The organism is Nonomuraea sp. H19 (assembly GCF_052068215.1).
In the GTDB taxonomy this organism is placed as follows: domain Bacteria; phylum Actinomycetota; class Actinomycetes; order Streptosporangiales; family Streptosporangiaceae; genus Nonomuraea.
This window is the reverse complement of sequence record NZ_JBQHCV010000009.1, coordinates 55,603-111,213: the sequence shown is the minus strand read 5'-3', so window position 1 is coordinate 111,213 and position 55,611 is coordinate 55,603. Positions and strand designations below refer to the sequence as shown.

Below are 55,611 nucleotides of genomic sequence, written 5' to 3'. Positions count from 1 at the left end.
TCTGGCCGGCACCGCCTCCCGGGTGCGTACGGCGGTTTCCGAGGCGCGTGACGCGTTCTTGATCACTGTTGGTGGCGACTGCGGGGTCGAGCTGGAGCCCGTGGCGGCGGCCCGGAAGCGGTATGGAGATCGGCTGGTCGTCGTGTGGTTCGATGCCCACGGCGATCTGAACACGCCGGAGTCGTCGCCTTCCGGGGCCTACCACGGGATGGTGCTGCGGGCCCTCACCGGTCAAGGGCCCGAGGGCCTGGTGCCGGAGGAGGCTCTGGACCCTGGGCGGATCGTGCTGGCGGGGGTGCGTGATCTCGATCCTCCTGAGGCGGCGTTCGTCGAGGCCAGTGGGATTCGTCACCTGAAGGAGGTGGAGTCCCCGGCGGCCCTCTTGGCGGCCATCGCCGCTGCTTCCGACGCCCCCGTCGTCTACGTGCACATCGACTTCGACGTACTCGATCCGGAGATCTTCCACAGCGTTGGGTGCCCTACCCCCGGCGGGTTGCATCCTGAGCGGCTCCTCTCCTTGGTCGCGGCCATCGGCGAGCGGTTCGAGGTGGCTGGGCTCGGGCTCATGGAGTATGAGCCCGCTCGGGACGAAGATCAGGAACTGCTGTCCGGATTGGTCGGACGCCTGGTGGAGGCTTGCGCTCGGAGGTAACCACCGCCCGAGGGGTGTTCTCCCCGAACGCGGTCAGCCGGGGCGTACGGTGCCGCGGAAGGCGGCACGGTAGTAGGGCGAGCTCAGGAAGTTGGTCGTCTTCACCACGTCGCCCGTCTTGGGGGCGTGGATCATCAGTCCTCGTCCCAGGTAGAGGGCCACGTGGGTGGGGTCGCCGCGGCCGCCGCCGAAGAAGAGCAGGTCGCCCACCCGCCGCTCCGCCGGCGGCACCCTCCGGCCCTGGCGGTATTGGGCGCCGGTGTAGTGGGTGAGGGACACGCCGGCCTTGGACCAGGCGTAGAGGGTCAGGCCGCTGCAGTCGAAGCCCTTCGTGTTCGCTCCTCTGCCGATGCCGATGGTGGGGCCTTTCGCGGAGCCCCCTCCCCAGGAGAAGGAGACGCCCAGCTGGCCGAGGGCGGCGGAGGCGGCGATCCGGCCTCGGGTGAGGGGCGCCTTCTTGATAGCGGACTTGAGCTTGATGACGGGCTTGAGCGCGTCGGCCGGGTTGGACGCGGACGCGGCGGCCTGGGCGGTGCCCGGGAACGCGGCCAGGGCCGCGAAGAGCCCGCCGGTGAGGGTGAGCCAGAGGAGAGCGAAACGGTGGATCATGGTCGGCCTCCCGGAGCCGTAGGGATCGGGGAGGCCAGGATCATGCGACCGGGCTCGGCGGCGCGGGGCCGAACACGGTTCTGTGGAATCAGGGGAAGCAGCGAGCGCGGTTGTGGAAAACTCCGGGCTATTGGCGCTGCCCAGGTCAGGTGTCTAGCGCAGCCGCCCAGGTCAGGGCCCTAGCTCAGTGCCCAGGTCAGGGGCCCAGCTCAGCCGCCCAAGTCAGGGCCCCAGCTCAGTGCCCAGGTCAGGGGACCAGCTCAGCCGCCCAAGTCAGGGCCCCAGTTCGGCAATGCGGGCGAAGGATTCGATGTCGAGTTGCTCGCCTCGCGCCGACGGGTCCACGCCCGCCGCCCGCAGGACGCGTTCCGCCTCGACAGGGCTGCCCGCCCACGACGCCAGGGCCGCGCGCAGGGTCTTGCGGCGCTGGGCGAAGGCGGCGTCCACCACGGCGAACACCTGCTCGCGCGAGGCCGTCGTGGTGGGCGGTTCGCGGCGGGTGAGGGAGACAAGGCCCGAGTCGACGTTCGGGACAGGCCAGAAGACCGTACGGCCCACCGGACCGGCCCGGCGTACGTCCGCGTACCAGGCCGCCTTGACCGACGGGATCCCGTACACCTTCGAGCCCGGCCCGGCGGCGAGCCGGTCGGCGACCTCGGACTGCACCATGACCAGGCCCTTGCGCAGGGACGGGAGGACCTCGAGGAGGTGGAGCACCACCGGGACGGCGACGTTGTAGGGGAGGTTGGCGACCAGGGCGGTGGGGGTGAAGCCCGACAGGTCACCGGGGGTGATCTTCATGGCGTCGGCGTTGACGACGGTGAGCTTGTCGGACGGGCCGCGGTCGGCGACGGTGATGGGGAGCTGGGTGGCGAGCACCGGGTCGATCTCGACGGCCACCACGTGTGCGGCCTCCGGCAGGAGGGCGAGGGTGAGCGAGCCGAGGCCCGGCCCCACCTCAATGACCACGTCATCCGGTGACAAATCGGCTACGCGGACGATGCGCCGGACGGTTCCCGCGTCGATCACGAAGTTCTGGCCTAGCTTTTTTGTGGGCCGAAGATCTAGCTTGTTCGCCAAAATACGTATTTCTGCAGGGCCCAACAGCCTCATCATCCAACCAGTCTCCCGCATCGAAGAACCTGCGATGGCGGATGGGGAGACCAAAGGAGAGGATGGCGTGGAACAGGAAGGGACGTCCCTCATGGAGCCAACGGGCGCCGCGCCGCTCCGCCCGACGGACTTGCGGGAAATCGGGCCGTACCGGCTGCTGGGGCGGCTCGGCGAGGGCGGCATGGGGACCGTGTTCCTCGCGCGGGCGCCGACGGGGCGTTTCGTCGCGGTCAAGGTCGTGAAGGCGGAGTTCGCCAACCAGGAGGGGTTCGCGGCCCGGTTCCACGCGGAGGTCGACAACGCGCGCCGGGTGGCGTCGTTCTGCACGGCTCAGGTGCTGGACAACGGCAACACCAGGGACGGCCGGCCGTACATGGTGACCGAGTACATCGCGGGCACCACGCTGTCCGACCAGATCGCGAAATATGGGTCTCTGGACCCGGGGCTGCTGCACGGCGTGGCGCTGGGGGTCGCGGCGGCGCTGGCCGCGATCCACGTGGCGGGCCTGGTGCACCGGGATTTGAAGCCGGCGAACGTGATCCTGTCTCTCTCGGGGCCTCGGGTGATCGACTTCGGCATCGCCAGGGCCCTGGACCGGGATACCGGGTTCACGCTTTCCGGCGAGTTACTGGGCAGTCCCGGATGGTGGGCGCCCGAGCAGGTACGCGGGGAGGTCGTCAGCCCTGCGGCCGACATCTTCGCCTGGGGTTGCCTGGTGGCGTACGCGGGCAACGGGCGGCATCCGTTCGGCCGCGGCGACCCCATCACGCTGGCCACCCGCGTGCTGAACACCCCGCCCGAGCTGGGTGCGCTGCCAGCGCCTCTGAACGAGCTGGTCCAGCGGGCCACCTCGATGGACCCCGCCCTGCGTCCGACGGCGCAGGACCTGCTGATCGCGCTGGTCGGCGGCACCACGCCGGCGCCGTCGATCAATCCGCCGACCCTGGTCGCGACCGAGATGCTCAGCGACTGGCAGCCGCCACAGAACGTGGTCGACGAGCCGGACATCACGGCGACGTTCACGACCCCGCCACCGAGCGACACCATGGGCAAGTCGCCTGGCCCGCCGGTCTCCCCCACCCCGGTGGGAGGGGCCGGGCAGAGCCGGGCGTCGATCGAGGAGCTGGCCCGCCGGGAGGAGCAGGCGGCCAAGGAGGAGCTGGCCCGCTGGGAGACTCCCGTCCAAGGGCAGTCCCCCGCTGCTCGGCTGCGGCAGCCCGCCCCGGCGACCCAGGGGCCACCGGCGCAGTTCGGGCAGGCCGGGGTCGAGAGGCAGGCCGGGGTCGAGAGGCAGGAGCGGCAGGCGGCGCCCGCAGGTCAGGGCAACACCGAGACGCGGCCGGGCGGGACGGCGGTCCCGGCCGGCCCCGAACTCCTCCCGAGCGAGCCCGACACCCTCGGTGGCACGCGGACGCCCGGCACCCGGTGGCTCATCGCGGCCGCGGCGGCCGTGCTGGCCATCGTCGTCACGGTGGCCGTGCTGATCGTCACGTCGGCCCGCAACACCGTCACCACCACCTCCGGCGACCCTTCCCAGTCCGCCACCGCGACCCGCGCCAACGACGTGGGCCGGAGGTTCGCGCTGGGCAACGCCTTCGACGACCCGATCGCGATCATCGCGGGCGCTCCCGAGTGCGGGCTGAAGGAGTATGAGGGCAAGAGCGCGACCCAGGGCCAGCTCTGCGTGATCCACTGGACCGTGCTCAACCCCGGCGGCGAGCGGCGGCTGCTGGTCCAGCCCGTGGTGACCATGGTCGACGACCGGGGCGGTGAGCACGATCCGGCGCCCGTCACGCTGCCCCCGGCCATCCTGCCCGGCGCCCGCGTGGCCGGCACCTTCGTGTTCGACCTGGCCAACTACCGCAAGCCCGTGAAGCTGACGGCGACGATGCTCGACAACGGCAAGCAGATCGAGGTGGCGTTGTGAGGATCCGATCGGCGCTCATCGCACTGCTGCTCGCCGTCGGGACCCCGATGCTGCCCGCCACCGCCACCGCGGCGGCCTGCGCGGGGGCCTCCGACTTCGACGGTGACGGCGCGGACGACGTGGTGGTGGGCGACCCGTTCGCGGATGACCAGAAGGGCGCCGTCCACGTGCTGTCCGCGGGCAAGGTCGTCCCCGTCCCCGCGCCGGACCTGGTCAAGGGCGATGCCTTCGGGTGGGCGGCGCGCCTGGCGAAGGTCGACGGCGACGCCTGTGCCGACCTGGTGGTCGGCGCCCCGTACGCGGACGTGGACGGCACCGAGGACGCCGGGGCCGCGTACGTGATCTACGGCGGCGGCGCCAGGCCTCCGCAGCGCCTGACCGCCTCGGAGCCGCAGCGGTTCGCGCACTTCGGCTGGTCGCTGGCGGCCCGGGGCGACCTGGTGGCCATCGGCGCACCGTACGAGGACGAGGCACGGCTCTTGGACGTGGGCGCGATCTACGTACGCAAGGGCACCGGCAGCCTGCGCAGGATCAGCCAGGAAAGCGTCGACGTCCGCGGCAACAGCGAGGTGGGCGACCAGTTCGGCTGGTCGATGGCGTTCGGGACGAAGAACGAGCTGGTCGTCGGCGTCCCGTACGAGAACGACGACGGCGCGGGCCGCCAGATCGAGGCCGGAAAGATCAACTCAGGCTCGGTGGTCTTCATCGACGACGTGCTGGCGGCGCAGATCACGAGCCTGAAGCTGGACTCGCCCACCAACGCCTCGGGCGACAGGTACGGCTACGCGGTGGCGTACTCCGAAGGCTCCGGCTATGCCGTCAGCTCCCCAGGACCCGGCTACGTCCAGCTCCTCGACCCGGCCAGGAAGCCCACGAGGACGGTGGAGCAGGGTGGCAACCAGGCGTTCGGGTTCGCGCTGGCCGCGTCCGCGGACGGCAGGCTGGCCATCGGCGCCCCGTACGGGGGCGGCGTCCGCATCGTCTCCTGGAAGGGCGCCGCCGAGGACCGCGAGCTGTCGACCGGCGACGGGCTGTTCGGCTGGTCGGTGGCCTTCAGCGGCAACAAGCTGTACGTCGGGCAGCCGGACGCGCAGCCGTCCGGCAAGGTCGCGGTGGCCGGCCGGAACGCCGAGAGCCTCCAGTCGCTGCAACCGCCCAAGGGCGCCGACTTCGGGGTGGCGGTGTCCGGTTAGTTGTACAGGTGGGCGCCGCAGGCCGGCCACTGGCTCTGCCACCTGCCGCCCAGCTGCTGGTAGAGAAGCTGCGCCCGGTAGGTCTGCTCCTCCTCCGGCCAGTCGCTCGGCAGCCCCGCGCCGCCGGCGGTCTGCCACATGCGCAGGCTGAACGCGTACATCCCGTAGTAAGGGCCATCCGGGTCGTACGCCTCCGGGTTCCCGTCCGTCTCGCATTCGGCCAGCGCCGGCCAGTCGAGGCCGGCGACGTCCGGCTGGATCGGTGTGGTGTGCGGCGGCCTGACCGTGATGACCGTGCCGTCCTCGGGGAAGCTGTCGAGTGGCGGGTTGACCTGGTAGCCGGGGCGCACCGCGATGTCTTTCTGCCTGAGCACCTCGCGCACCGTCCGAGCGGTGGTGCGGGAGGTGAGCCTGGTGCTCCCGGCCACCACATACACGCTGCGCCTGGTGTAGACGGTGAGCTCCATGCCCGACAGCGGCACCGCGCCGTCGCGGGGCGCCGAGATCTTGCCGGCGGCCGGGGCGATGTCGAGCTCGGCCAGCGCGTCGCCGACTCTCGTGCTGGTGACCATGTGCGTGGTGGTGCGGCCGTCCACGGTCAGCCTGATGAGCCGGGCGCGGCGTACCTCGATCCTGGATCCGTCGGAGACCGTCGCCTGTGCGGCCGGCCGTACGACGTCACCGGACGACAGGGAGACCCCGGCGTCGCCGAGCACCTCGCGTACGGACCCGGCGAAGCTGCGGACCGCCATCGGCCGGCCGTCGACGACCACGGTCACGTCCTTTGCCAGGGACGACACGACGACGAGCACGCCCACCGCCGCGGCTCCCACCAGACAGACCATCGGCGTCCACGGGGAACGCCACGGGATCGGCGGACGCGGCGCGCGTCTCTTGCCTCGCAAGAAACCACCTCCGGTAACGCTGCGTGACGACCCGAACGCTAGCCGCGTTCGCGCGTCCGCATCCACCGGTTCACCAAAAGATGGTCACCACTCGCCGAAGACCGTGACTCCATTGGTACTGATCGCCTCGCACAACTGGTCCGGATGGACCCCCTTGACCTCGGCGAGGCAGCGCAGGGTGAGCGGGATGAGGTAGGGGGCGTTGGGCTTGCCCCGGTGCGGGACCGGCGGCAGGTAGGGGGCGTCGGTCTCGACCAGCATGAGCTCCGGAGGTGCTACGTGCGCGGCCTCACGGAGGTAGGCGGCGTTCTTGTACGTCACGGGGCCGGAGAACGACATGAAATATCCGGCTTCCACACACTTTTTCGCCATTTCGGCGTCGCCCGAGAAGCTGTGGAACACCACCTTCTCCGGCGCGCCCTCCGCGGCCAGCACCTTGAGCACGTCGTCGTGCGCGTCCCGGTCGTGGATGACCAGCGCCTTGCCTGTCCGCTTGGCGATCTCGATGTGCGCGCGGAAGCTCGCGTGCTGGTCGTCCTTGCTCGCCCAGTCGCGGTAGTAGTCGAGCCCCGTCTCCCCCACGGCCCGCACCTCCGGCCGGCCCGCAAGGGTCTCGATCTCGGCCAGCACCTCGGGGGTGGCCTCGTGGGCCTCGTTCGGGTGGATGGCCACCCCGGCGTACACGCCTTCCTGCGCCGCCGCCGCCTCCGCGTTCCACCGGGAGGACTTCAGGTCGTACCCGATCGTGACCAGCCTGGTCACGCCGACCGCCCGCGCCTCGTCGAGGATGCTCCGCACGGTGGCGACCGCCGCCTGCGCGGCCTGCGCCACCGGGTCTCCTGACGACGCCTGCCGGTTGCCCACCATGATGTCCAGGTGGCAGTGGCTGTCGAACACGGGCGCGGAAAGCGGCTCTGGCGCGGCGGGAATCTTGCTCACGGCATCTAAGGTAGCTGCCCCCGGCACCGAGCTTCTCCGGCGCCGAGCCTTCCTTCGCTGACCTTCCTGCGCCGAGCCTTCCTTCGCTGACCTTTCCTGCGCCCGGCGTTCCCGGAAGCACCCGCGCATGGCACGCGGACGCCGCCGAGAACGCTCCCCGCAGCGGTCAGTCGGCCAGCCGGGCCAGTTCCTCGTCCACGACCTTCGGGTCGAGCTTCTTGAACAGCGGCACGGGCGGCGCGAGCGGCGTGCCCGGCTTGATCGGCCGGTGCTCCCAGCGGGCGGCCCCGTCGTATTCGCCGGTGATCACCGGGTAGGGCTCGCCGCCGTCCTCGTCGACCTCACGGATCTCCGGCATGCCCGACCACACGTCCTCGCCGCCGAGCATGGCGAAGACCTTGTTGGAGGAGTTGGGCAGGAACGGCGTCAGCATCGTCTTGGCGTCGTCGACCACCTGCAGCGCGACGTGCAGGATCGACTTCTGCCGGCCGGGGTCGTCCTTGAGCTTCCACGGCTCCTGCTCGGCCAGGTATCTGTTGGCGTCGCGGACCACGTCGAACGCCTCGGTGATGGCGTTCTTGAACCTCGACCTGTTCAGCTCCGCCCCGACCGGGCCGAAGGCGTTGCGCGAGCGCTCCAGCAGCGCCCGGTCGGCGTCGGTGAGGTCGCCGGCCTCGGGCACGGCGCCGAAGTTCTTGGCGGCCATCGAGATCGACCGGTTGACCAGGTTGCCCCAGGCCGCGACGAGCTCGCCGTTGTTGCGGTTGACGAACTCCTGCCAGGTGAAGTCGGTGTCCTGGTTTTCCGGCCCGGCCACCGCGATGTAGTAGCGCAGCGCGTCGGCGTCGTAGCGGGCCAGGAAGTCGCGCACGTAGATGACCACTTGGCGCGATGAGGAGAACTTCCTGCCCTCCATCGTCAGGAACTCGCTGGAGACCACCTCGGACGGCAGCTCGAGCGCCCCGAGCGAGCCCGGCGTGCCACCGGTCTGGCCCCGGCCGCTGTAGCCGAGCAGCATCGCCGGCCAGATCTCGGCGTGGAAGACGATGTTGTCCTTGCCCATGAAGTAGTAGCCGCGGGCGTCGGGGTTCTGCCACCACTGACGCCAGGCGTCCGGGTCGCCGGAGCGCCTGGCCCACTCGATGGAGGCCGACAGATAGCCGATGACCGCGTCGAACCACACGTAGAGGCGCTTGTTGGGCTGGTCACGCCAGCCGTCGAGCGGGATCGGCACGCCCCAGTCGAGGTCGCGGCTGATCGCCCGCGGCTGCAGGTCGCCGAGCAGGTTGAGAGCGAACTTCAGCACGTTGGGCCGCCATTCGCCCTGCTTGGACTGCAGGTAGGAGCCGAGCACCTCGGCGAAGGCGGGCAGGTCGAGCATGAAGTGCTCGGTCTCGGCGAAGACCGGGGTCTCGCCGTTGATGCGGCTCTTGGGGTTGATCAGCTGGATCGGGTCGAGCTGGTTGCCGCAGTTGTCGCACTGGTCGCCGCGCGCACCGTCGTAGCCGCAGATGGGGCAGGTGCCCTCGATGTAGCGGTCGGGCAGCGTGCGGCCGGTCGAGGGGGAAATCGCCCCCATCGTGGTTTTGGGGAAGATATAGCCGTTGTCGAAGAGACCCTTGAAGATCTCCTGCGTGATGGCGTAGTGGTTCTTCGTGGTGGTCCTGGTGAACAGGTCATAGGAGAGCCCGAGCCCGGTCAGGTCCTCGGCGATGACCCGGTTGTAGCGGTCGGCCAGCTCCCTGGCGCTGACGCCTTCCTTGTCGGCCTGCACCTGGATGGGGGTGCCGTGCTCATCGGTGCCGGACACCATCAGCACCTTGTTGCCCGCCATCCGCTGGTAGCGGCTGAAGACGTCGGACGGCACGCCGAACCCGGAAACGTGCCCGATATGGCGGGGGCCGTTCGCGTAAGGCCACGCAACGGCGGTCAAGATGTGCTGGGACATGATTCCAAGCCTACGGGAAGACAGAAGTCCATACTTTACGCGCCGCCGGGCGCGGGGTGATGTCCGTCTGTTACGCGCCGCCGCGGGTGAGTCCATCTGTTACGCGCCACCGCGGGCGAGTCCATCTGTTACGCGCTGCCGTGGCCGGCCACCCGCCGCACTCCGGCTGATGGCCCTCCAGGAAACGCCCTCTGACCCTTCACAAGTCACCCGCCACTACGCGAGCCCACGTTGACCGGCTCCGTGGCGCAAGCGGGCCCCGAGACCGGCGCTGTGGGCCGACGGGCCCCGTCTGGTTCCTCAGTGCGGGCGTTCGGCGCGACGCCGCCCAGAGTGAGCCACGGAGCCGGTCAAGAAGGCGCACCGTTACGGCGGTGCGCCACTGACCGGTCAGAGGGCGTTTCCCTGGACGGACGCGAGCCAGCGGCGGCGGGTGGCCGGCCACGGCAGCGCGTAAAGGATGATTATCGCCCGCGGCCGGCAGCGCGCAAAAGGTGAAGATCACCGCATCTAGTGAAAGATGCTTATTTTTTGGTCTTTTCCAGGGAGAGGGCGGCGGCGGCTTCCTCGGCGGCGGCCGCGGCGTGGTCGACGGGCGTCTCCCGGGTGCGGCGGATGCCGAGGATGCTGATGAACAGGGAGGCGAAGATCGTCTGGAAGCTCACGATCAGCGCCGTGGCCGACGGCACCACGATGCGGAGCGACTCGCGCGGGTCCAGCTCACCGAAACTGCGCACCTGCCAGTGCACCAGCGACATCACCAGACCGACGAGACCGGCCAGCGCCAGCAGGCCACCGACCACCAGCCCCTTCTCCAGGCTGACGATGTCGATGAGCCGCCGGATGCGTGGCGACTCCGGCAGGAATCCCTCCTCGGCCGCGTAGACCTTGGTGAACACCGCGAACAACGCCGCCTGGAAGCCGATCACCACCAGCGCGGACGTGCCGACCAGGGTGTCGACGTCGAAGGCCAGCTCGCCGATCTCCACCGGCCCGAAGGTCAGCGCGGTTCCCGCGACCAGGCCGATGATCATCATCAACACGCCCGGATAGAAGAACAGCCACTTGGGGCTGTAGAGCAGCAGGAAGCGCAGGTGGCGCCAGCCGTCGCGCCAGGAGCGCAGGTGCGGCGGGCGGGAGCGGCCGTCGGGCGAGAGCGTCGTCGGCACCTCGCGCACGTCGAGCCCGGACAGCGTGGAGCGGACCACCATCTCGGAGGCGAACTCCATGCCGCCGGTCTGCAGCTGCAGCTTCAGGATCGAGTCGCGCCTGAAGCCACGCAGGCCGCAGTGGAAGTCGCCGATCGCCGACGGGAAGAACAGCCGGCCGATGAACGACAGCACCGGGTTGCCCAGATAGCGGTGCAGCGGGGGCATGGCGCCGGGGGCGATGCCCCCCTTGAAGCGGTTGCCCATGACCAGGTCGGCGCCGTCGCGTAGCTGCTCGACGAACGCCAGCAGCGAGGTGAAGTCGTATGAATCGTCAGCGTCGCCCATGATGACGTATTTGCCGCGCGCTGCCCTGATCCCGCCCATGAGGGCGTTGCCGTAGCCCTTCTCGTCGACGTGGACCACGCGGGCACCGGCGTCGCGGGCGAGCTGTTGCGAGCCGTCCGTGCTGCCGTTGTCGGCGATCAGGACCTCGCCCTCGATGCCGTGCTCCTCCATGCACGCCAAAGCCTTGCGTACACAGACTTCCACGGTCTCCGCCTCGTTGAGGCAGGGCATGACCACCGTCAGTTCCACGTGTCTACCCTTCAGTTAAGGCTCTTCCAGTGCACCATCATGCCCTGAGTCAGGGTCTGTTCGGGTCACGACCCAAAAACGACTGGCATTCTTTACAGCATGGTGAGCGTCGCGGAGATTACCCCTGTGGACCACTCCGCCCCTGGTCGGGTTGCACGTTGGCTGTCCTTTTTGCGCCGGCATCGGGTGTTCGCCGCAGCCTTCGGCGTCGGCGCCCTGCTGCGGCTCATCACCATGCTCGGCTACGGCCCGGCCATGTGGTTCAACGACTCCTACGAGTACGTCTCGGTGGCGCTGCACCCGCGTCCGCACCCCATCAGGCCGGACGGCTACAGCTTCTGGCTGATGCTGCTCAAGCCGTTCCACAGCTTCGCGCTGGTGACGTTCACGCAGCATCTGATGGGTCTGGCCACGGCGTGCCTGATCTACGCGCTGCTGCGGATCAAGTTCAGGTTGCCGAAGTGGGGCGCCACGCTGGCGGCGGCGCCGGTGCTGTTCGACGCCTACCAGATCCAGCTCGAGCAGCTGGTGATGTCGGACACGATGTTCATGCTGCTCGTGGTGGGCGTGATCACCATGGTGCTGTGGAAGCGGCGGCTGACGTGGAAGGCCGGCGCGGTCATCGGCCTGCTGCTGGCGATGACCTGGCTGACGCGCTCGATCGGCCTGCCGATCCTGGCACTGGTGGTGCTCTACCTGCTGGTCAAGCGAACGGGCTGGCGGCCCATCACCGCAGTGATCACGGCGTGCGCGATCCCCGTGATGGCGTACATGGGGTGGTTCGCCTCCGCGTACGGCAAGTTCGCGATGACCAACAGCGACGGCCTCATCCTTTACATGCGCACGGCGATCTTCGCCGACTGCAGCAAGATGAACATCGACAAGTACAAAGAGGTCCAGCTGCTGCTGTTGTGCATCAACGACCCGGTCAGCCAGCGCAAGGACCACGCGCAGTGGTACCTCTGGGGCCAGGGCAACGGCAACGGCACGGGCACCGGCGAGGTGCTGCACCGGTGGGGCATCAACAAGAAGTGGAGCGACATCACCAACGACGCGGCCAGCGTGTTCGCCACCCGGGCGATCCTGTCGCAGCCGGGCGACTACCTCAAGGTGGTCGCGCGGGACTTCTTCCGCTCCTTCCACTGGGACCGGCCGACTTTCCCTGACGAGCCGACATACCTGATGTATCAGTTCAAGCCATACGTCCAGCTCGACGAGAACGGCCAGCCCAAGCGGCTGCCGAAGTGGTCGTCGTACGCCGGCGGCCGGACCGACACCGACGCGTTCAGCTACGAGCAGGGCCCGCCGGAGACGCGGATCGTGCATCCCTGGGCGGACATCATGAGCGGCTACCAGAAGGTCTTCTACCTGCGCGGCATCATGCTGGGCGGGATCCTGCTGATCGGCCTCTACGGGGTCGCGGTGCGCTGGCGCAAGTTCGGCGGCCCGGTGGTGCTGCCGTGGCTGGGCGCGGTCGGGCTGCTGCTGGCCCCGGCGGCGACGGCGGAGTTCGACTACCGGTACGTGCTCCCGGCCGTCCCCCTGGCCTGCATCGCGGCGGCGATCACCCTGCGCAAGGGCGTCACTTGGGGGCGGTTGTCACCCAAGAACGCATCAGCATCCGAGCCCACCACTCTGCGTGCGTGATCGTCTCGGCGGTCAGCACCGGATAGAGCCACCAGAAGTTGATCAGCACGATGAGCGCGAACGCCCCCACCGTCGCGGCGCCGATCGACCGCCGGGCCGGGGGAGAGTTCTCCCGGCCCAGGATCAGCCCCGCCATCAGGACGACCGCCAGCACCATGAACGGCACCACCGGGATCATGTAGAACAGGTACATCGTCCGGTTGCCGGCGATGGCGTAGTAGAACCACGGCAGCCAGCCGACCGCGAACGCCAGCAGCGTCGCCCCTGCCCGCCAGTCGCGCGAGGACACGTACCAGGCGATCAGGCCGATGAGCGCGAGCAGGGCGCCGTACCACAGAGCGGGGGTGCCGACGCCGAGCACGGCCTGGGAGCATTGGCCGGCCCCGCACGCCGACGGCGGGATGTCCGACGGATAGTAGAACGAGACGGGCCGGATGAGCAGCGGCCACTGCCAGGGCTCCGACATGTACGGGTGATATTCGTGCAGGCCGCTGTGATAGCCGAGCACCTGGACCTGGTAGGTCACCCATGACCGGATCGAGTCGACCACGAAGAACGCCGGCCCCGACGAGGTGGCCTGCGCCCAGTTGCGCCCCCAGCCGCCCGCGGTGGCGAACCAGCCCGTCCAGCTCGCCATGAACACCGCGGCGGGCACGAGCGTCATCGCCGCGAGGCCGCCCGGCACGTCGTACGACAGCGCCCCCCGGTGCGGCTCCCGCAACCCCAGCGCCCGCCTGGCCCCCATGTCCCACATCAGGGTCAGGACCGCGAACGCGATGAGGAAGAAGATCCCCGACCACTTCACCGCGCACGCCGCCCCCAGGCAGGCGCCCGCCGCCAGCCGCCACGGCCTGAGCCCGAGCCGCGGGCCCGTCCCGTTGATCGGCGCGCTGTCGTACCAGCCGGCCAGCCGCCGCCGGGCCCAGTCCCGGTCGGCCACCAGGCACGCGAACCCGGCCAGCACCCAGAACATCAGGAAGATGTCCAGCAGCGCCGTCCGCGACAGCACCAGGTGCAGCCCGTCCAGCGCCAGCAGCAACCCGGCCAGGCAGCCCAGCAGCGTCGAGCGGGTCATCCGGCGCGCCACCCTGGCCATGATCAGGATCGACAGGGTGCCGGCCAGCGCGGCGGCGAAGCGCCAGCCGAACGGGTCCAGGCCGAACAGCTGCTCGCCGGCCGCGATCATCCACTTGCCCAGCGGCGGGTGGGCCACGAACGAGGCGCAGTCAGCGGGCTCGGGGCAGTGCTTGAAGATATCCAGGTTGCCGGACATCAAGCGCTTGTCGGCGATGGGGTTCTTGGCGTCGCCGAGCGTGACCCGCTCGACCCCGTATTTGAGGAGCGAGTAGGCGTCCTTGATGTAGTACGTCTCGTCGAAGACGACGGCCCTGGGATGGCCGAGGTTCCAGAAGCGCAGGATGCCGCCGAAGATCGTCACCAGGAGCGGGCCGACCCAGCCCAGGAGGGCGGATCCCTGGATCGGTGGAACCAGTCGCTGAGCGGAAGCCCCCCAACTCCTCATGATCCGCACTATAGGCGCTTGTGAACCAGGTCATACAGCTCTCGTTTGGGTATCCCCGCCTCTTTGGCGACGTGAGCGATGGCGAGCTTGCGCTGCGCGCCCTCGGCGACCCTGCGGTCCACTTCGGCGACCAGCTCGTCCGGGTCCGGCTCCCCCGCGACGGCCACGTGCCCGGCGACCACGACGGTGATCTCGCCCTTGACGCCCGCGGCCGCCCACCCGGCCAGCTCGCCGAGTCCGCCGCGGCGCACCTCCTCGTACGTCTTGGTCAGCTCCCGGCACACGGCGGCCGGCCGGTCCGGCCCGAACGCCGCGGCCATGGCCTCCAGCGAGTCCGCCAGCCGGTGCGGGGCCTCGAAGAACACCATCGTGCGCTCCTCGCCCGCCAGCGCGGTCAGGCGGCGGGCCCGCTCGCCGGACTTGCGCGGCAGGAAGCCCTCGAAGCAGAACCGGTCGCTGGCCAGCCCGGAGACGGCCAGGGCGGTGGTGACGGCGCTCGGGCCGGGCAGCGCCGTGACCGTGATGCCCGCGTCCACCGCGAGGCGCGTCAGCCGGTAGCCGGGGTCGGACACGCCCGGCATGCCCGCGTCCGTGATCACCACGACCGTGCGGCCCTCCTTGAGCGTCTCGATCAGCTCCTGAGCCCGTGCCGCCTCGTTCTGGTCGTAGTAGGACACCACCCGGCCGGCGATCTCCACGCCCAGGTCGGCCGCGAGCCTGCGCAGCCGCCTGGTGTCCTCGGCGGCCACGACGTCGGCGCTCTCGAGCACTTCGCGAAGCCGGGGCGAGACGTCACCCGCCTGGCCTATGGGGGCCCCTGCCAGCACCAACCTGCCGTCTTCAGTCACCTGCCCATTGTTACAGGGCATCCCAATTGGCCCGCGTTTCTACGGTTCCCTACGTACCTAGTCGGCGCGAGCCCCGTACGATGTCCGAATGGCGGTGACCGATTCTCCACACCAGGCCTACAACAAGCCGGAGGCCGGCGAGAGCCTTCCTCGGGCGCGGTCCGTGCGCGATCGGCTCATCCCTCCCATGCGTGGCAGCGTCCTGTGGGGGTGGCTCGGCCCGCTGCTGGTCACCGTGTTCGGCGGGGTCCTGCGCTTCTGGAACCTCGGTCATCCCAGGTCCGTGGTGTTCGACGAGACGTACTACATGAAGGACGCGTTCTCGCTGATCACCTGGGGGGTCGAGCGGGTCACGATCAAGGACGCGGACAAGGCGATCCTGGCCGACAAGACCGACATCTGGGAGAAGTGCACGCAGGAGACGCTCGACAAGTGCGCCTCCTACGTGGTGCACCCGCCGCTCGGCAAGTGGATGATCGGCATCGGCGAGCAGTTGTTCGGGCTCAACCCGTTCGGCTGGCGCTTCGCCGCGGCCGTGATCGGCACGCTGTCGATCCTCGTCCTGGCGAGGGTGGCGCGCCGGATGACCCGCTCGACGCTGCTCGGCTGCTTCGCCGGGCTGCTGCTGGCCCTGGACGGCCTGCACTACGTCCTGTCGCGGACGGCGCTGCTGGACATCTTCCTGATGTTCTGGGTGCTGGCCGCGTTCGCGTGCCTGGTGGCCGACCGGGATCAGGCGCGGGAGCGGCTGGTCGCCTGGTACGAGAGCTCGCCCATGTCGTCGCACGGGCCGTCGCTCGGGATCAGGTGGTGGCGGATCGGGGCCGGGGTCTGCCTGGCGCTCGCGATGTCGGTCAAGTGGTCGGGGCTGTTCTTCGCGGCGGCGTTCGCGATCATGTCGTTGCTGTGGGACTTCGGGGCGCGGCGGGCCGTGGGGCTGCGGAAGCCGTACGTCGGGGCGTTCAACAAGGACGTGCCGCAGGCTACCTTGGCGTTCGGAATTGTGCCGTTGGTCACGTACATGTCCACCTGGACGGGCTGGTTCGTCAGCGGCAACGGCTACGGGCGCAACTGGGACCAGGCGACCTCGTCCGGGCCGTTCTACTTCGTCTTCGACTCGCTGCGGTCGTGGGTCCAGTACCAGTGGCAGGTCTTCTCCTTCCACAGCGACCTGGAGTCCTCGCATCCGTACATGTCCGAGCCGTGGCAGTGGCCACTGCTGCTGCGTCCCGTGGCCTTCTACTACGAGGGCAAGCAGAACGCCTGCGGCGTCAAGGACTGCTCCGAAGCGGTGCTCGGCGTGGGCACCCCGGTGATCTGGTTCGGCGCGGTGGCCGCACTGGTGGCGCTGATCGCCTACTACGTCTCCTCGCGGGACTGGCGGGCGGGGGCCGTGCTGCTGGCGTACGCCATGGGCTGGCTGCCGTGGTTCTACTTCGCCATCGCCGACAACCGCACGATGTTCCTGTTCTACGCCATTCCGATGGTGCCGTTCATGGTGCTGGCCATCACGTTGTGCGCCGGGCTGCTGATAGGTTCTGCCGCGCCGCAGACAGCCGAGGAAGGCGTGCCGGTGCGGCGTACGGTCGGGGCCGTCGTCGTCGGCGCCTTCGCCCTGCTCGCGCTGATCAACTTCTGGTGGCTGCATCCGATCCTGTCCGCCGAGCTGATCCCCTACACGGAGTGGAAGGCCCGCATGTTGTTCGACAAACGGTGGATCTGACGCGCTCACGGCCTGCTCATTAGTGCTTTCTTAGGGTAGTCACTGTGCAAGACCCAATACGCAGCGGATTCGGTAATCGTCAGGCCAGGGGTCGATACGGCAAACTTCGAGGCATGAGTGCACCGGATGTCGCCGCCCTTCTCGCCGAGTTGGAGCGCTCTCAGCCGGAACTGGCCGAGGAGGCCAGGACCGCCGTCGAATGGTTGACGGGTGGGGAGCCACTGGAGACGGTGACCCAGCTCGACGTCTGCGAATTCCTCTGGTACACGTTGCCGCTCAAGGTCGGCGGCGACCACGAACGTTTGGCACGCTCTCTCGGACGGCTGCTCCAGCTCGGCGGAATGGAACGTTACGCCGCGCTGTGCGTGTCGCCGACGACCGTGCAGATCCTGCGCGCCTACGCCCGCGAGGGCGAGGACGCGGGGACCAGCGCCTATCAGCAGGCGCTCGAGGCCACGGGCGTGCTCCCGCCCGACGTGCCCGAACTGCAGTGGAGCATGATCATGGGCCCCGAGGAGCTGGGCGCGCACCTCGCCTGCTCCGCCGCGCTGGAGCTGGCGATCGTCGCCGGAGAGAGCATGGACCGCACCGCGCTGACCCGCCGCTGGCTCACCGAGCCGCGCGCCGAGCTGGGCGGCGACAGCTGGCTCAACCGGGTGCACGGCGAGCGGCTCAACCGCTGGGTGCTGGGCCGCGGCCCGGCCAGGCGGGAGCTGGCCCAGCCGTTCGAGGTACGCCTGCACGCCCCGGTCACCCCGCAGCCCCTGCCCGCCCTGCACAGCCTGCTCTCCCTCGCCGCCAGGGAAGGCAGCCTGCCGCTGCGGCTGGCACCGTCGCCCGAGGCGCTCAGGCTGCGCGAGCTGGCCGAGCGGGAGCTGGGCGCGATCAGCCGCGACGGCACCCGGCTGGCCATCACCGACCACGGCAAGCGGCTGCTGGAGTCCCCCAAGGCCATGTGGTCGGCCGTCACCCGGCTGCTGCTGGCCAAGGGCGAGCACGACTTCGAGGTGTCGGCCAGGGAGGCCGCGCTCATGCTGCTCGCCGACGGCACGCTGATGTCGCCTGCCCAGCTGCGCGAGCGGGTCGCCGAGGTCGTCGGCGGCGAGGGCTGGCATCCCACCACGAGCCTGGAGGATGTCGCCGCACCCGTGTCCGACCTGGTCGCCCAGCTCACCGCGCTGGGACTGGCGTTCAGCGACGAGCTGGTGGTGCGGATGGACCGCCCCGGCCAGCTCGCGGCCCTGGCGGCGCTGCGCGCCCACGCCCTGCGTCCCAGAAAGTACGTCAGCTCGGGCCGGCCCACCGGCCCACGTTGATCATCCTTCCGGCACCCTGCCCAGGGCCTGCTTGAACTCGGGGCACTCGACGAACGGATCGTGCTCGCAGACGGCCGCGTGGCGCAGACTGTCACGCAGCCGGGTCAGCTGCGCGACCTTCCGGGACACCTCGCGCTCCTTGGCCGCCATGCGCTCGCGCAACCCCGTGTCCGCCGGCCCGGCCCGCAGAAAAGCGGCGATCTCGGAGAGCGTGAACCCGGCGTCGCGAGCGCAGGTGATCAGCGCCAGCCGCTCCAGCGTCTCCGGCCGGTACGCCCGCCGCAGGCCGTTGCGCCCCTCCGCCTGGATGAGTCCTTTGCGCTCGTAGAACCGCAGCGCGGAGGCGGCGAGCCCGCTCCGCCCGGCCACCTCGCCGATGTCGAGCAATGTCATGACCTTGGCTCCTTGACTTGAACCGCGCTTCAAGTCGCAGCATAGCCGTATGCGAATTCATCACCTGAACCTCGGTTCCATGCGCGAGATCGACTCCCTCGACGGCCGGCCCACCGCGCCGGCGGTGTGCCACGCCTTGCTGATCGAGACCCCCGCCGCCGGCCTCGTGCTGGTGGAGGCCGGGCTCGGCATGGACGACGTGACCCGCCCCGGCGAGCTGCTGGAGCGCGAATGGACGGAACTGGTCGAGCCGGTGCTCACTCCCGCCGAGACGGCCGTACGCCAGGTCGCGGCGCTCGGCCACGACCCCGCCGACGTGCGCCACATCGTGCTGACCCACCTGGACGTGGATCACAGCGGCGGCCTGCCGGACTTCCCCGACGCCCAGGTGCACGTCATGGAGGCGGAGCTGAAGGCCGCGCTGGCGGAGGCGCCGAGCCGCCGCTACCGCCCCGGCCACTGGGCGCACGGGCCGCGGTGGGTGACCTATCCGGGCACGGGCACGCGGTGGCTGGGCGTGGAGGGGGTGCGGCCACTGGCGGACCTGACCGAGGAAATCCTGCTCGTGCCGCTCAGCGGGCACTCGGAGGGGCATGCCGGGGTGGCGGTCCATGACGGGGACCGATGGCTGCTGCACGCCGGGGACGCGTACTTCTATCACGAGGAGCTGGCACGCGAGCCCCGCCCTCATCCGCTGCTGGATGTCGTGCAGCTCGGCGCAGAGGTCGATCCCGAGCGCCGGATGTCGAGCCGGGATCGCCTGCGCTCGCTCGTACACGACCACGGGGTCGCGGTCTTCTCTGCCCACGACCCTTGGGAGCTGTTCGATTACGTGGGGTAGTTACGATTGCAGTCATGGAACTGTTCCCGGCCATGCCACTCGCGGAGTGGGCCGACGTCAAGGAGACCTTTCACCGGTTCGCCCAGATCGTCGGCAAGGTCCGGCTGGTGTCGAGCAACCGGCACAACCACTGGTGGCACGTGCCCTTCCACCTGACCGGGCGCGGGCTGACCACCCGGCCGATGGGCGGGCTGGGCGAGCAGCTGTTCTGCATCGACTTCGACCTCGTACGCCACCGCCTGGTGGTGGACGTGCTCGACGGCCGCGGCGCGGAGTTCAGTCTCATCGGCCGGTCGGTGGCCTCGTTCTACGATCGGCTCTTCGAAACCCTGGCGGGGCTGGGGATCCGGCCCGACATCTGGGCCGTGCCGTTCGATCTGGGGGACGACACACCGTTCCCCGAGGACACGCTGCACGGACGGTACGACCCGGTGCTGATCAACCGCTACTGGCGCGTCCTGTCCCAGGTGGCGCAGCTCCTCGACCGGTTCGCCGCGGACTTCTCCGGCAAGATCAGCCCGGTGCACCACTTCTGGCACACGTTCGACATCGCGGTGACGCGATACACCGGCCGCGTGGCGCACGTCTCGCCGGAGACCGACCCGGTGACGCGCGAGGCGTACAGCAGGGAGGTCATCAGCTCAGGGTTCTGGTTCGGCGACGAGGAGCGGCCGTGGCCGGCGTTCTACGCCTACACCGCGCCGGAGCCCGAAGGGCTGGACCGTGAGCCGCTGCGTCCCGCGCAGGCCGAGTGGATCACCTCGGGCGGCAGCCACCTGGCCGTCCTGCGCTACGACGACGTCCGCGCGATGGACGATCCGGTGGCGGCCGTGCTGGAGTTCCTGGAGAGCGCCTACCAGGCGGGCGCCAAGCTGACCGGGCTGGACGCGGAGGCGTTGAGCTGTCCCGGCGGCATCACGGACCCGTATTACGCGAAGGTATGAAAACACATCGAGCGCCCGCCCTCCGGGGAGGGCGGGCGCTCAACGAGTGCGTACCGGTGTGCAGGTCGCCTCTCGGCGAAAGGCACAACGCGGCTCCAGCCGAACGGTAGTCCGCGAAGGCAATAGGTGAGGCCCGGGGACACTGGACACACCGGCCACGAGATATGTAACCACACCTGCCGCCGGAACATTCCCCGTCCCGGCGCGGCGTTTCAGCCCTCTCCTGAGCTCTTCAACCGGGCGGCCCTGCCGTGCAGGTAGCGCTGCTGCGGAAAGCTGGTCGCACGCCTGGCCGCCTCCTCGTACGCCTCCCGCGCCGCCATCGGGTCCCCGTCCATCTCCAGCAGGTGCGCGCGGACGGCGTACATCCGGTGGTCGCCGGCCACCCGCTCGTCGGAACGCAGCCGTTCGAGCCGGTCGAGCCCGGCCCGCGGCCCCTGCGACATGGCCACGGCCACGGCGTGGTTGAGCGCCACCATGGGGTTGCCGGAGATCCGCATCAGCATCTCGTACAGCGCCGTGATCTGCGGCCAGTCGGTCTGGTCCGCGGTCGGCGCCTCGTCGTGCACCGCCGCGATCGCCGCCTGCAACTGGTACGGCCCCGGTGTCCGCTGAGCCAGCGCCTCCGAGACGAGCGCGATGCCCTCCTCGATCTGGGCGGCGTTCCAGAGGCCGCGATCCTGCTCGGCCATCGGGATCAGCGCGCCGTCGGGGCCGGTGCGCGCCGGTCGCCGCGCGTCGGTGAGCAGCATGAGCGCGAGCAGCCCGGCCACCTCGGGGTTGTCCGGCAGCAGCCGGTGCACCAGGCGGGCCAGCCGGATCGCCTCGGCCGTCAGCTCGGCCCGCTGCAGGTCGGGCCCCGACGTGCTGGCGTACCCCTCGTTGAAGATCAGATAGAGCACGTGCAGCACCGCGCCGAGGCGTTCGGCGCGTTCGGGCTCCCCGGGCAGGCGGAACCGCAGGCCGCTGTCCTTGACACGCTGCTTGGCCCGGGTGATGCGGCGCGCCATGGTCGCCTCCGGCACCAGGAACGCGCGGGCGATCTCCGCGGTGGTCAGGCCGCCGACGGCGCGCAGCGTGAGCGCGATCTGGGAGGCCGGCGACAACGACGGGTGACAGCACATGAACAACAGCACGAGCGTGTCGTCCGACGCGGGAACCAGCTGGTCGGCGGCGGGCGACAGCCATTCGTCGGGCAACGTCCAGGCGGCCGCGGCGTCCTCGCGCCGCCGCCGCGCCTGCTCGCTGCGCAGCAGGTCGGTCAGCCGGCGCGCGGCCACCGTGATCAACCAGCCCCGCGGGTTGTCCGGCATGCCCTCTTTCGGCCACTGTACGGCGGCCGCGAGCAGCGCTTCCTGCACGGCGTCCTCGGCGGTGGCGAAATGCCCGTAACGCCGCACGAGCGCGCCGAGGACTCGCGGCGCCAGCTCGCGCAGCAGGTCCTCGACGTCGGGTATGGCGCTCAGAAGCCCATGTCCTCGCTGTGCTCGGCGATGGGCCTGATGTCGGCGAAGGCGTTGTCGTAGGCTCCGGCGGGCGCCGGGCACTGCCCCAGGCGGGCGGCTATCTCGGTCGCCCGGTCGAAGCTGTGGCACTCGACGATCCAGTAGCCGGCCAGCACCTCCTGGGTCTCGGCGTACGGCCCGTCGGTGACGAACGGAACGCCGTCACGGGAGCCGATCCGCCGAGTGTGGACGGGAGCGACCACGGCACGCGTCTCGACCAGCTCGCCGGATTCCTCCAGCTCCTTGTTGAACGACTCCATGAACTGGACCATCGCCGCGACGTCCTCAGGGGACCAGGCGGGCTGTCCGGTGTCCTTGCCCGACAGGGCGTCGTATTCCTGCTGCGTACCGTACGAAAGGATCATGTACTTCATGGGGTTCGCCCCTCTCTCGTGTGCTTCTCACCAGGGACGTCGGAGCCGAGGCGGCACACCGGACATCATGCCCGGACTTTTCATGCAGCGCCCGGGTTCTTTGTGGCGTCCGGCGTGAGGCACCATCGAAGGCGTGCCTTTCGCGACAACCGACGACGGCGTCAAGCTCTCCCACCAGATCCGCGGCAGCGGGCCACCCCTTCTGCTGCTGCAGGGCCAGGCCAACAATCACCACTGGTGGGATCCGGTGCGCGCGGACTTCGCTGCCGCCTACCGTACGATCACCTTCGACTACCGGGGCACCGGCGCCAGCGACAAGCCGGACGAGCCCTATACCACCCGCGGCTTCGCCGCCGACGCGCTCGCCGTACTGGACGAGCTGGGGGTGGAGCGGGCGCGCGTGTACGGGACGTCGATGGGCGGGCGGGTGGCCCAGTGGCTGGCGGCCGACCATCCGCGCCGGGTCGAGGCGCTGGTACTCGGCTGCAGCTCTCCCGGGGGCGCCCACGGGGTCGAGCGCGGCAACGACGTACGCAGGTCACTGGCCCAGCCGGACCGCGCCGCGGCGGAGCGGGCACTGCTTGAGCTCATGTACACCCCTGCCTGGCTGGCCACTCACCCCGGACCCCACCACACGGTCGGCGACCCCGGCATGCCTGCGTACGCCCGCCGCCGCCACCTGGCCGCCAGCGCCGGACACGACGCCTGGGCCGCGCTGCCCGCGATAACCGCTCCCACGCTGGTGGTCCACGGGACCGACGACGTGTTCAACCCGGCGGCCAACGCCCCGCTGCTGGCCGGCCGCATTCCCGGAGCGGAGCTGCGGCTGATCCAGGGGGCGCGGCACGCGTACTTCGAGGAGTTCCGCGAGGTCGCGAGCCCGCTGGTGCTGGAGTTCCTGGCCGGCGCGCCGCGCGGGTGAGGCGGATGGAGCGTCGCCTGGGTGACCCGGAGTTCACCACGGCGATGGAGTACGTCCAGGGTGCGGGCTTCTTCCCTGGCAGGCCGTGAGGCGCACGATCGCCGGGACGGGGAAGAGCATGAGGTAGAGGTTCGGGATCCACCAGGCCAGGGAGAAGTCGCCGCGCAGGGTCCAGAACGCGATGGCCATCAGCCCGGAGGCCATCGTCAGCACCAGCGACACCAGCATCAGCGATTCGCCCTGGCCGCGCCGGAGCAGGTGAAGGCTGGTCAGCCCGGTCACGCTGGCCAGCAGGTCGATCCAGAGGAACGACCAGTTCCAGTCGGCCATCACGGGGTTGGCGTAATCGGCGAACGCCCATTGCGGCGGGATCAGACCCAGCCCCGTGACCGTGAAGTAGGCCACGAACCCCAGGTCCGTCACCAGCATCAGGGCCTTAGTGACGCGCAGCACGGTCGATCGCCTCCATGAGGTAGCGGCGGGTGCGCTCGTGCAACTCGGGCCCGGGCGCCCCGAGCCCGAGCAACCTGGCGACCCACCAGCCGTCCACGGCCAGGCGCACGGCCGTCGCGGCGGCCGGGTCGACGCCGTCGTCGGCGAGCCTGGCCTGCCAGGCCGCGTACCTCTCACGCAGCGGCTCCAGACCCGCAGGGTCGACGAGCACGCCGGCCAGGAGCGCGACGGTGACGCGGTCGGCGGGGACGGTGGCGGTGGTGTGGCGCTCGGGAATGGTCGCCTCGACATAGGCCCGCAGGTAGTCACCGGGTCGGTCGCCCGCCTGGGCCAGGGCGAGGTCGAACGCCGTCGTCAGCCGCTCGACCATCGCGGCGACCAGCGCCTGCTTGGTCGGGAAGTGGTAGAACAGGCCGCCCTTGGACACCCCCGCCCGCCTGGCGACCGCCTCCAGGGTGAGCGACTCGGCTCCCTCGGAGAGCAGCACTTCGGCAGCGGCGTCGAGCAGCCGATCCTTCGAACTCGGTCTGGGCACCTCCTTAATATACCGGCTGGCCGGTACACTTTCACCTGCAGCCGCCCGACGGGTGCGCGGGATATTGGTTGGACGACGCAGGCCCGGCGTTGCTACGTTGCGAGGCATGTCCAGCCCCGAGGCGTCAAGACGCTAGCCACCGGTCGTCCGGTGGCTGTTCTCGCGTCGTCGCCCCGCAGGCCCGCCCGCCCTTGAGAGGCCGGGCCCTTCGCGCTTCTCGCGACCCGCTCGCCATCCGGACCGACGTGCGCTTCGGGCTGTTTCTCTCCAGCGCGGCAGGACCCCGTATCCGGCCTGCCCGCTTCCTTGTCGTCGAGCCACGATGTGGTCGCGGAGTTTTCTCATGCCATTGGCTGTTTACCTGCTCGGACTGGCGGTCTTCGCCCAGGGGACGTCCGAGTTCATGCTGTCCGGACTCGTGCCCGGCATCGCGCGGGATCTGCACGTGTCCGTCCCCGCCGCAGGGCTGCTGACCTCGGCGTTCGCCATCGGGATGGTGGTGGGCGCGCCGCTGATGGCGCTGCTCAGCCTGCGCTGGCCGCGGCGCAGCGCACTGCTGGCGTTCCTGGTCACGTTCCTGGTGATGCACGTCGTCGGCGCGGTCACCACCAGCTACGCGGTGCTGCTCGGCACGCGCGTCGTGGCGGCACTGGCCAACGCCGGATTCCTGGCCGTGGCCGTGGCGACCGCGATCGCCATGGTCGCGCCGAACGCCAAGGGCCGCGCCACCTCCGTCCTGCTCGGCGGCGTCACGATCGCGTGCGTCGCGGGCGTGCCCGGCGGCGCGCTGCTCGGAGAGGTCTGGGGGTGGCGCTCGGCGTTCTGGGCCGTGGCCATCGCGCTGGTCCCGGCCGTGATCGCGGTCCTGAGATCCGTCCCCGGCGGCTCCCCCGACCCCGATACGGGTGCGCATGGGGAACTGCGCTCGCTACGCCGGCCGCGGCTGCTGGTGATCCTGCTGCTGGGCGCTCTGGTGAACGGCGCGACCTTCTGCTCGTTCACCTACCTCGCGCCCCTGCTCACCGAGGTCACCGGCCTCGGGTCGGCGTGGCTGCCGGCCATGCTGGCGCTGTTCGGGCTGGGCTCGTTCGCCGGGGTGACCGTCAGCGGGCGGATCGCGGACGTGCGACCCGTACGGCTCCTCGTGATCGGCGGGCTGGCCCTGCCGATCGGCTGGGCCGCCTTCGCGCTGACGTCCGGGAGCCCGATGGCGGTGGTCGCGCTGGTCTTCGTCCAGGGGACGCTGTCGTTCGCCGTCGGATCCACGCTGATCTCACAGGCCCTGTACGCCGCCACCGGCGCCCCCACGCTGGGCGGCGCGTTCGCCACGGCGGCGCTCAACGTGGGCGCGGCGGCCGGCCCCTGGCTCGGCGGCAGCGCCATCGGCGCCGGGTTCGGCTACCGCTCGCCTCTGTGGGTGAGCGCCCTGCTGGTGACCGCCGCGCTCGCCCTGGCCGGCATCGCCGGACTCAGGCGACGGCGTCGGCCCCTTATGACCTAATCTTTCCGGTATGCAGGTCAGGGACGTGAACGGCACGCAGCTGGCCGTGATCAGGCCGGCGTCCGGCGGGTTCCCCCGGCACAGCCACGACGAGTACGTGATCAGCGTCAACGTCTGCGGTCGCGAGCGGGTGCGCCTGGACCGCTCTTCGTTCGAGGTCGACCTGGACGAGGTGACCGTCTACAACCCCGGCCAGATCCAGTCCTGCACCACGTCGACGCCATCCGAGACGGCCTTCGCGTGCGTGAGCTGGTACGTGCCGCCGGCCGCGATGACCGCGCTGACCGGCGGCGTACCGGTGGACTTCGAGCGCCCGGTCGTCCGCGCCGCCGCGCTGCGTGCCGAGCTGCTGCGGGCGACGGGGGACCTGCCGGACGGCGGCGACCCCGCGCTGATCGCGGAACGCCTGACGCTCGTCCTGCTCCGCCTGCTGGACCTGGCCGCCGGAGCGCGCCGCCGCCGGACCGCTCCCGCCCCATCGGACGCCAGGATCGCCACAGTCCTCGACCGGCTGCGCGGCGATCTGTCCAATCCGCCGTCCCTGGCCGATCTCGCCCAGGACGCCGGGATGTCCCGGGAGCACCTCGTACGGTCCTTCACCAAGGCCACCGGGTGCCCGCCCTACGCCTGGCACCTGCAGGCCCGGCTGGCCGAAGGGCGGCGCCTGCTGCGCCACGGCCGGCCGGTCGCCGACGTGGCGCACGCCTTGGGGTTCGCCGACCAGGCCCACTTCCACCGGCACTTCACCGCCGCGTACGCCATCACCCCCGGCCGCTACCGCAGCCGCGTCAACATCTGACAAGACCGCGCGGCCATGCGAACGGCAGATTGAGCGTCATGTCGGAGATCTTTGTGCTGGCCCTGTGGATCGGGTTGCTGTTCAACGCGGCGCCGGGCGCGGTTTTCAGCGAGTCCTTGCGGCGGGGCGTACGCGGCGGGTTCGGTCCGGCGTTCGCGGTGCAGGTCGGGTCGCTGGCGGGCGACGCGGTGTGGGCGTTGCTGGGGCTGGCCGGGGTCGGGGCGCTGTTCGCCGTTCCCGCTCTGCGCGTCCCGCTGACGGTCGCCGGCTGCCTCCTGCTGGGCTGGCTGGGGGTGACGGGCCTGCGCGATGCCGCCTTCCCGCGTACGGAGGCGGTTTCCGGCGACCGTTCCCGGCATGGGGCCCTCACCGTCGGCGCCGCCATGTCGCTGGGAAATCCCTGGAACGTCGTCTACTGGTCGGGCGCCGCCGGAGCCGTCAGCGCGGTGCTCGGGCAGGACGCGGGCGTGGCCGGTCTCGCTGTGTTCTTCACCGGTTTCATGACCTCCTCCTTGGCCTGGTGCTTCATCTGCGCGGGCCTGATCGCGCTCCTGCGCAGGGCCCTGCCGCCGCTGGCCGTACGGCTCCTCGAGGCGGCGTGCGGCATCTCGCTCGTCGTCTTCGCCGCCCTGCTGGCCGCACGCCTGCTGTCCGGCGGCTCATGACCGGTCACCGCAACAGCGGGAGCCGCCCGGTGAAGCGCTCCACGAGCGGGCGCGGGCCGAACAGGCTGACCGCGTAGTAGGACGGCGTCTCGGTACGGGCGAGCTCGGCCAGGTAGTCGTCGTAGACGTTCGCGCGCTGGGCGATGTCGGCCATGTCGGAGACGACCAGATCGGCTTCACCCGCCGCATCGTTCCTGATCCTGCGCACGATCGCGGTCGGCGCGGAAAGCACGGTGCAGCCCGTCCACGGCAGCCCGGCGTGCGCGAGCCCCGAGGCGTCCACGCCGCCCGAGCCCACGATCGCCGGCACCGCGACCCCCACGGACGCGGCCAGGCACGCGGCGGCGTTGGCCTGCAGGCCGCGCGGCAAGTCGCGATCTATCACGATCACCCACTTGACCGCGAGCTCCTTGGTAGGCAGGTCACTACGGCGGTCGAGCTCTTCGAGCACGCTCATCTACGGTCCTTTCTCCGAAGTTCTCGCAGAAGAGTCACACTCTCTCCGTCGTTTCGCCAACCTCGATACGCATGTGCCGAAGGAAATTCGGAAAATCGTGGCACGATGCACGCGTGGACGAACTTGATACGGCGATCCTCGTCGAGCTGCAGCGTGACGGCCGCCAGACCAACCGCGAGCTGGCCGAGCGCCTGGGCATCGCCCCCTCGACCTGCCTGGAGCGGGTGCGCTCGCTGCGCGCGAACGGGGTGATCGAGGGCTTCCACGCCGAGGTCAACCTGGACGCGATCGGCCGCCCGGTCCAGGCGCTGATCAACGTGCGGCTGCATCCCAAGATCCGCGAGGCCGTCGAGGGCTTCCGCGACTACGTCGCCGCCCTGCCCGAGACATTGGCCGTCTTCGTCGTGTCGGGCGGGGACGACTTCATCATCCAGGTAGGCGTGCGGGACGCGGGCCACCTGCGCGACTTCGTCCTCGACCACGTGTCCCGGCACCGCAACATCGCCGACGTCCGCACGTCGCTGGTCTACGACCACATCCGCAAGACGTCGGTCGAGGTGCTGCCGGCACAGGGCCCCTCGCGGCCCCGTACCGGCCGGAAACGATAATTAGGTGGTGGCTGAATCACGGCGCGGGCTACCGTCGTGATCGTGCGAACCCGCGGTTCGCCGTACGGAATCGACCGACGGCGAGGCGATGGTCACCGGGGCACCGTCCGCAAGCCCCCAGATGATCGCGAGCCGCGGCGTTCCACATCTCAACGGTCGGCGAATGCGTCGATGGCCGCGTGGATCTCCTTCCTGAAGGTCTCGCTTCCGGTGTGCCCGGAGTCCTCCACGACGATCAGCTTCGCATCGGGCCACGCCTGAGCCAGTTGCCAGGCCGTGTGGGGCGGCCCGCCCAGGTCCAGGCGGCCGTGGATCAGCACGCCGGGGATTCCGGCCAGCCGCCCGGCCTCGCGCAGCAGCACGCCCTCCTCCAGCCAGGCGGCGTTGGAGAAGTAGTGCGCGCAGATCCGCACGAAGGCCAGCAGCGCGTCCGGGGGCCGGTTGCTGTAGGCGCCGGGGTTGCCGTTGGTCTCCAGGGAGATCACCGCGTCCTCCCAGGTCGTCCAGTCGCGGGCGGCCTGGGCGCGTATTTCGGGGTCGGGGTCGGCCATGAGCCGCGAGTACGCCGCCAGCAGCGCGAAGGTGTCACCGTCGCGGTCGGCCTCGGGCACGCCCTGCCTGAACCGCTCCCACTCCTCGGGGAAGAACCGGCCGACACCCCGGTAGAGCCAGTCGATGTCTTCGCGGCGGGTCATCGTGACGCTGGGGATGACGATCTCCGACACCCGGTCCGGATGCGCCTCGGCGTAGGCCAGTATCAGCGTCGAACCCCACGACCCGCCGTACAACAGCCACTTGTCGATGCCGAGGTGCTCGCGCAGCAGCTCCATGTCGGCGATCAGGTGGTGCGTGGTGTTGGTGCTCAGATCGGTCGCCGGATCGCCGGCGTGCGGGCGGCTGCGGCCGCAGTTGCGCTGGTCGAACAGGACGATCCGGTAGCGCTCCGGGTCGAACGTCTTCCGCGCGTTGACCGAGCAGCCCGAGCCCGGCCCTCCATGCACGACGACGGCGGGCTTGCCCTCGGGGTTGCCGCAGACCTCCCAGTAGACGAGGTTGCCGTCGCCGGTGTCCAGCATGCCGTGGTCGTACGGCTCTATCGGGGGGTACAAGAAGCCGGCTCCTCTCCGAGATGTAACAGGGCTTATATATTAAGCCTCACCCGGCCGACTTGAGCTCCTCCAGATACTCCTTCAGCGGCTTCAGCCCGACCTCCGCACGCCGCTCGTCCACCTCGGCCTCGTTCTCGATATAGGTGCGGGGCCGCCACTCGCCCTGCGGACCGGTCTCCCACTGAGTGCCGTACACCTGCGGTTTCCGCTCCGCAACCCGCACCCGGTCGACGAGGTAGGCCAGGTCGGAGGCGTCCGCGTCGTCCTTCTCCACGGCCTGCCGCATCATCTCCAGGCCGCGCCGCTGCAACGCGAGGTCGCGGTCGGCGTGCTGGATCAGCGCCCACGCGGCATGAGCGCCGTCCTTGCCGACCATGGCGTATCCCGGCCAGCCGTGCGTGTCGAGGATCTGGCGCATGCGGCCGGTGTTGGCCTTCTCGACCCGGTCCCAGTCCTCATCGGTCGCCTCCGGGGTCCTGACCTCCTGGTCGACCTTCAGCATCTGCAGCAGCTCGGCCCGTAACTTCGGGTTGGCCGGGGCGTCGTCGCCGCAGGCCGTGACCATCATGAGCGCGGCGGACAGCCACGCCAGCAGTGCGCGCATACCCGGCCCTCCCACGGTGATCGCCTTCCCCGCTGCGACGACCACCGCTGTCAGACGAGCTAGAGGAACATCACGCTACCTTTACGGCGCGTACCTGCTGGTGGTGTGGCCGATCGCGCTGGGAGCGTTCTAGGGTGGCGGGCGTGGCAGGCGGTTGGACGGACGCGGACATCGAGCGGGTGCGTGAGCGGCTGGCGGAGCTGGCCGGCGGGCTTCCCGGGGTGGTGGTCGAGGACTCGTTCGGGCATGCCGGGTTCCTGCTGGGACGCAAGCGCCTGGCGTGGCTGCTCGTCGACCACCACGGGGACGGGCGGCTGTCGCTGTGCGTGAAGGCGCCACCGGGCGAGCTCGAAACGCTGCTCGCCGCCGACCCGGCACGCTACTTCCGGCCCGCCTACGTCAAGTCGTGGGTCGGCGTCGAGTTGCACGAGGTCGAGCCGGACTGGGCAGAGATCGGCGCGCTGCTGGTGCAGGCGTGGCGGATGACGGCGGGCAAGCGCGCCGTGGCCGCGTACGACGCCGAGCACCAGAACCGCCCCTGATCAGCCGGACGCGCCCTTGTCGGCACCGAGGAGCACCGGCAGCCTGACCGGCCCCTCGGTGATGATCGACGAGTTGTAGACGATCTCGTCCGGCGCGACCGCCAGGCGCAAGTCGGGGAACCTGCCGAACAACGACTCCAGCGCGATGCGAGTCTCCAGCCTGGCCAGCGGCGCGCCGAAGCAGAAGTGCGGGCCGCGGCCGAACGCCAGATGCGCGTCCGGCTCCCGAGTGAGATCGAACCGCTCGGCGTCCCCGCCGAATCTGGCCGGATCCGTGCCCGCGCCGGCAAGGCCGATCATGATGGCCTGCCCGGCCGGGATCGTCACCCCGGCGAGCCGCACATCGTGCCGCGGGTAGCGCAACATGATGCCGACCACCGAGGTGCGGGCGCGCAGCGTCTCCTCGACCACCTGCTCCCAGCCGATCTCCGTACGCGCCAGCGCGAGTTGCTTCGGCTCGGAGCACAGGGCGATGACAGCGTTGGCGATCAGGTGCACACTCGTCTCGTGACCGGCGATCAGCACCTGCCACATGATCCACAACATCTCGTCGTCGGACAGGCGGTCGCCGTCGTCTTGCGCCTGGATGAGCCCCGTGGTGAGGTCGTCGCCGGGTTCGCGGCGCTTGCGCTCGATGAAGGCGGCCAGGTAGCCGAGCAACCCGGTCTGCGCGGCGATGGACTCCTCCGGCGCGGCGGCGTGCGACATCAGCACGTTGCCCCACTCGCGGATCTGGGGCCGCTCGTTCTCCGGAACGCCGAACAGTTCACAGATCACTGTGAGGGGCAGCGGCTCGCTGAAGGAGCGCACGAGGTCCACCATGCCGCCGCCGGTGGCCATCCGGTCGAGCAACTCGTCCGTCATCTCCTGGATGCGTGGGGCCAACTCCTGCACGCGACCGGGTGTGAAGGCGTGGTTGATGAGTCCTCTCAGCCGACGGTGGTCCGCGCCGTCCTTGGTCAGCAGATGATTGCCCTCGATGAGCTGGCGCAGCGGCCAGCCGGGGGGAATGCTGCCGTCGTGCAGGGCCGTGAAGTTCTTGGGGTCCTTGCTGTAGAGCGTGCCGTCGTTCGCGAGGACCTCGCTGGCCATCTCGTACGAGGTCACGAGCCAGGCGGGCACCTTGCCCGGCAGCTCGACCCGCAGGACCGGTCCGATCTCGTCGCGGTAGCGGCAGATCGTCTGGGATGTCCGCTCTCCCGGGGCCGGCAGCTGAAGATGAATAGGCATCGGAAACCTCCCATGAACGAATGTCACCCTCACTGTGGGTGAAGGGATCGAACACGCCAAGTAGCGAAGAATGTCACCGACGAGGCGCTAACACCTGCCGACCAGGCCATATCCCGTGGCGTCCTGCTGGAGAACCGGCACCGTGCCGGCACGCCGATGCGCGTTCCAGGCGAAAGGCCGTCGCACCGGCTGGTGAAACCGCGCCACATGGTGGAGTGTCCCGGAGGCATCGGGCGTGCGCCCGGAGCGCGGCGTACCCTCGCGATTGTGACCCCCCAGCCAACCCCTCCCCCACCGCTCCGCACCGCCGTCGCGGTCCGCCTGCGACCGCCGCTGGAGACCGGCGTCTTGAGGAGGACGGATGACGGCGGCCCCGGGAGCCGGGCATGACCGCCCTGGGCCCCCGCGCGGTGCTGGTGCCCGACCTGGGCGAAGACCTGGCCCGTGCGGTGGAAGGGCTGGAGAGACTGCTGCTCACTCTGAAGGCCGCCGAGGACGGCGGGGCGGTGCTGCCCGGCCCGCTGGCGAACGGGACCGCGCTGACCGCGCTGCGGCGGCTGTGGCAGGCGGTGGCGCCCACCCAGGGCCGGCGCGCGGCGGCGGCCCGGCTCGCCGGACGCCTGTACGCCCCGGACGGCCGCGTCGAACACGTCCCGCTGCGCCTGGTCGACGTCGACCCGATCGACGTGGCCACGCTGTCGGCGGCCGCCGCCGCGCTCGGCCTCGCCGCGGCCGGCGAGGGCGTGGTACGCGAGGCGCTGGAGGCCGGCGCCGGCATGGCACGCGGGACGCCGGAGGCGGGCGGCGCCGACCTGCCCGGGACCAACCTCGTCACCGCGGCCGCCGGCATCAGCGGCCTGCTGGACCTCGCCGACACGGCCGAGTCGATCGTGCTGCGCGAGCGCCTGGCCGCCGCCGGCCCCGGTGCCGACGTCGTGCTCACTCCGGCGGAGGAGGAGGCGTACCAGGTCACGGCGAGCCGGCTCAACGCGATGTGGCCGCGCCGCTAGACCGTGATCCACATCACAGTCCAGCCGGACGAGAACCCGTGGCGGCCTTGCCGGCTACTCACCGGACAGACCTCAAGGCTTGTCACGAAGGAGAATCACCATGAAGAAGCGCGCGATCGCCGCGATCGCCGGAGTCAGCCTCGCGGTCCTCGGGCTGAGCGCCGTCGGCGCGTCCGCCAGCGACAAGAGCGCCGCACCGCGGCCTCCCAAGGGCGCGAGGGCGGTCGTCCACGTGAGCCCCAATCCCACCACCAAGCGCGGCGAAGAGGTGACGATCACCGGCCATTGCGGTGGAGGCAAGAAGCTCAGCGCCGTCATCGGCGGAGTGACCGGCAAGCCGGTGCTGGAAAACGTCCGCATCATCGACGACAACCCGAAGCGATTCCTGGCGAAGGCGAACCTCTCCCCCACGATCGGCAACGGAGTCGGCCCCATTTTCGTGGACTGTGATGGCGAAATGGGGGTGACTCTCCTGGTCACCCACGTCTGATCCGGCAAGTGCCGTCCGCGCCGCAACGGAACACGCAAACCAGCACAGCGGTTCACCGGAAGCCGTGCCCGCCGTGCGGGCCCCCCACACCGCGGCGGGCCCTGTTCGCCGGACGGCCCGCGACCGCCTGACCGGTGGCCACCTCAGGGAACCGGCGGAGTCGTCCGATCCCGGCGCGCCAGAGCCGCCTGGCCGGGACGGGCATCGCCGGACGCAGAGGCGTTGACACCGCGCGGACGGCGGCTCTGATCGCCCGGCGCTGCGATCGACCACCGGTGACGCTGAGGGCCGCACGGGTCCCGGGCGGCCCTCAGCGCCGGGGGCAGAAGTCCGTCTACTGCAGGTAGTCGAAGGTCCGCGTGCCGGCCCAGGTCTGGCAGGTGATGCGGTATTGGTGCGCAACTTCGCCGGCGGAATGGCCGGGGCCGACGTCGACGGTGTCGGCGCGAGACCAGATGCCGTTGAGCTTGTGCTCGATGAAGTAGGTGAACTCGTTGAAGTCCTGGGCGGAGGACACGAACGTGTTGGTGATGGTGAGCAATCTCCTGCCCGCGGTCAGCGGCAGCGGAAGATCGACGGTCTGGTCCCTCCACCGGTAGGTGACCGCGCCGGACAGTGGCTGCCACAAACCGGCCATGTCCCCGTTGACGGCGACGGATGCGGTCTGCATGGCGATGCCGGCGTCGAGGCGGCGGGTCAGCCGCACGCCCTCGTTGTCAGGACTGATGACCACGGTGAACCTGCTCGACCCGCCGGGCCCGAACGCGCGGCCGTCGTCGGTGACGGTACGGCTGGAAGACGGGCCGACTTCGTCTCCTGACACCTGGGAACCGACGACGGCGACGAAGACCAGGGCCGCCACCGTGCCGAGGGCCGCCGACACGATGCGGCTGCGCCGGAGCAGGCTCCGGCGGACGTGGGCCGGCTCTGGCGCGCTCGATGGAGCGGCCGGTGCGAGGCTGCTCTCAACCGATGGGCCAGGCGCGGGTTTCGCGCTCCGCTCGGGACCCGCCGTGGCGGGGATCTGGGCGACCGCCACTCGCTCCCATGCCTGCTCCCACGCGGGCAGTTGGTCCTCGGGCACGCTGCACGCTCGCAGGAACGCGATCATGACCGCCTTCTTCGGGAACCGCCGGCCTGCCAGCATGTCGGAGCAGGTGGCTCGCGGGAGCCGCGTCCCGCCAGACTTGTCCGCCTTCGCCTGTATCGCCCGCAGTGATACGTCGGCCCGGGCGTACTGCTCGACCAGCAGCTTCGCCAGTTCCTCTCGGCAGCACACCGCCTCCGGCCCAGACCGGCGCGCGTTCCCGGCGGTCGCCAGGTCCTCGTCAGCTCCGCCGGGATCGCTGATCGCCGCCATCTCCCTCTGACCGGGAGCTTTTCCACCCCGCCTTACTCCGCCCATGACTCTCAGTATATGAAGCATGACTATACGTGTCCGATGGTGGTCACCAACTGTCTGACCTTGGCCTCCGCGTGGTCCGATTCCGGACGAGCTCGTCCGTCGCTCTGTTGGACACCTAGCAGGTGAGGCTTTGATGACTGCGGGGTGCCGATCGGCGCCCGGATAACCGCGGCGGGAGGCCATCAAGCCGCGTCGGCTCGATCGGAAGAAAGGACGAGCGCAACTTTCGACCCTGACAATGCCCCCTCTGGAACCGCCGGCCCGCACCACCCCTTCCTCTGGGTAGCGGCCGACGCTGGGTCAGTGGCCCCAAGCTCCCGCGCCGGGGCCACTGGCCTGGGGGACTCACCCGTTCAGGGCCAGTGGACCAAACGCTTGGTTGGTACTATCCTTGGCCCTCGTCAGCAGCGCACGCCATAGCCGGGACGTGAGGTCACCGTGGTCGAGCAGCAGCAGCCGAGCGGCGGAGTCAGGGCACGCGTCAGCACCGCACTGCGCCCGTTCTTCCAGTGGCTCGCGGGCACCAAGGGTTTCGCCCTGGTCGGCCCCAAGATCGTGCCGCCACTCGACCGGTTCGTCAATCGGGTGACCGGCGGCCGCGTACTCATGGGCGACCAGATGATCCCCCACCTGCTGCTCACCACCATCGGCAGCAAGTCCGGGCAGCCCCGCCAGAGCCCGCTGGCCTGCTGGCCCGAAGACGGCGGCACGTTCCTGGTGGTCGGCAGCAACTTCGGCAGGGAGCACCACCCCGCCTGGACCGGCAACCTGATGAAGACGCCGGAGGCCACCGTGAACTTCCGCGGCCGCGTCATTCCCGTGACGTCCAGCCTGCTGACCGGGGCCGAGCGCGAGGAGGCCTGGCGGCGGCTCCTCCGCTTCTGGCCGCTGTACCAGGGCTACACCGAACGCTCCGGCCGCGAGCTGCGCGTCTTCCGCCTGTCACCGCGCCCGCCCGCGTGAGCCGGGGGTCATTCGGTGCCGCCTGGGCCCATCCATGGATCCCGGCCGCTCAGCGAAAGTCGCCGGCGTGGTCGGCAGCCCATTCACGGAACGCACGCGCCGGCGCGCCGGTGATCTCTTCCACCGTGGACGTGACCAATTCGGACCGAGGCCGCGTCCCGGCGCCGGCCAGCAGGGCTTCCACCAGGGCAGGCGGCCGGCCATCCGCGAGCATCCGCTCCCGCGCGAGATCCACGGGCACCTTCTCGAACCGCAACGGCCGCCCGATGGCCTCCCCTATCGCCTGCACCTGCTCGGCCCTGCTCACCACCTCCGGACCGGTCAGCACGTGCGTGGCGCCCGCGTGCCCGTCGTCGATCAGTACGCGTACCGCCACGGCCGCGATGTCACGCGGGTCGATCACCGCGGTGGCGGCGATGTCGGGACCGCGGACGACGCCGGCGGTGCGGATCTGCTCGGCCCACCCGCGAGTGTTGGAGGCGATCGTGTCCGCCCGCAAGAAGGTCCACTGCAGACCCGACTTCTCGATCAAGCCCTCCATGTCGGCATGGAGCTGATTGATCGGGTCGGCCTGCCGCTCGGCGTCGTCGCGCACGCCGGACGAGGAGAGGTAGACGACGCGGCGGACCTGGCGGCCGATCACGTCGAGGACGGCGGCGGCGCCTTCGGTGGTGAGGAAGGGCCAGATCAGGAACACCGTCTCGACACCGGCCAGCGCCCGCTCCAGCGTGTCCGGCCTGGACAGATCTCCTTCCACCCCCTCCACCCCTGCGGGGAGCCGGAGCCGCCTTCTCACCAACGCACGTACGGGGCGGTCGACGGCCACAAGCCGGGCAATGACCTGCCGGCCGACATTGCCGGTCGAACCGGTCACGAGAATCCTGGTCATGACCAAGGTCAGCCCGAACCGGGTCGGCAATATTCCGATCATGCAGGCACGGTCGTCGCCGCTGATCCCGCCCGATCAAGGCGATCGGGCGGGATTCCTTACAGCTCCCGGCCTGGACGGCTCGGATACGAGATCAGGTGCCGTCGATCAGGCGGATCGCGATGGCCGGGCTGAACTGGCCGGCGGGCGTGTTCGAGGCGATGCCGCAGTTGCCGTCGGAGTCGCCGGGGATCTTCACCCACAGCAGCATCTCGGTGCCGCCGCCCTCGCCGAGCTGCGTGGGCGTGCCGAGCTTGCGACCGGCGGGGTTGCACCACTCGCCGTTGGAGCCGTTGCCGTTGCGGCTGGTGTCGATCACCCACTTCGCGCCGCCGCCGAGCGACGAGTTGACCGAGGAGGCGTACGTCGCCGACTGAGCCGTCGGGTAGTAGTTGGAGACGTTCACCGCGAAGCCGCGGATGTTGCCGACGCCCGCGTTCTTCAGCCGCGTCGCCATCGTCCCGGCCGCGACCCAGCCGGCGTTCCCGGCGTCGAGGTAGGCCCAGGCGTTGGGGGCCTTGTCGCGGAACTGCTGGGTGGCGTACGTCAGCATGCGGTTGCGCGCCTGGATGGCGGTGTCGTTCATGCAGCCGAAGTCGCCGAGGGAGTCGGGCTCGATGACGACGACCGCGGGGCGGTTGCCGATGCCGGAGGCGAACGCGGAGATCCACGTCTTGTACGCCGACTCGCTGCCGGCCCCGCCGCCCGAGTGCCCGCCACAGGCGTCGCGGCCGGGGATGTTGTACGCCACGAGGACGGGGAGCTTGTTGGCGGAGTCCGCGGCGGCCACGTACTTGGAGACGGAGGCGCGTACGTCCCCGCTCCAGCCGCCGAACCAGCGGGCCATCGGCTTGGCGGAGATGGACGACTTGATGCGCGTCGCCCGGGAGTCACCGGCGTTGCCCCGCACCCAGATCGCCGGGTTGGAGTCCGGGTCCACATAGAAGCCGTTGGTCATGGCCACCGGCCCGGATCCCGTCGGCGTGGGCGACGGCTTCGGCGAGGTGGTGGTCGTTGGGGACGGCGACGGCGACGGCGACGGGGCGGAGGAGGTGCTCTCCGTCAGCGAGACGTTGTCCACGGAGAAGCTGAAGTCGGCGTTCTTGCCGAGCTGGAACGTCACCTGCCCGGCCGACGTGCCGAGGCTGGAGGTGAAGGGGAAGCTGAAGCGCTTGCTCGCCGTGGTGAGCGAGATCGTCTTGGTCAGGGTCCTGGTGTACGGAGAGTCCGCGAGCTGCACGGTGGTGACGGCGGTGACCGCGGCTGAGGCCGAGGCGTCGAACGAGAGCGTGTACGCCTTGCCGTTGGCCAGCGAGATGTCGTTCTGGCCCACCATGGCGTCCCATGGGTTGGCGGTGCCGCCCGTCACGTTGACGCGCAGCCGCCCGGCGTCCACGGCCATCGAGGTGTTCGCCGACTCCCACCAGGGCGCGGTGCCGCTAGCGAACGTGCCGTTGACCACCAGTTGGGGTGCCGCGACGGCGGGCACTGCGGCCACCACCGATAACGCTGCAGCCGCCGAGGCCGTGATCGCCGTCACGCGGGTTAACGATCGCACGTAATGCGTCCCTTCTGGTCTTCCGAAACCATGCGGATGATCCAATATCACAGAGATCCGCCACTTTTGTGACCATTTGCGGAAAACCGACCGGTCGTCCGAGGGATGCGCCTGGTGCGTCCATATGTGGGCCGCGGCCCCCGTCGAAGCAGGGCGTTGTTCACTCTGCCGCAGACCGGAGCGACGGCGTCGCAGGGCGCGGTCTCGGGTTGAACACCCACCCCTGCAGCAGCCCGAACCGGATCGCCGAAGCCAGCCCGTTGGCCAGGACCACTGCGATCAGCTCCGCCGTCTCCGACGCAGCCGAGGGCAGCACGGCCAGGCTCAGCGTGGAGATCCCCAGGCCGATGAGAAAGGCGATGAGCCCGCCGAGATGGTCGCGCACGGCTCCGGCCTTGCCCGTCACCCCGAACGTGAACCGCCGGTTGGCGGCGGTGTTGGCGATCGCCGTGGTGAGCATGGCGACGGTATTGGCGACCATCGACGGCAGGATCATGGAGAGCGCCCAGAACAGCACCAGATAGGCCACCGTGCACGCGGACCCGACGACCGCGTAGGACGGCAGCCGGCGAGAGACCGAGGTGGGGGCGGGGGCTTGAGGGGGTGCTGTGGTGGCGCTCATGTCATGAATGATCGGAAGCCGGCATGGGAGATCCCTTGGCCGATCATTAAACGCAAGTGAGAATTCGCTGGTCAGCGCGATTTCGCTATGACGTCGGTCACAACGAGCGTTCTGGGCCCGCTGCGCAGGCGTCCGCGCCGCCAACGTCGCGGACGCCTGCGCAGTGGTGCCGTGCGGCCGCTACCGGCGCCTGCCGAAGCGACCGGCCGGGGCCTCACCGGCGGTCACGGTCGCGGCGAGTTGCCGGAGCATCCCGCCAAGGCGATGGAAATGACGACCATAATGGCAGGCAGCACGCTACGTAATCTCACACCGTTCTTTTCACCGAGTTCCGTTATCGCTTCGCGAGCGACGGGTCGCACCTTATCACCGCTCTTGCCGGTCCGAGTTTTCCAGGGCGCGGGATCCTTGCGCTATGGATGAGGAGGATTGTTCAAGAGGGCCCGCCTTCGAATACATGTCGGTCGCCACTGTGCCGCGCGCCGGCATAGTAGCCGTCCAGTGACACCGACATCTGTGCGGTCACCTTGGTCATCCTGCTCCGCCTCCCTCTCCGGCGGCGCCCCGGTCGGGGCCCGCTCACCAGAAGGTCGGAGCTGTCGGCCATTTCTCTACATCGGCATCTTCTTAGCGAGCATTGCGAACCGTCAGCCATTCGGCGCCCACAACCCGGTAACCCAGTTCCGCAAAGAGATGGTGGCTTACCGCGATCATGTGAGCCGCTCCCCACGGCACGGCAACCGTGATGGGCTCGTCGCCCCGTTCCTCGTGAATCCGTGTGATGCAGGCGAGGAGGTCTTCGTCGCGCTCGGTGAGGATCAGCTTCCACCATCCCCTGCGTAACCTGCCGCCGGCCCATCCGTCATGGCCGGTAAGGTCGGTCACCTCCAAGCCATGCCCCGGAAACCTCTTCACGACCCCGAGCCAGTCGGGAATGGCCGTGAGGACGTCGATGACGGCGTCGAACCATCCGGGAGGCCCGGCGTCCTCTCTACGATCCGGCCAGAGGACCGGGACGCCCAGAGACTCGACGTCGAAGACGGTGACCTGGTGGACCAGACGGCCCAGCCGTAGTCGGTAGAGCTTTCGATGCGCGCGTATCGCAGCGGCGGGTTCGCCCTCGGCGACGATCAGATCGCAGGTGCGCAGCCGATCCAAGGCCTGCTCGAAGAAGGCGTGCTCGGCGATGTGCACCATGGGGACCAGCAGGAAGGTCAGCGGCGTGCCAGGGCGGCGGAACGTCAGGATGGCCGACCGGGTGCCGATGACGCTGGTTTCGATGAACTGCATGGACCCCGTCCTCATGCCGGATGCGACAGTGCCATCAGGATGGCGGCAACACCGTATGGGCCACGGGTTGCGCATGCCTTACGATCAACGTATAAGCAGCCATCTACCTGCCTTTTCCTCCACGAGTGCGGGTATGGAGTTGCGGATTCTCGGCCCGCTCGGCCTCAACCGGGATGGGGACGAGCTTCGTGTGCCCGCAGGCAAAACCCGTCTGCTCCTCGCCATGCTGCTGTGCCAGCCGAACGAGCCCTCCTCGGCGGCGACCCAGGCCTCGACTCACCCTCCTCCCGCGTGCTGGTCGGAACGGCACCGGGCACTTCCCTGGGAAGCCGGCTGTGGGCTCGCCGTCCCTCTTCTCTGCTGCGGGTACGGCACGCCGTGGGCGTTCATACACGCCGCGATCAAACGGCAGGACCCCACCCTCCCGGCGGAGGGGGCTTCCGGGAGGGTGGCGGCGAGCGGAGGTGCGCAGGCAGGCGGCGTGGCGGGCGGTAGGGGCCGGTCAGGCGACGCACACGCCCCCGCCAGGCAACGTTCGCCTGGGGCCCGTCGCCACAGGAGCCCGCGGAGGTCGTTCAGGGCCTGCGGCCGTGAAAAGTGCGGCGCAGGTCGTTCACCCAGGCGTCGGGGTTCTCCCAGGGGATGAAGTGGCCGCCGTGGTCGTGGGCGTTGACGTTGACGTGGTTGAACCAGTCGCCCTGCGGGCCGGTCCTGAACGCCTGGACGCGCTCGGTGGCGGTGTGGATGCCGGGCGGGTTCTCGTATGTGACGAAGGTGAGGCCGACCGGGGCCTGCACGACCGGGGTGCGGTCGTGGGCGGGGGCCCAGGGGTAGCGGTTGGCGTTGGCGTAGTAGCGCATCGACGTGGCGATGGAGTTGTTCACCCAGTAGATCGTGGCGTGGGTGAGCAGGTCGTCCTTGGTGAAGACTGATTCGACGTCGCCGCCGTTGTCGCTCCAGGCGTTCCAGCGCTCCAGCAGCCAGGCGAGCAGTCCAGCGGGTGAGTCGCTCAGCCCGTGGGCCAGGGTGGCGCCGTCGAGCATGTGCACGGCGAGGTGGCACGCCGAGCGGTGGTCCAGCTCGATGATCCGGGCGCGGATATCGGCGGGCTGGTCGTCGGTGAGGGGCCGATTCCGGGCGAAGTCCCAGGCCCGGGGGCCGGAGAAGAAGTCGAGCGGCAGCCCGGAGCCGATGTGGATGCCGTACAGCTCGTCGGCGTACTTGTGACCGAGCTGGCTGGAGACGATCCCGCCGATGTCGCAACCCCCGGCGGCGTACTTCTCGTACCCCAGGGTCTCGGTCATCAGGGTGTGCCAGAGGTCGGAGACCTTCCAGAAGTTGACGTCCGGAAAGCCGGTGAGCGGGCCGGGGAAACCGAAGCCGGGCAGAGACGGCACGATGACGTCGAAGGCGTCGGCGGGGTCACCGCCGAACGCGGCCGGGTCGGCGAGCGGGTCGATCACCTTCGACCAGTGCCAGAACGTCCACGGCCAGCCGTGGGTGAGGATCAACGGGATCGGACGGGGGCCGCGGCCGGGCTTGCGCATGAAGTGCACCGGGACACCGGCGACGCTCACCTGGTAGTGCTCGTAGACGTTGATGGCGGCCTCGGCCTTGCGCCAGTCGTAGCCGTCCCGCCAGTAGGCGACCAGCTCACGGAGATAGCTGTCGGGCACGCCGTAGGACCAGTCCCCATTTCCCTCGTCCAGCGGCGGACGGGTCGATGTGAGGCGGGCGCGCAGGTCTTCGAGGACCTCGTCGGACACGTGGATCGGAACGGGCTTCAGGGGGAAGGCGTGCGGGGTGCTCATCGCGTGGTTCCTTACTGGGGTGCCGTCGGCCTGTTGGGCGGCGAGCCGTGATGGCCTTCCGCCAGGATTCTCCGGCCGCCCGGCCCGTCGGCAAACGATCGCATGACGACAGGCACAGCGAGCGCCCAACGAACCAGGACATTCCGGTCCAAGGTGCGTCGTCAATCCCATCACATGCGATGCCGATTCATGACAGGGTGCAAACCCGTGGACCGGCGAACCGCAAGGCGGCGCGGGGGCGTTTTTCACGACTCGGCGTGCTTTGAGCTTGGAGTGGTCAGGGTGCCGGTTCGTCGGCGCCGGGTGGTTCGAAGAAGTCCTGCGGTGAGGGTGGGGGCAGGGTGGTCGGCGATGGGCGCAGTCCGTCGATGAGCAGGGCGAGGTAGCGCCTGCGGTCCTCGCCCTGGGGATCGCCGGGGTGCACCGTGGCCAGGTTCATGACGGTGATCACGGTCAGGTCGCGAGGCAGCAGTTCCGGTCGCACCACGCCCGCGTCGATGGCCCGGCGCAGCATGGGTTCGATGGCGTGCATGAAGCGCTGCGTGCTCTCGTTCGCGAACGTCACGAACTCGTGGGCGAGTGAGATGATGACCCGCCGCCGGGCGAGTACCTCGGTGACGGCCTCGAGCATCCCGGCCAGGTCCTGCCACGGGTCGTCGGTGTGTACCGCTGTGATGGGCTGGAGTTCGGTGGTGAGGACGTGGTCGAAGACGGCTCGGACGAGTTGTTCACGCGAGCGGAAGCGGCGGTAGACCGTCACCACGCTCACGTTCGCGCGTGCGGCGATCTCCTCGAGCGTCGCCTGCGGCCCGATCTCCTCGAACGCCAGGACCGCAGCACCGACGATTCGCTCATGGTTGCGGGCTGCGTCGGCTCTCACCAGGTCACCCGTAGCGAGTTCAACCCGTAGACGGCGCTGAAGACCCGGAAGTCGATCTGCTCATCCGCGAGTGCGAGGTTGGCGAAGCGTCGCAGCAGGGCCGGGAAGGCGATGCGCATCTCCATGCGTGCCAGCGGCGCGCCGAGACAGTGGTGCACGCCGTGGCCGAAGGCGATGTGTCCGGGGGCGCCCCGGGTGATGTCGAGGGCGTCGGGATTCTCGATGAAGCCACCGTCGCGGTTGGCGGCGGAAAGCGATAGGAGCACCAGCGAACCCGCGGGGATGACGTGGCCGGCGATCTCCACCTCGGTCGTGGTCGTGCGCGGCGGCAGCGACTGCACGATGGACAGCCAGCGCAGCAGTTCCTCGATGGCGGGCTCGGCCCGCGCCGGATCCTCGCGGATCATGGCGAGCTGATCCGGGTGCCGCAGCAGGGCCAGGGTGCCCAGGGCGAGCATGTTCGAGGTCGTCTCGTGCCCGGCGAGCAGCAGCAGGGCCGCGATGCCGATGAGCTCGTCGGTGCTCAGATCGTCGCCGTGCTCGCGCACCAGCATCCCGAGCATGTCCTCGCCCGGGTCGGCCTGTGCGCGGGCGACCAGGCCTGCCATGTAAGCGCGGTTCTCCCGCAGCGCCGCGGTCTGTTCCTCCATCGGCAACGAGATGTCGAGCAGGCGAACGGAACGTTCCTGGAACTCGGCGCGGTCGGCGTACGGCACCCCCAGCAACTCGCAGATCACCAGCGACGGCACCGGCAACGCGAAGTGCGACACCAGATCGGCCGGTTTGCCGGCCCGCTCCAGATCGTCCAGCGCCGCCTCGACGATCTCCACGATGCGTGGCTCGAGCCGACGCATCCGGCGGATCGTGAACTCCGGGGTGAGCATTCGCCGCAACCGCGTGTGCTCCGGCGGGTCGAACGCGAGCAGAAACCCCGCCCGCAACTTGTCCTGTTCCTCCTGGCTCATCTCACCGGCCGCGAAGAACGGTGTCATGGCGTTGCTGAACCGGGTCGGATCCGAAAGCACCTCGCGAACATCCTCGTGCCGGAGGACCAGGTACGCGGGCACGCCGAACGGCGTCACCACCCGCACCACCCCCTCACCGTCCCGAGCCAGGGCCAGCTCCGCGACCGGGTCGAGTCCGTCCCGCCGCATCTCCAGCGACAACTCCGGCGCCTCCGTCATCGCCCATCCCCTTCCATGATCAGATCGTTTGGCCCACCGTAGCAGATAAGTGAAAGGCTGCCTAACACTTAGAGGTTGCGTAGATTGAGGGCTGAGCCGGCCTGGCGTGAGGAGCAGACCGACGCGGGCACGTGTGACACAAGCGCTTCGCGGTGTTGTTCATCGAGGACGGCGTGTGGCGGATGCCGCCCATCGGCGTCGAGTTCGTCGGCAGGGAGCAGATCCGCGCCGCTGTCGAGCGGCTGCAGTGCGCTGTCAACGTGGGCGCCCCATGGCGCCTCCGATAGTGTCGTGGTCGCCGTGGGCGAGGAAAATGGCGGCACATCCGGCCGAACATAGGCAACGGGCGAGGTCTGCGGGTCCATGTCGTAGGGGCTAAAGCTCGGCCCGGACAACCGCACCCAGATCGCGCTCCTCGCCCACCACGCAAGCCTTTCCTGACCTGCCTGTGCATGCGGGAGATGGGGCGACAGCAGCAACGACAACAGCGCCAAGGATACGACCGTGGAGGATGGCCGATGGCGCGCCGTACAGACAAGGAACCGTATGACCACCACCGCGCTCATCGTCGGCGACCTGCAGGCGGGCATCGTGGACAACTACCCCTTCGCCGCCGACGTGCTCCCCGTCGTGGAAGAGGTTCTCACCGCGGCCAGAGCCTCCGGGATCCCGGTGATCTTCATCCGTTTCGGGCTCCGGGCCTCAGGCCTTGATGTGGCAGCGGGCAACCAGTTGATCAGCGGCCTGCACGGGGCGGGGACGCTGTTTCACGAAGAATCCCCCGAGACGCTCGTGCACCCGCGCATCGAGCCGTTGCCGGGCGAGGCCGTCGTCCTCAAGCGCCGCGCCAGCGCCTTCGCGGCGACCGACCTCGATCGGCTCCTGCGCGCCCAGCACATCGACTCGATCGTGCTGACCGGTGTCGCGACCGGGGCGATGATCGCCGCTACCCTCTACGACGCCTCCGACCGCGACTACCACGTGACCGTGCTCAGCGACGCCTGCGCCGACGGGGAAGCGGACGTGCACGACTTCCTGATCAACCGCGTCTTCCCGGCCAGGGGCGCTGACGTCCTTACCGGCCACGAGTGGACCGCCCGCCTGTGACCAGCCGTCAGCTTTGAAGATCCGAGCCATGCCCGTGAACCTCGCCCACGGCGTGCTCATGGCCGGTCAGGCGCTCATGGACCTGGACCGTTGCTGGAGCAAGTTCCTGACGGACATCCCGTTCGTCATGATCCTGGCCCTGGGCATCTTCGCCCTCAGGCGGCGTCTGTCGCACGAATAGCGCGTGTCCATGGGGCGCACGACCTCGCCGGACGAGCCGTGCGCCCCGAACTGCCGACCGGGCCTGACGGCGTCAGCCGCCTGTGGGGCCGGTCCAGTCGGCGGGTACGCGGCCGAGACGGACACGCTGAGGGTGGTCGCCGACCGGAACGGACGCCACCTTCCGGCCCGTGGCGAAGTCGATCGCGCTGACCTGGTCGGCGCCGCTCTCGGAGACGATGCACGCCCTGCCGTCGCCGCTTACGGTCGCCCAGTAGGGCTTGGACGCGGTAACGAGCGCCGCCTCCTGGAGAGTCGCGCGGTCGACGATGGTCGCGTAGTCGTCCATGGTCGCCGCGACGCACAGCTTGTCGCCGCCGGGGTTCATCGACACGCCGTGGTGGCGGGAGTCGTTGATCCAGTCGTTGCGGTTCTTGCTGGTCGAAGGGTTCTCCGGCAGGGTCTTCACTCGGGTGATCCGGTCGGCGGCCACGTCGTATTCATAGAAGCCGTTGAAGAACGACACCTGGAAGTACAGCTTGGACCCGTCAGGGGTGAACACGGCGGGCCGGACGGCGTCTGAGACGTTCTTGTGCCCGAAGGCGTCCAGTCGCTGCCTCATGTCGATGATCTTGAGCTGCCTGAACGTCGAGGTGTCGACGACGGTGATGCGCCGGTCTCCCTTGGTCCAGTCCAGCCATGGGTCGTCGAGGTCGGTGTTCACCTCGCCGATCGACATGTTCCACAAGTACCTGCCGTCGCGGGTGAACACGTTCTCGTGCGGCTTGTCACCGGTCTTGAACGACCCGGCCTCCCTGCCGGTCTGGATGTCGAGGACGTGGACGGTGTTGGACGTCGACGCCGACACCGCGACGCGTTGGCCGTCCGGAGAGACCGCCATGTGGTCCGCGCGGTAGCCCGATAACGGGAACCGCCACTTGATCGTGCCAGTGGCCAGATCGATCGAGACGACGTCGGCGAAACTCGGTCGCGACACGACCACGGCTGTGCCGTCGGGGGTGGTGTACATGTCGTCCACGAACTGGTCGTGCCCTTCGCCGACGGTCTCTCGGATGGCGAGAAAGTAGGCGAGCTTGACGGGGTTGAGGTAGATCTCGCTCAGCCGCTGGTCCTTGTCGGGGATGACGTCGACGCGGCCGATCTTGGCGAAGTCGCCCGTGGACTTGATGACGTCCGCCGTGCCCTCCCAGTTGTTGCCGACGAACAGCACCTCCCGCAGGGCGGAGGTGCCCGTCTGCTGCGCCGCCGCCGTCCCGGAGCCCGCGACGGCCATCGCCAGCGCAACCGCCATCCCGCCGAAGACCCGTCGCCCGGAAGGCCCCGTCATCCACCGCGAGCGCCTGTTCTTGCCAGAGGACATCGTCGCCCTGCCTTTCGCATGGGTCGGTCATCGCCTGCAGAAACGCGCGGAGCATCGCGCCACCCAACGCATAGAACGCGTTCTATTTACGGTGGCTACTCGAGAGTAAGGATTGCCCTTCGCCCCTACAAGACCTGACTTCGGGGCTGTGTACCGCGCAGCGGCCCGTACCGACGAACTACGGACGGCCGGCCGAGCCTGCGGCGTGCGACTGGAAGCCGACCACCCGGAGGTCACAGAAAAAACGCGCAACGAGCGGGACGCTTTCATACAGGCGACCAGGGTAGGGGACGCGCATGGCAACACTCATAGAACGGCTGCGCGCTTATCTGCACAGCCCCAAAGGCAGACAGAACGTCGAGAAGGCTAAGCGAATGGCCCGGGACCCGCACACGCAGCAGAAGGTGCGGCGTTACCTGGACCGGTTCCGGTCTCGGCGTCATTGATCCGGGCGGCTGACCCGAGCGACACGGCGTTCCCGCGAGAGAACGGAAGCCGCGTCTCGGCGACCAGGGCGATCATCTTCAGGTCGCCGAAGTCCCTCCTGCCTTGCGGGGCCGTGGCGGTAGCCGGTGGAGCGACTCCAGGTCGGCGACCCGTACGGCCGTCACGCGCCGGCGGGCGCTTCGGCGTACGGTGGCGGAGGTCGTCAGCCACCGCGCATCCTCTTGATCAGGTCTATGGCCGCGTCGACATACGGGGCGTCGACGGCGCGGATCATCGGGTTCCCCTTGGTTATGGGGGGCGACCTTTAGCGCTCTGACGTGTGGTTATATCCAGAAATGCCGGGGTAGCCCGCCGAGGAACACGTCTCAACGGGGGAAACGAAATGCTCAGAACTCTGCACAAGATGGGCATCCGCTCCAGCCACATGTACGTCGCCGGCGCCGCGTCCGTTGGCTTGTCGTTCATGTCATGGCTGACGTCGAAGCAGGTCGCGAGCGAAGGGCTGGCCCGCGCCGACAGGTGGGGGATCTTCATCGGCGAGTGGGCTCCCACGTTCATCGCTCTGGGTGTGGGCCTGGCCGTGGAAGAGACACGCGACGACCTCAACATCACCGCTCGGGAAGAGATCCGCGAGCGCGTACCCGAGCCTGTCGGGATGTAGGTGAGACAAGGGCAGGCGGCCACCCACCGGGGCCGCCTGCCCACCGTCCTGGACCAAGCCGAGAGCGCCGGCCAGCGAGCAGCCGTTCGGCCCGACTCCCGCCATCAGTGGCTCGGTCTCAGCGTGGTCCTGGGCTTCAAGGTCAATCGGACAGCAGGGGCCCGCGCCGTGCCCGGCGCGTGGCGGCCAGCCCTCCGGCCAGGCCGCTCACCGCGCAGACCAGCACCAGCCCGGCGTACTGCGGCAGAGAGTAGGCGAACCACGGCTCGCCGGTTGCACCCTTGCCGAGCGCGGTGAGCGAAGCGGCGGCGATGCCCGTTCCGAGCAGCGTCCCGACACACGTCACGATCATCGTCTCCCAGCACACCGCTCTGGCGAGCTGCCGCGGCTTGGTCCCGACGGTCCGCAGCAGCCGGATCTCCTCGGCCCGCTCGGCCATGCAGGCTCAGCGTACCCGCGACCACGAAGACAGCCACGAACCCTGACACCACGGCCGACAGCACCAGCAGCCCCATGACGCCGTTCAACTCATCGCGCGCGCTCGCTGCCACGACCACGAGCCCGCTCCCGCCGACCAGCGTCACAGCGAAGATCACCGCCGCGAACGAAGCGGCGAAGCCCATCCGATTGGACCGGACGTTGCTCCAGGCCAGTACGAGTGTCACCGGCGGCCACCCAGCCGCAGGCCGATCTGCTCCGCCGAGGGCCTGTCGAGGACATCTACGATCCGCCCGTCGGTCAGGACCAGCACGCTGTCCGCGCGGGCTGCCGCCTCCGGATCGTGCGTGACCATCACCACCGTCTGACCGAACGCGTCGACTGCCTCCCGCAGCAACGCCAGCACCTCGTGCCCGGTGCGGCGATCCAGCGCCCCCGTCGGCTCGTCGGCGAACAGCACCTCCGGCCTGCCCAGCAGGGCGCGGGCGATCGCCACCCGCTGCTGCTGTCCACCGGACAACTGCGCTGGGCGATGCCCTTCCCGCCCAGCCAGGCCGACCCGGTGCAGCAACTCGCGCACGCGTGACGGGTCGGGCCGCCGCCTGGCCAATTTGCTGGGCAGGATCACGTTCTGCCACGCGGTCAGCGACGGCACCAGGTTGAACGCCTGGAAAATAATGCCGATCCGGTCGCGGCGCAGCGCCGCCAACTCCTTCTCGCCCAGGCGGGTGATGTCCTGTCCGGCGACAAGAACCGCGCCCGAATCCGGCCGGTCCAGCCCCGACGCGCACTGCAGCAGTGTGCTCTTCCCCGACCCCGACGGGCCCATCACGGCGGTGAAACTGCCGCGCGGGAAGCCGACGCTGACCTGACGGAGCGCGGCCACCTCCGTAGCGCCCTTCCCATGCGTCCTGGCCACTCCCTCGAGGAGGACCGCATGATCAATCATGATCAGCAGCGTGCCGGAACGCGTGCACCATTGCCCATCAGGTATTCCCCGGATCGGTCCCTGAGGCTCGCCGCACCACCCTGACGCCTCTGTCCGGTCCGCGAGCGACTTCACTGCTGGACTTCGATCCGCTGGTGGCGGGATCGCCACCAGCCGTTCTTGCTGTGACGTTCGCGACTTCCTCAGAACAGCCAGACCGCGGGCTCTACCGTGGGCAGGTCGGTCATCGCCTCCGGTACCAGGTCGCCGATTCCCAATCTTCCTGGTCGCGTTCATAAACGTCCGCAGGGGCCAGCAGGTCGGTTGCGCCGATAAAACGGAGAAACTCCGGGTCGAGGCAGTTGTCCCAGTCATCGGCGCATCGGTGCTGCCAGTCAGGGTCAGGGTCGTAGCAACGCTCGTCGGGCTGGAACGACGACCAATGCACGATCCGACCTCGCCAGCGGTGCTCGATCAACGTGGCAGCCGACCCGCCGTCGGTGAGAGCGGCAAGCCAGGACGGGTCGATGCTCGTCAGTTCCTCGCCGCAGATGTTCGGGGTGGTCGGTGTAGACAGAGGCAAGTCCGCTGGGTCTGGGTCCGGCGGGTCCACCGTGGCCGTAGCGCAGGGCCCGACGCGAGCGAAACGGTCGTTGCCGGTGCGGTAGCTGCCGTCAACCCGCAGCCGCCAGGAGCCATCGAGCTGCCGCTGCCATGGCATGTCCGGTACCAAGGGCGGCTGCCCGCCCTCAGTGATGACGCGGATTTCGTCGAAACCGTACCGGCAGAACCGACGTGGGCCGTCGTTGACGTCGTCCTGCCAGATCACATCCTGGGAGCCGCCCTCGTTGAAGTGCCGCCCCCAGATCGTGCTGTAGCGCCAGTACCCTATGTGGTTCTCGCAGAAATCCACGACGTCGGGGCTCTTGCCAGAGCCGTACTGGATTTCGGCGTAGCGCCCCTGCGGCCCGCATCGGATGCAGACCGGAACATGATAGGAACCGCCGGGCCCAAGCAACATCCAGGCGATCCACTGCGCCTCGACCTCATCGATGCGGCGACCAGGCTGCGCATAAACCCGGATGAAGTCCGTGAAGATATTCGACACCAGCCGATTTTGACCGTACACCGAGACCCGCGCCACCGAAGGTGCAAGGTAGGTCCGAACTTCCCGCGTCAGTACATCGTCCTCGCCTCGCCCCCGGACTCGCCGCTCCCCCAGATGTCCTCCGCGGCGGGCAGGTCGGCCTGCAGGGCGGTCACGTGGCCGCGCACGGCGTCGGACAATCGACCGAACTCTGACACCGCCGTGGCGAGATCGGTGTACGAGACGTCCAACTTGCGAAACCCCTTGTCACCTGCAAATCCCCCGGTGGAGACGAGGGTCGTCCACGGGCCACCGGTGTGGCCCCTGATCGCTGGGATCAGCGGCCTTCTGTGGCCTCGATCGCCCGGCCGGCGCCCTCCGGCGTAATCGCGAGCACGCCGGTTCCACGCACCCTTGTGTCGTGGTTCAGAGTAAACGGGCTGATACCGCAGGCGGCAGCAATCTCTGGGGCCATGTCGAAGGCGGCCAGTGTCCACTCATCGATCTGTTCACCGCTTGCCGTCCGCAGGTCTCCGTCGACCGGCAGCCCCAGTTCCTGAAGCCGTACCTGCTCATAGGGCAGCGGGTTGCCGAGAGTGAGCGATGCGTCATCCGGTTCGCCGGTTGCCGCGTACCGACGAATGACGCAGCCGTTCTCGGCCACCACCCATGCCGAACCGTCCCCCTGCGCGCCGTAGTAGTAGGCCTGCGCCCCTCCATAGCGGGCACTGAGCACCCGGCACAACCTGAGCACATCCTCACGACGTCCGCCGTCGCAAGGATCGCACCAGGCCCCGATGACCAGGGTCCATCCGTCCACCTCGGGCGTGACGAAAACCCGCGACAAGTGATGAGGATCGTCCGGTTCGCCGTGTCCATCAGCGTCGATCACCTCTTGTGCCTCAACGAAGGTGATCGGCCTGGGCGACGACAAACCAAGGACCTCCATGAGGCCGACCTGGTCACCGGTCGGGACCGCGATCCAGTAGTTCCAGCACGTCGATATCGGCTCAGGCCAATCCTTCGCCTCTGCCTGCACAGGCTCACTATGCCAGAGGACCCGGTTCCATGATCTGGGACCGGGCCTTCTGACCGTTCACGGGTAGCTCTGGCCTGCATCCAACGCCCGATCCGCAGCTGCATCGACCGGTCCGAACTGTTGCGGCCATCTCCCCGTCGGCCACCACAAGGGACACCAGAACAGCCGCACTGACCTGGGCGGGGTGTTCACGAATAGGGCCGGCCCGAGGTGGGTCACGCTCCGTCGCTCTTGCCGAACCAGCGTTCGAGCGAGTCCCGTAGCGGATGTCTGGCGGCGTCAGAGGTCCACGCCACGTATCCGTCAGGACGGATCAGCAGCGCCTCGGCCGGGTGATCGGCACCACCCCGGAGCACGTCCACCCGGTCCGCCCAGCCGGTTGCCTCGGCCACCAGGTCGTCGCGCCCGGCCAGGTCGAGCAGGAGCGGCCGCCCGGTCCGCAACAGCTCCACCAGCCTGACCGGCCCGCCGGCGGTCTTCAGCACCATGTCGGCGGCCATCCGCCCGGCCCCGGGCACGCCCACGTCGTAGGTGGTGTGCACGCCGCTGATCATCCCGCTCAGGTACGTGTTCACCTCGTCGAAGCGCATCAGCTCGGCGAACAACTCGCGGAGTGGATCGACTGCCGGGTCCGGGTCGGCCAGCGCGGTCTGCGCCCGCACGTTCCACAACACGCGGGCGGCCACCGGATGCCGTTCGGAGTGGTAGGTGTCGAGCAGGCCGTCCGGCGCGTGCCCGTGCACCTGGGCGGCGAGCTTCCAGCCCAGGTTGAAGGCGTCCTCCAGCCCGGTGTTCAGCCCTTGGCCTCCCCACGGGAAGTGCACGTGCGCGGCGTCGCCGGCGAGCAGCACCCGGCTCTTGCGATACGTGTCCGCCTGCAGTGCGGCGTCGCCGTAGCGGGACAGGTTCCTGGGGTCGGCCATCGGGACGGGCCGGTCCAGGATGTGTTCGGCCGCCTCCCGCAGCTCGGCGAGGGTAACCGGTGCCTGCCGGTCGGGGTGCGGGGCGCGGAAGTCGTACGTGGTGACGCGGCTGTGCCCGGCCGGGTCGAGCCAGACGATGATCCAGCCGCGCGGGGTGCGGGTGTAGCCGGGTGGCAGGCCGTACGGGTCGAGCAGCCGCACGTCGCCCATGAGCGCGGCCACCCGCGCGGGCGTGCCGCTGAACGGGATCCCGGCGGCGCGGCGTACCGTGCTGCGCGCGCCGTCCGTGCCCACCACGTAGCGCGCGGCCAGCTCGCGCCCGTTGGCGGTCAGCACCACGTGGTCGTCGTTCTGGACCAGCCCGGTGACCTCTTGCCCGCGCCTGATCTCCGCGCCCAGCGCAGCTGCGCGGCGGCCGAACACCTGCTCGGCCCACGCCTGTGGACTGCCGACGATGCTCGCGCCCTCCTCCACGACCGCGCCCAGGTCGAGCCCGAACATGCCGGAGAAGTGGAAGCGCACGCTTCCCCTGCTCGACCTGCCGACCGCGTCGAGCAGGCCGCGCCTGTCGAGACTCTGCGCGGTACGCGCGTGCAACGTACCGGCCTTCGACTCCCGGACGGCACCGCCAGCCGTTCCAGCACGAGCGGCCGGACGCCCTGCAGCCCGAGCTCGGCGGCCAGCAGCATGCCCACAGGGCCGCCGCCCACGATCGCGACGTCGAACATCGCAGCTCCTTCCATACACAACCACGGGTTTCAGACCAGCGCCGGCTGGGCGATTCGCTTCCTGGCGAAGGTGAGCGCGACCGCGGTGCCGAGCAGCATGCCTACCGCGGCGATGAACACCGCCGTGCGCAGGCCGGTTGCGAGCGCCGTGCCGGTCGCCTCACCCAATCCGCTGGCGGCCACCAGCACGGCCAGGCCGAGCGCCGAGCCGACCTGCAGCGCCGTGGAGGCCAACCCGGAGGCCACGCCTTGCTCGCGACCCGCGACGCCGGTCGCGGAGGCGATCCACATGCCGGTCCAGGTGAGGCCTTGGCTGACCCCCATGATCACAATTCCGGGCAGGACGTTCGCGTACGATCCATCGGCGCTGACGCCGACGGCCACCAGCGCGGTCCCCGCGGCCCCTCCGATGGTGCCGATGAGCAGGGTCAGACGCATCCCGATGCGGCCTGCCAGCCGCCCGCCCAGCTGGGTGCCGAACGCGATCAGCAGCGCGGGCACCAGGAAGGCCAGCCCGGTCGCCACCGCACCGTAGCCGAGGACGGTCTGGAAGTAGACGGTCAGGAAATACGGCAGCGCGTTGAACGTGACGCCGAAGACCAGGATGACGGCGATGGCCGAGCTCAGGCTGCGGTTGCCGAACAGCCGTAGCGGCATGAGCGCATCCCCGCTGCGCTTCTCGACCGAGACGAACGCGGCCAGCAGCACGACGGCCAGCACGACGCTGCTGAGGATGGACGGCGAGGCCCACCCGGACTCCGGGCCCTGGATGAGCGCGAAGGCCAGCAGACTCACCCCGGCCGTGGCCAGCACAGCGCCCGGTAGGTCGAAGCGGCGGCCTCGGGCCCGCGGGCCGTCCGCCGGGATCAGCAGGTAGGCGCCCGCGATGGCGATGGCGGCCAGCGGCACGTTGACGTAGAAGACCGCCTGCCAGCCCCACGCCCCGGTCAACAGCCCGCCCAGCAGCGAGCCGAGCGCCAGCCCGCTGGCGCCCGCGCCGCTCCACACGCCCAGTGCCCTGCCGTCGCGACACCACGGCCGGACGTCCCCGCCCGGCCGCGACCGGTAGCAGCGACTCCAGCACCACCCACTGCTCATCGCTCAGATCACCACGCACCCGACGATCATGAAGACCTCAGATCACGCAAAGATCAATTTGAAAACAGGCCCTAGCCGCCTCTAGCCGGCGACGAGGCCGTCGAGCAGCGCGTCGAGTGCCGAGATGATCGGGCGACGGGCGAAGCCGATTCGCAAGTTGTCCGGCATGATCAGGATTGTCCTTGACGATCGGCTCGGGCGAGAGTGACGCGGCACCAGGCAACCTCGTCCAAGCCACCGCTGTGGAAGGGAAAAGCGCTCTCGTGAGCCGGAAAGTCATCCTCGACGTGGACACCGGAACCGACGACGCGGTCGCGATCATGTTCGCGGCGCTGCATCCAGACCTCGACCTGATCGGTGTCACCACCGTGAACGGCAACGTGCCACTCGAAAACACCACCGACAACACACTGCGCGTGCTCGACTGGATCGGAAGGTCCGACATCCCGGTCTTCGCGGGTCTGGCCCGCCCCATCGCCCGGCTCGGCTTTCCATCCGCCAAGCACTTCGACCGAGACTCCGGCGACGATCCGCACGGCAGTGCGCTGCCCATTCCCGAACCGCGCAGCGTGTGCCAAGACACCGGAGCGGTCGAGTTTCTCATCGAGACACTGCGCTCGGCCACCGAGCAGATCACGTTGGTTCCCGTGGGCCCGTTGAGCAACATCGCCACCGCGCTGGCCATCGACCCCTCCCTCACGAACGCGGTCGACGAGGTGGTGATCATGGGCGGGGGGCATGCGGTGACCAACGTGACCGCCTCGGCCGAGTTCAACATCTGGGCCGACCCGGAAGCCGCGAACATGGTTCTGTCCGCCGGCTTCAGCCGCCTCACCCTGGTGCCGCTCGACGCCACCTACCAGGCCCTGGTCACGCGGGACACCTGCGCCAGACTGGAAGAGTCTGCGACGCCCGCCGGGATCGCCGCCTCCCGGTTCATCTCCCGGCGGATCGACGCCTACGACGGGACAGTGACCGCCGACGACGCCGCACCGGTACATGACGTCGTCTGCACCGCCTACCTCGTACGGCCCGAGATCATCACCACGCGAAGCCTGCACGTCACCGTGGACACCACCAGCCCGCTCACGATCGGCCGGACCGTGATGGACACCCGGCTCAATAGCCCGCAAAAGCCCAACGCGGACGTCGCGCTCGGCGCGGACCCGCAGGTGCTGGCAGAGCTGCTGCTCGACGTCTTCACCCAGCGCGGCCGAAGCGAGCAAGGCTGACAGGTTCCAACGGACCGGATCATCGACACGGTCGCTGCGATCGGGGAGGGGGGCCAGGCTCAACGGGCTGGCGTTCGAGTTGTCGTTGAATCCGGTTGAGTGTCGCGAACCAGGCAGGTGCGCCGTCGTCGTGATATCTCGTCAGAACCCGGTCCGGTTCGATGGCGGCGACGTTCCATCCGGTGCCGGGGTTGAACGCCGCCCTCAGCTCATCCCGGCTGACGGGGTGCGGGCCGGTATCGGGACCATCGTCGCTGAAGCACAACACATACAGCGTCCCATCGTGCTCGATCACCGATGCCAGACTCGCCACGTATCCGAGTCGCTCGTCGGCGTCGAAGGTGTGGAACAGTCCGCAGTCCAGCACCGTCTCGAACCGGCGCCCCAGACGCTCCAGCCGCAACGCGTCAGCCGCGGCGAAGTCAACCTCGATCCCGCGATCGTCGGCCTTCGCCCGGGCGATCGCCAGGGCCGTCTCGGCCACGTCGACGCCCAGAACCGGCAATCCCAGCGAGGCGAGGTGAAGAGCGTTCTCGCCGGTCCCGCAGCCGGCGTCGAGCACCGCTCCGGCGAATCCGCCTTCGGCTGCCGCACGCACCACCGCCGGCTGCGGCCGGCCGATGTCCCAAGGTGCGGGGCCGTCGTGGTACGACACATCCCAGGGCACTCCCGT

General features: G+C 69.5%; 56 protein-coding genes and 1 pseudogene (2 of these 57 cut by a window edge). 21 read left to right on the top strand and 36 right to left on the bottom strand.

The genetic code is table 11. The annotated features are described in order from the left end of the window. On the top strand, positions 1-652 hold the 3' portion of the coding sequence (locus ACTMTI_RS21390; protein ID WP_441122209.1) for an arginase family protein. It extends 137 nt beyond the left edge of the window; the window shows 652 of its 789 coding nt (coding positions 138-789); the start codon falls outside the window, past its left edge; it ends in the stop codon at positions 650-652. 33 nt (positions 653-685) lie between these two features. On the opposite strand, the gene ACTMTI_RS21385 is transcribed toward ACTMTI_RS21390, so the two are convergent. Beyond that, positions 686-1,261: an NlpC/P60 family protein gene (locus ACTMTI_RS21385; protein ID WP_441122208.1), complete on the bottom strand. Its 576-nt coding sequence runs from the start codon at positions 1,259-1,261 to the stop codon at positions 686-688. A 273-nt stretch (positions 1,262-1,534) separates the two neighbouring features. After that, the gene (rsmA, locus tag ACTMTI_RS21380) at positions 1,535-2,374 is read right to left on the bottom strand and encodes a 16S rRNA (adenine(1518)-N(6)/adenine(1519)-N(6))-dimethyltransferase RsmA (RefSeq protein ID WP_441122474.1); all 840 of its coding nucleotides are present in this window, start codon (positions 2,372-2,374) and stop codon (positions 1,535-1,537) included. Positions 2,375-2,441: 67 nt separating this feature from the next. Here rsmA and ACTMTI_RS21375 point away from each other — a divergent pair, with 67 nt between their 5' ends. Both ACTMTI_RS21375 and ACTMTI_RS21370 read left to right on the top strand, forming a co-directional pair. Beyond that, positions 2,442-4,301, top strand: coding sequence for a protein kinase domain-containing protein (locus tag ACTMTI_RS21375; protein WP_441122207.1), 1,860 nt, complete (start codon positions 2,442-2,444; stop codon positions 4,299-4,301). Next, positions 4,298-5,494 (top strand): hypothetical protein, encoded by a 1,197-nt coding sequence (locus ACTMTI_RS21370; RefSeq protein ID WP_441122206.1) that lies wholly within the window; start codon positions 4,298-4,300, stop codon positions 5,492-5,494. Before ACTMTI_RS21375 ends, ACTMTI_RS21370 begins: the two co-directional genes overlap by 4 nt. Here ACTMTI_RS21370 and ACTMTI_RS21365 read toward each other — a convergent pair. The 4 genes from ACTMTI_RS21365 to ACTMTI_RS21350 form a co-directional block, all read right to left on the bottom strand. Beyond that, a complete protein-coding gene (locus ACTMTI_RS21365) occupies positions 5,491-6,327 on the bottom strand; it encodes a ubiquitin-like domain-containing protein (RefSeq protein WP_441122205.1) in 837 nt (278 codons plus the stop codon). The genes ACTMTI_RS21370 and ACTMTI_RS21365 overlap by 4 nt on opposite strands. A 156-nt stretch (positions 6,328-6,483) precedes the next feature. After that, positions 6,484-7,338 (bottom strand): TatD family hydrolase, encoded by an 855-nt coding sequence (locus tag ACTMTI_RS21360; RefSeq protein ID WP_441122204.1) that lies wholly within the window; start codon positions 7,336-7,338, stop codon positions 6,484-6,486. Positions 7,339-7,504: 166 nt separating this feature from the next. Next, positions 7,505-9,286 carry a methionine--tRNA ligase gene (gene metG, locus ACTMTI_RS21355; protein WP_441122203.1) on the bottom strand — a complete coding sequence of 594 codons (1,782 nt, stop codon included), beginning with the start codon at positions 9,284-9,286 and terminating at the stop codon, positions 7,505-7,507. Positions 9,287-9,810: 524 nt separating this feature from the next. Further along, on the bottom strand, positions 9,811-11,031 hold the full coding sequence (locus tag ACTMTI_RS21350) for a glycosyltransferase family 2 protein (RefSeq protein WP_441122202.1): 1,221 nt from the start codon (positions 11,029-11,031) through the stop codon (positions 9,811-9,813). Positions 11,032-11,202: 171 nt separating this feature from the next. Between ACTMTI_RS21350 and ACTMTI_RS21345 the strand changes: the two genes are divergently transcribed. Then, entirely contained in the window at positions 11,203-12,678 is a 1,476-nt protein-coding gene (locus tag ACTMTI_RS21345; protein ID WP_441122201.1) for a hypothetical protein, read from the top strand. Here ACTMTI_RS21345 and ACTMTI_RS21340 read toward each other — a convergent pair. After that, on the bottom strand, positions 12,614-14,200 hold the full coding sequence (locus ACTMTI_RS21340) for a dolichyl-phosphate-mannose--protein mannosyltransferase (RefSeq protein ID WP_441122200.1): 1,587 nt from the start codon (positions 14,198-14,200) through the stop codon (positions 12,614-12,616). The two genes, ACTMTI_RS21345 and ACTMTI_RS21340, sit on opposite strands and share 65 nt — an antisense overlap. Positions 14,201-14,208: 8 nt before the next feature. Continuing rightward, positions 14,209-15,069 (bottom strand): 16S rRNA (cytidine(1402)-2'-O)-methyltransferase, encoded by an 861-nt coding sequence (gene rsmI, locus ACTMTI_RS21335; RefSeq protein WP_441122199.1) that lies wholly within the window; start codon positions 15,067-15,069, stop codon positions 14,209-14,211. Positions 15,070-15,136: 67 nt separating this feature from the next. Between rsmI and ACTMTI_RS21330 the strand changes: the two genes are divergently transcribed. Both ACTMTI_RS21330 and ACTMTI_RS21325 read left to right on the top strand, forming a co-directional pair. After that, entirely contained in the window at positions 15,137-16,771 is a 1,635-nt protein-coding gene (locus ACTMTI_RS21330; protein ID WP_441122198.1) for a dolichyl-phosphate-mannose--protein mannosyltransferase, read from the top strand. A gap of 113 nt (positions 16,772-16,884) precedes the next feature. Next, positions 16,885-18,087: a hypothetical protein gene (locus ACTMTI_RS21325; RefSeq protein WP_441122197.1), complete on the top strand. Its 1,203-nt coding sequence runs from the start codon at positions 16,885-16,887 to the stop codon at positions 18,085-18,087. Here ACTMTI_RS21325 and ACTMTI_RS21320 read toward each other — a convergent pair whose 3' ends face one another. Next, a complete protein-coding gene (locus tag ACTMTI_RS21320; RefSeq protein ID WP_441122196.1) occupies positions 18,088-18,480 on the bottom strand; it encodes a MerR family transcriptional regulator in 393 nt (130 codons plus the stop codon). A 49-nt stretch (positions 18,481-18,529) separates the two neighbouring features. Between ACTMTI_RS21320 and ACTMTI_RS21315 the strand changes: the two genes are divergently transcribed. Then, positions 18,530-19,321 carry an MBL fold metallo-hydrolase gene (locus tag ACTMTI_RS21315; RefSeq protein WP_441122195.1) on the top strand — a complete coding sequence of 264 codons (792 nt, stop codon included), beginning with the start codon at positions 18,530-18,532 and terminating at the stop codon, positions 19,319-19,321. A 14-nt stretch (positions 19,322-19,335) separates the two neighbouring features. Further along, positions 19,336-20,265 carry a DUF5996 family protein gene (locus ACTMTI_RS21310; protein WP_441122194.1) on the top strand — a complete coding sequence of 310 codons (930 nt, stop codon included), beginning with the start codon at positions 19,336-19,338 and terminating at the stop codon, positions 20,263-20,265. A 212-nt stretch (positions 20,266-20,477) separates the two neighbouring features. On the opposite strand, the gene ACTMTI_RS21305 is transcribed toward ACTMTI_RS21310, so the two are convergent. Next, positions 20,478-21,692 carry an RNA polymerase sigma factor gene (locus ACTMTI_RS21305; RefSeq protein ID WP_441122473.1) on the bottom strand — a complete coding sequence of 405 codons (1,215 nt, stop codon included), beginning with the start codon at positions 21,690-21,692 and terminating at the stop codon, positions 20,478-20,480. Positions 21,693-21,727: 35 nt separating this feature from the next. After that, positions 21,728-22,144 carry a YciI family protein gene (locus tag ACTMTI_RS21300; protein WP_441122193.1) on the bottom strand — a complete coding sequence of 139 codons (417 nt, stop codon included), beginning with the start codon at positions 22,142-22,144 and terminating at the stop codon, positions 21,728-21,730. Positions 22,145-22,277: 133 nt separating this feature from the next. Between ACTMTI_RS21300 and ACTMTI_RS21295 the strand changes: the two genes are divergently transcribed. Next, the gene (locus ACTMTI_RS21295; protein ID WP_441122192.1) at positions 22,278-23,066 is read left to right on the top strand and encodes an alpha/beta fold hydrolase; all 789 of its coding nucleotides are present in this window, start codon (positions 22,278-22,280) and stop codon (positions 23,064-23,066) included. A 33-nt stretch (positions 23,067-23,099) separates the two neighbouring features. Here the strand turns inward: ACTMTI_RS21295 and ACTMTI_RS21290 are convergent, their stop codons facing one another. Continuing rightward, complete coding sequence (locus ACTMTI_RS21290) at positions 23,100-23,519, bottom strand: DUF5360 family protein (protein ID WP_441122191.1); 420 nt, start codon at positions 23,517-23,519, stop codon at positions 23,100-23,102. After that, positions 23,503-24,054, bottom strand: coding sequence for a TetR/AcrR family transcriptional regulator (locus ACTMTI_RS21285; RefSeq protein ID WP_441122190.1), 552 nt, complete (start codon positions 24,052-24,054; stop codon positions 23,503-23,505). The genes ACTMTI_RS21290 and ACTMTI_RS21285 overlap by 17 nt, the downstream gene beginning before the upstream one ends. Positions 24,055-24,397: 343 nt before the next feature. Here ACTMTI_RS21285 and ACTMTI_RS21280 point away from each other — a divergent pair, with 343 nt between their 5' ends. The 3 genes from ACTMTI_RS21280 to ACTMTI_RS21270 are packed head-to-tail and all read left to right on the top strand — an operon-like array spanning position 24,398 to position 27,019. Then, positions 24,398-25,555, top strand: a complete 1,158-nt coding sequence (locus tag ACTMTI_RS21280) for a Cmx/CmrA family chloramphenicol efflux MFS transporter (protein ID WP_441122189.1) — start codon at positions 24,398-24,400, stop codon at positions 25,553-25,555. Between the two features lie 10 nt (positions 25,556-25,565). Beyond that, positions 25,566-26,354: a helix-turn-helix domain-containing protein gene (locus tag ACTMTI_RS21275; RefSeq protein ID WP_441122188.1), complete on the top strand. Its 789-nt coding sequence runs from the start codon at positions 25,566-25,568 to the stop codon at positions 26,352-26,354. A 38-nt stretch (positions 26,355-26,392) separates the two neighbouring features. After that, positions 26,393-27,019: a LysE family transporter gene (locus ACTMTI_RS21270; protein ID WP_441122187.1), complete on the top strand. Its 627-nt coding sequence runs from the start codon at positions 26,393-26,395 to the stop codon at positions 27,017-27,019. A 4-nt stretch (positions 27,020-27,023) separates the two neighbouring features. Here the strand turns inward: ACTMTI_RS21270 and ACTMTI_RS21265 are convergent, their stop codons facing one another. Then, complete coding sequence (locus ACTMTI_RS21265; RefSeq protein WP_441122186.1) at positions 27,024-27,476, bottom strand: DUF2000 domain-containing protein; 453 nt, start codon at positions 27,474-27,476, stop codon at positions 27,024-27,026. 113 nt (positions 27,477-27,589) lie between these two features. On the opposite strand from ACTMTI_RS21265, the gene ACTMTI_RS21260 reads away from it, so the two are divergent. Beyond that, positions 27,590-28,084 carry an Lrp/AsnC family transcriptional regulator gene (locus tag ACTMTI_RS21260; RefSeq protein WP_441122185.1) on the top strand — a complete coding sequence of 165 codons (495 nt, stop codon included), beginning with the start codon at positions 27,590-27,592 and terminating at the stop codon, positions 28,082-28,084. 149 nt (positions 28,085-28,233) lie between these two features. On the opposite strand, the gene pip is transcribed toward ACTMTI_RS21260, so the two are convergent. Both pip and ACTMTI_RS21250 read right to left on the bottom strand, forming a co-directional pair. Beyond that, entirely contained in the window at positions 28,234-29,193 is a 960-nt protein-coding gene (gene pip / locus ACTMTI_RS21255) for a prolyl aminopeptidase (RefSeq protein WP_441122183.1), read from the bottom strand. Between the two features lie 46 nt (positions 29,194-29,239). Continuing rightward, the gene (locus tag ACTMTI_RS21250; protein ID WP_441122182.1) at positions 29,240-29,797 is read right to left on the bottom strand and encodes a DUF6624 domain-containing protein; all 558 of its coding nucleotides are present in this window, start codon (positions 29,795-29,797) and stop codon (positions 29,240-29,242) included. Positions 29,798-29,940: 143 nt separating this feature from the next. On the opposite strand from ACTMTI_RS21250, the gene ACTMTI_RS21245 reads away from it, so the two are divergent. Further along, positions 29,941-30,339: an MmcQ/YjbR family DNA-binding protein gene (locus ACTMTI_RS21245; RefSeq protein ID WP_441122181.1), complete on the top strand. Its 399-nt coding sequence runs from the start codon at positions 29,941-29,943 to the stop codon at positions 30,337-30,339. Here the strand turns inward: ACTMTI_RS21245 and ACTMTI_RS21240 are convergent, their stop codons facing one another. Beyond that, positions 30,340-31,569, bottom strand: a complete 1,230-nt coding sequence (locus ACTMTI_RS21240; RefSeq protein WP_441122180.1) for a cytochrome P450 family protein — start codon at positions 31,567-31,569, stop codon at positions 30,340-30,342. A gap of 386 nt (positions 31,570-31,955) precedes the next feature. On the opposite strand from ACTMTI_RS21240, the gene ACTMTI_RS21235 reads away from it, so the two are divergent. After that, complete coding sequence (locus ACTMTI_RS21235) at positions 31,956-32,579, top strand: hypothetical protein (RefSeq protein ID WP_441122179.1); 624 nt, start codon at positions 31,956-31,958, stop codon at positions 32,577-32,579. A 100-nt stretch (positions 32,580-32,679) separates the two neighbouring features. Continuing rightward, positions 32,680-33,069, top strand: coding sequence for a hypothetical protein (locus tag ACTMTI_RS21230; RefSeq protein WP_441122178.1), 390 nt, complete (start codon positions 32,680-32,682; stop codon positions 33,067-33,069). A gap of 334 nt (positions 33,070-33,403) precedes the next feature. On the opposite strand, the gene ACTMTI_RS21225 is transcribed toward ACTMTI_RS21230, so the two are convergent. Beyond that, entirely contained in the window at positions 33,404-34,429 is a 1,026-nt protein-coding gene (locus ACTMTI_RS21225) for a hypothetical protein (protein ID WP_441122177.1), read from the bottom strand. Between the two features lie 483 nt (positions 34,430-34,912). Here ACTMTI_RS21225 and ACTMTI_RS21220 point away from each other — a divergent pair, with 483 nt between their 5' ends. Beyond that, entirely contained in the window at positions 34,913-35,437 is a 525-nt protein-coding gene (locus ACTMTI_RS21220; RefSeq protein WP_441122176.1) for a nitroreductase family deazaflavin-dependent oxidoreductase, read from the top strand. Between the two features lie 49 nt (positions 35,438-35,486). On the opposite strand, the gene ACTMTI_RS21215 is transcribed toward ACTMTI_RS21220, so the two are convergent. The 8 genes from ACTMTI_RS21215 to ACTMTI_RS21180 form a co-directional block, all read right to left on the bottom strand. Next, positions 35,487-36,368, bottom strand: a complete 882-nt coding sequence (locus tag ACTMTI_RS21215) for an NAD(P)H-binding protein (protein ID WP_441122175.1) — start codon at positions 36,366-36,368, stop codon at positions 35,487-35,489. A 91-nt stretch (positions 36,369-36,459) separates the two neighbouring features. Beyond that, positions 36,460-37,905 carry a glycoside hydrolase family 6 protein gene (locus tag ACTMTI_RS21210; RefSeq protein ID WP_441122174.1) on the bottom strand — a complete coding sequence of 482 codons (1,446 nt, stop codon included), beginning with the start codon at positions 37,903-37,905 and terminating at the stop codon, positions 36,460-36,462. A gap of 178 nt (positions 37,906-38,083) precedes the next feature. Continuing rightward, positions 38,084-38,545, bottom strand: coding sequence for a GtrA family protein (locus ACTMTI_RS21205; protein ID WP_441122173.1), 462 nt, complete (start codon positions 38,543-38,545; stop codon positions 38,084-38,086). 627 nt (positions 38,546-39,172) lie between these two features. Then, positions 39,173-39,910: a hypothetical protein gene (locus ACTMTI_RS21200; RefSeq protein WP_441122172.1), complete on the bottom strand. Its 738-nt coding sequence runs from the start codon at positions 39,908-39,910 to the stop codon at positions 39,173-39,175. Positions 39,911-40,410: 500 nt separating this feature from the next. After that, on the bottom strand, positions 40,411-41,646 hold the full coding sequence (locus ACTMTI_RS21195) for an epoxide hydrolase family protein (protein ID WP_441122171.1): 1,236 nt from the start codon (positions 41,644-41,646) through the stop codon (positions 40,411-40,413). 277 nt (positions 41,647-41,923) lie between these two features. Continuing rightward, entirely contained in the window at positions 41,924-42,526 is a 603-nt protein-coding gene (locus ACTMTI_RS21190) for a TetR/AcrR family transcriptional regulator (protein ID WP_441122170.1), read from the bottom strand. Further along, a complete protein-coding gene (locus ACTMTI_RS21185; protein ID WP_441122169.1) occupies positions 42,523-43,710 on the bottom strand; it encodes a cytochrome P450 in 1,188 nt (395 codons plus the stop codon). Before ACTMTI_RS21185 ends, ACTMTI_RS21190 begins: the two co-directional genes overlap by 4 nt. A gap of 68 nt (positions 43,711-43,778) precedes the next feature. Next, positions 43,779-44,195, bottom strand: a complete 417-nt coding sequence (locus ACTMTI_RS21180; RefSeq protein WP_441122168.1) for a hypothetical protein — start codon at positions 44,193-44,195, stop codon at positions 43,779-43,781. Between the two features lie 61 nt (positions 44,196-44,256). Here ACTMTI_RS21180 and ACTMTI_RS21175 point away from each other — a divergent pair, with 61 nt between their 5' ends. Together ACTMTI_RS21175 and ACTMTI_RS21170 are read left to right on the top strand one after the other, a co-directional pair. Next, positions 44,257-44,817, top strand: coding sequence for a cysteine hydrolase family protein (locus ACTMTI_RS21175; protein ID WP_441122167.1), 561 nt, complete (start codon positions 44,257-44,259; stop codon positions 44,815-44,817). A 28-nt stretch (positions 44,818-44,845) separates the two neighbouring features. Further along, positions 44,846-44,998, top strand: coding sequence for a hypothetical protein (locus tag ACTMTI_RS21170; protein ID WP_441122166.1), 153 nt, complete (start codon positions 44,846-44,848; stop codon positions 44,996-44,998). Between the two features lie 72 nt (positions 44,999-45,070). Here the strand turns inward: ACTMTI_RS21170 and ACTMTI_RS21165 are convergent, their stop codons facing one another. Further along, positions 45,071-46,288 (bottom strand): YncE family protein, encoded by a 1,218-nt coding sequence (locus tag ACTMTI_RS21165; RefSeq protein WP_441122165.1) that lies wholly within the window; start codon positions 46,286-46,288, stop codon positions 45,071-45,073. Between the two features lie 898 nt (positions 46,289-47,186). Here ACTMTI_RS21165 and ACTMTI_RS21160 point away from each other — a divergent pair. Next, positions 47,187-47,465, top strand: a complete 279-nt coding sequence (locus ACTMTI_RS21160) for a hypothetical protein (protein ID WP_441122164.1) — start codon at positions 47,187-47,189, stop codon at positions 47,463-47,465. A 142-nt stretch (positions 47,466-47,607) separates the two neighbouring features. On the opposite strand, the gene ACTMTI_RS21155 is transcribed toward ACTMTI_RS21160, so the two are convergent. The 8 genes and pseudogenes from ACTMTI_RS21155 to ACTMTI_RS21120 all read right to left on the bottom strand — a co-directional run bounded on the left by ACTMTI_RS21155 (position 47,608) and on the right by ACTMTI_RS21120 (position 53,706). Next, positions 47,608-47,904 (bottom strand): FtsX-like permease family protein, encoded by a 297-nt coding sequence (locus tag ACTMTI_RS21155; RefSeq protein ID WP_441122163.1) that lies wholly within the window; start codon positions 47,902-47,904, stop codon positions 47,608-47,610. A gap of 222 nt (positions 47,905-48,126) precedes the next feature. After that, positions 48,127-48,852, bottom strand: a complete 726-nt coding sequence (locus ACTMTI_RS21150; protein ID WP_441122162.1) for an ABC transporter ATP-binding protein — start codon at positions 48,850-48,852, stop codon at positions 48,127-48,129. A gap of 223 nt (positions 48,853-49,075) precedes the next feature. After that, positions 49,076-49,939: a hypothetical protein gene (locus tag ACTMTI_RS21145; protein ID WP_441122161.1), complete on the bottom strand. Its 864-nt coding sequence runs from the start codon at positions 49,937-49,939 to the stop codon at positions 49,076-49,078. 68 nt (positions 49,940-50,007) lie between these two features. After that, positions 50,008-50,169 (bottom strand): hypothetical protein, encoded by a 162-nt coding sequence (locus tag ACTMTI_RS21140; protein ID WP_441122160.1) that lies wholly within the window; start codon positions 50,167-50,169, stop codon positions 50,008-50,010. Between the two features lie 86 nt (positions 50,170-50,255). After that, positions 50,256-50,957, bottom strand: a complete 702-nt coding sequence (locus ACTMTI_RS21135; protein ID WP_441122159.1) for a hypothetical protein — start codon at positions 50,955-50,957, stop codon at positions 50,256-50,258. 215 nt (positions 50,958-51,172) lie between these two features. After that, positions 51,173-52,477 carry an FAD-dependent monooxygenase gene (locus ACTMTI_RS21130; protein ID WP_441122158.1) on the bottom strand — a complete coding sequence of 435 codons (1,305 nt, stop codon included), beginning with the start codon at positions 52,475-52,477 and terminating at the stop codon, positions 51,173-51,175. A gap of 14 nt (positions 52,478-52,491) precedes the next feature. Continuing rightward, positions 52,492-52,569 (bottom strand): annotated as a pseudogene (locus ACTMTI_RS21125) (hypothetical protein); the annotation flags it as partial. 69 nt (positions 52,570-52,638) lie between these two features. Then, positions 52,639-53,706 (bottom strand): MFS transporter, encoded by a 1,068-nt coding sequence (locus ACTMTI_RS21120; protein WP_441122157.1) that lies wholly within the window; start codon positions 53,704-53,706, stop codon positions 52,639-52,641. A gap of 263 nt (positions 53,707-53,969) precedes the next feature. Between ACTMTI_RS21120 and ACTMTI_RS21115 the strand changes: the two genes are divergently transcribed. Then, a complete protein-coding gene (locus ACTMTI_RS21115) occupies positions 53,970-54,938 on the top strand; it encodes a nucleoside hydrolase (RefSeq protein ID WP_441122156.1) in 969 nt (322 codons plus the stop codon). Positions 54,939-54,957: 19 nt separating this feature from the next. Here ACTMTI_RS21115 and ACTMTI_RS21110 read toward each other — a convergent pair whose 3' ends face one another. Next, positions 54,958-55,611: the 3' portion of a class I SAM-dependent methyltransferase gene (locus tag ACTMTI_RS21110; protein ID WP_441122155.1), read on the bottom strand. The gene runs 72 nt beyond the window's last position; the window shows 654 of its 726 coding nt (coding positions 73-726); its start codon lies beyond the right edge, outside the window; its stop codon occupies positions 54,958-54,960.

Bases quoted from the DNA above. Each gene is read 5' to 3' on its own strand.
- ACTMTI_RS21310 (WP_441122194.1), top strand. From the start codon at position 19,336: ATGGAACTGTTCCCGGCCATGCCACTCGCGGAGTGGGCCGACGTCAAG.
- ACTMTI_RS21155 (WP_441122163.1), bottom strand. From the start codon at position 47,904: ATGGCCGAGCGGGCCGAGGAGATCCGGCTGCTGCGGACCGTCGGGACC.
- ACTMTI_RS21270 (WP_441122187.1), top strand. From the start codon at position 26,393: ATGTCGGAGATCTTTGTGCTGGCCCTGTGGATCGGGTTGCTGTTCAAC.
- rsmA (WP_441122474.1), bottom strand. From the start codon at position 2,374: ATGAGGCTGTTGGGCCCTGCAGAAATACGTATTTTGGCGAACAAGCTA.
- ACTMTI_RS21265 (WP_441122186.1), bottom strand. From the start codon at position 27,476: ATGAGCGTGCTCGAAGAGCTCGACCGCCGTAGTGACCTGCCTACCAAG.
- ACTMTI_RS21185 (WP_441122169.1), bottom strand. From the start codon at position 43,710: ATGACGGAGGCGCCGGAGTTGTCGCTGGAGATGCGGCGGGACGGACTC.
- ACTMTI_RS21315 (WP_441122195.1), top strand. From the start codon at position 18,530: ATGCGAATTCATCACCTGAACCTCGGTTCCATGCGCGAGATCGACTCC.
- rsmI (WP_441122199.1), bottom strand. From the start codon at position 15,069: ATGCCCTGTAACAATGGGCAGGTGACTGAAGACGGCAGGTTGGTGCTG.
- ACTMTI_RS21385 (WP_441122208.1), bottom strand. From the start codon at position 1,261: ATGATCCACCGTTTCGCTCTCCTCTGGCTCACCCTCACCGGCGGGCTC.
- ACTMTI_RS21200 (WP_441122172.1), bottom strand. From the start codon at position 39,910: ATGCGCAACCCGTGGCCCATACGGTGTTGCCGCCATCCTGATGGCACT.
- ACTMTI_RS21205 (WP_441122173.1), bottom strand. From the start codon at position 38,545: ATGAGCGCCACCACAGCACCCCCTCAAGCCCCCGCCCCCACCTCGGTC.
- ACTMTI_RS21280 (WP_441122189.1), top strand. From the start codon at position 24,398: ATGCCATTGGCTGTTTACCTGCTCGGACTGGCGGTCTTCGCCCAGGGG.
- ACTMTI_RS21320 (WP_441122196.1), bottom strand. From the start codon at position 18,480: ATGACATTGCTCGACATCGGCGAGGTGGCCGGGCGGAGCGGGCTCGCC.
- metG (WP_441122203.1), bottom strand. From the start codon at position 9,286: ATGTCCCAGCACATCTTGACCGCCGTTGCGTGGCCTTACGCGAACGGC.
- ACTMTI_RS21300 (WP_441122193.1), bottom strand. From the start codon at position 22,144: ATGAAGTACATGATCCTTTCGTACGGTACGCAGCAGGAATACGACGCC.
- ACTMTI_RS21240 (WP_441122180.1), bottom strand. From the start codon at position 31,569: ATGCCTATTCATCTTCAGCTGCCGGCCCCGGGAGAGCGGACATCCCAG.
- ACTMTI_RS21170 (WP_441122166.1), top strand. From the start codon at position 44,846: ATGCCCGTGAACCTCGCCCACGGCGTGCTCATGGCCGGTCAGGCGCTC.
- ACTMTI_RS21325 (WP_441122197.1), top strand. From the start codon at position 16,885: ATGAGTGCACCGGATGTCGCCGCCCTTCTCGCCGAGTTGGAGCGCTCT.
- ACTMTI_RS21225 (WP_441122177.1), bottom strand. From the start codon at position 34,429: ATGGCGGCGATCAGCGATCCCGGCGGAGCTGACGAGGACCTGGCGACC.
- ACTMTI_RS21330 (WP_441122198.1), top strand. From the start codon at position 15,137: ATGGCGGTGACCGATTCTCCACACCAGGCCTACAACAAGCCGGAGGCC.
- ACTMTI_RS21175 (WP_441122167.1), top strand. From the start codon at position 44,257: ATGACCACCACCGCGCTCATCGTCGGCGACCTGCAGGCGGGCATCGTG.
- ACTMTI_RS21275 (WP_441122188.1), top strand. From the start codon at position 25,566: ATGCAGGTCAGGGACGTGAACGGCACGCAGCTGGCCGTGATCAGGCCG.
- ACTMTI_RS21215 (WP_441122175.1), bottom strand. From the start codon at position 36,368: ATGATCGGAATATTGCCGACCCGGTTCGGGCTGACCTTGGTCATGACC.
- ACTMTI_RS21165 (WP_441122165.1), bottom strand. From the start codon at position 46,288: ATGGCGGTTGCGCTGGCGATGGCCGTCGCGGGCTCCGGGACGGCGGCG.
- ACTMTI_RS21160 (WP_441122164.1), top strand. From the start codon at position 47,187: ATGCTCAGAACTCTGCACAAGATGGGCATCCGCTCCAGCCACATGTAC.
- ACTMTI_RS21120 (WP_441122157.1), bottom strand. From the start codon at position 53,706: ATGAGCAGTGGGTGGTGCTGGAGTCGCTGCTACCGGTCGCGGCCGGGC.
- ACTMTI_RS21195 (WP_441122171.1), bottom strand. From the start codon at position 41,646: ATGAGCACCCCGCACGCCTTCCCCCTGAAGCCCGTTCCGATCCACGTG.
- ACTMTI_RS21230 (WP_441122178.1), top strand. From the start codon at position 32,680: ATGAAGAAGCGCGCGATCGCCGCGATCGCCGGAGTCAGCCTCGCGGTC.
- ACTMTI_RS21235 (WP_441122179.1), top strand. From the start codon at position 31,956: ATGACCGCCCTGGGCCCCCGCGCGGTGCTGGTGCCCGACCTGGGCGAA.
- ACTMTI_RS21250 (WP_441122182.1), bottom strand. From the start codon at position 29,797: ATGCGCGCACTGCTGGCGTGGCTGTCCGCCGCGCTCATGATGGTCACG.
- ACTMTI_RS21340 (WP_441122200.1), bottom strand. From the start codon at position 14,200: ATGAGGAGTTGGGGGGCTTCCGCTCAGCGACTGGTTCCACCGATCCAG.
- ACTMTI_RS21150 (WP_441122162.1), bottom strand. From the start codon at position 48,852: ATGATTGATCATGCGGTCCTCCTCGAGGGAGTGGCCAGGACGCATGGG.